This window comes from Escherichia sp. WS1118 (assembly GCF_046487695.1).
Taxonomy (GTDB): Bacteria; Pseudomonadota; Gammaproteobacteria; order Enterobacterales; family Enterobacteriaceae; genus Escherichia; species Escherichia coli.
In genome coordinates, this window is sequence record NZ_JBJQIZ010000001.1 from 341,541 (window position 1) to 399,211 (window position 57,671).

53 protein-coding genes, 1 tRNA gene and 1 pseudogene (2 of these 55 cut by a window edge) are annotated in these 57,671 nt (G+C 48.8%); 26 read left to right on the forward strand and 29 right to left on the reverse strand.

The features are described 5' to 3' along the window. The 8 genes from metK to ruvX form a co-directional block, all read left to right on the forward strand. Positions 1-220: the end of a methionine adenosyltransferase gene (gene metK / locus ACJHYO_RS01650; protein WP_001062128.1), read on the forward strand. 935 nt of this gene lie to the left of the window's left edge; the window shows 220 of its 1,155 coding nt (coding positions 936-1,155); its start codon lies off the left edge, out of view; the stop codon is at positions 218-220. Positions 221-655: 435 nt separating this feature from the next. Beyond that, positions 656-2,050 carry a galactose/proton symporter gene (gene galP / locus ACJHYO_RS01655; RefSeq protein WP_001112301.1) on the forward strand — a complete coding sequence of 465 codons (1,395 nt, stop codon included), beginning with the start codon at positions 656-658 and terminating at the stop codon, positions 2,048-2,050. 76 nt (positions 2,051-2,126) lie between these two features. Beyond that, positions 2,127-2,624 (forward strand): SprT family zinc-dependent metalloprotease, encoded by a 498-nt coding sequence (locus ACJHYO_RS01660; RefSeq protein WP_000858396.1) that lies wholly within the window; start codon positions 2,127-2,129, stop codon positions 2,622-2,624. A gap of 94 nt (positions 2,625-2,718) precedes the next feature. Next, positions 2,719-3,426 (forward strand): deoxyribonuclease I, encoded by a 708-nt coding sequence (gene endA / locus ACJHYO_RS01665; protein WP_001327408.1) that lies wholly within the window; start codon positions 2,719-2,721, stop codon positions 3,424-3,426. 79 nt (positions 3,427-3,505) lie between these two features. Beyond that, on the forward strand, positions 3,506-4,237 hold the full coding sequence (rsmE, locus tag ACJHYO_RS01670; RefSeq protein WP_001222509.1) for a 16S rRNA (uracil(1498)-N(3))-methyltransferase: 732 nt from the start codon (positions 3,506-3,508) through the stop codon (positions 4,235-4,237). 12 nt (positions 4,238-4,249) lie between these two features. After that, positions 4,250-5,200 carry a glutathione synthase gene (gene gshB / locus ACJHYO_RS01675; protein WP_000593259.1) on the forward strand — a complete coding sequence of 317 codons (951 nt, stop codon included), beginning with the start codon at positions 4,250-4,252 and terminating at the stop codon, positions 5,198-5,200. Between the two features lie 108 nt (positions 5,201-5,308). Then, entirely contained in the window at positions 5,309-5,872 is a 564-nt protein-coding gene (locus ACJHYO_RS01680) for a YqgE/AlgH family protein (protein ID WP_001053178.1), read from the forward strand. Beyond that, complete coding sequence (ruvX, locus tag ACJHYO_RS01685; protein ID WP_000017111.1) at positions 5,872-6,288, forward strand: Holliday junction resolvase RuvX; 417 nt, start codon at positions 5,872-5,874, stop codon at positions 6,286-6,288. Before ACJHYO_RS01680 ends, ruvX begins: the two co-directional genes overlap by 1 nt. A 173-nt stretch (positions 6,289-6,461) precedes the next feature. Here the strand turns inward: ruvX and ACJHYO_RS01690 are convergent, their stop codons facing one another. Further along, complete coding sequence (locus ACJHYO_RS01690) at positions 6,462-7,442, reverse strand: PilT/PilU family type 4a pilus ATPase (protein WP_085455522.1); 981 nt, start codon at positions 7,440-7,442, stop codon at positions 6,462-6,464. A gap of 17 nt (positions 7,443-7,459) precedes the next feature. Between ACJHYO_RS01690 and yggS the strand changes: the two genes are divergently transcribed. Genes yggS through hemW form a run of 5 tightly spaced genes read left to right on the forward strand, consistent with a single transcriptional unit; the run spans position 7,460 to position 10,765 of the window. Beyond that, positions 7,460-8,164: a pyridoxal phosphate homeostasis protein gene (gene yggS, locus ACJHYO_RS01695; RefSeq protein ID WP_000997807.1), complete on the forward strand. Its 705-nt coding sequence runs from the start codon at positions 7,460-7,462 to the stop codon at positions 8,162-8,164. 17 nt (positions 8,165-8,181) lie between these two features. Then, positions 8,182-8,748, forward strand: coding sequence for an osmotic shock tolerance protein YggT (yggT, locus tag ACJHYO_RS01700; RefSeq protein WP_001094831.1), 567 nt, complete (start codon positions 8,182-8,184; stop codon positions 8,746-8,748). Then, positions 8,745-9,035 (forward strand): DUF167 family protein YggU, encoded by a 291-nt coding sequence (gene yggU, locus ACJHYO_RS01705; protein ID WP_001277222.1) that lies wholly within the window; start codon positions 8,745-8,747, stop codon positions 9,033-9,035. The genes yggT and yggU overlap by 4 nt, the downstream gene beginning before the upstream one ends. Positions 9,036-9,042: 7 nt before the next feature. Beyond that, a complete protein-coding gene (locus ACJHYO_RS01710; protein WP_001174738.1) occupies positions 9,043-9,636 on the forward strand; it encodes an XTP/dITP diphosphatase in 594 nt (197 codons plus the stop codon). Continuing rightward, entirely contained in the window at positions 9,629-10,765 is a 1,137-nt protein-coding gene (gene hemW, locus ACJHYO_RS01715; RefSeq protein WP_044706006.1) for a radical SAM family heme chaperone HemW, read from the forward strand. The genes ACJHYO_RS01710 and hemW overlap by 8 nt, the downstream gene beginning before the upstream one ends. A gap of 64 nt (positions 10,766-10,829) precedes the next feature. Here hemW and ACJHYO_RS01720 read toward each other — a convergent pair whose 3' ends face one another. The 5 genes from ACJHYO_RS01720 to trmB form a co-directional block, all read right to left on the reverse strand. After that, on the reverse strand, positions 10,830-11,837 hold the full coding sequence (locus ACJHYO_RS01720) for a DUF1202 family protein (RefSeq protein ID WP_000745232.1): 1,008 nt from the start codon (positions 11,835-11,837) through the stop codon (positions 10,830-10,832). A gap of 116 nt (positions 11,838-11,953) precedes the next feature. Further along, on the reverse strand, positions 11,954-13,000 hold the full coding sequence (ansB, locus tag ACJHYO_RS01725) for an L-asparaginase 2 (RefSeq protein ID WP_085455523.1): 1,047 nt from the start codon (positions 12,998-13,000) through the stop codon (positions 11,954-11,956). Positions 13,001-13,175: 175 nt separating this feature from the next. Then, complete coding sequence (locus ACJHYO_RS01730) at positions 13,176-13,895, reverse strand: DUF2884 domain-containing protein (RefSeq protein ID WP_000984796.1); 720 nt, start codon at positions 13,893-13,895, stop codon at positions 13,176-13,178. Positions 13,896-14,078: 183 nt separating this feature from the next. Then, a complete protein-coding gene (locus ACJHYO_RS01735) occupies positions 14,079-14,405 on the reverse strand; it encodes a YggL family protein (RefSeq protein ID WP_001107565.1) in 327 nt (108 codons plus the stop codon). Beyond that, on the reverse strand, positions 14,405-15,124 hold the full coding sequence (trmB, locus tag ACJHYO_RS01740; protein WP_085455524.1) for a tRNA (guanosine(46)-N7)-methyltransferase TrmB: 720 nt from the start codon (positions 15,122-15,124) through the stop codon (positions 14,405-14,407). The genes ACJHYO_RS01735 and trmB overlap by 1 nt, the downstream gene beginning before the upstream one ends. Positions 15,125-15,284: 160 nt before the next feature. Here trmB and mutY point away from each other — a divergent pair, with 160 nt between their 5' ends. The 4 genes from mutY (at position 15,285) to nupG (ending at position 19,242) form a co-directional block, all read left to right on the forward strand. Then, positions 15,285-16,337 (forward strand): A/G-specific adenine glycosylase, encoded by a 1,053-nt coding sequence (mutY, locus tag ACJHYO_RS01745; protein ID WP_085455525.1) that lies wholly within the window; start codon positions 15,285-15,287, stop codon positions 16,335-16,337. A gap of 27 nt (positions 16,338-16,364) precedes the next feature. Next, positions 16,365-16,640, forward strand: a complete 276-nt coding sequence (locus ACJHYO_RS01750) for an oxidative damage protection protein (protein WP_000091700.1) — start codon at positions 16,365-16,367, stop codon at positions 16,638-16,640. Positions 16,641-16,704: 64 nt separating this feature from the next. Beyond that, positions 16,705-17,784: a membrane-bound lytic murein transglycosylase MltC gene (gene mltC / locus ACJHYO_RS01755; protein ID WP_000760323.1), complete on the forward strand. Its 1,080-nt coding sequence runs from the start codon at positions 16,705-16,707 to the stop codon at positions 17,782-17,784. Positions 17,785-17,985: 201 nt separating this feature from the next. Continuing rightward, positions 17,986-19,242 carry a nucleoside permease NupG gene (gene nupG / locus ACJHYO_RS01760; protein ID WP_001298251.1) on the forward strand — a complete coding sequence of 419 codons (1,257 nt, stop codon included), beginning with the start codon at positions 17,986-17,988 and terminating at the stop codon, positions 19,240-19,242. A gap of 48 nt (positions 19,243-19,290) precedes the next feature. On the opposite strand, the gene speC is transcribed toward nupG, so the two are convergent. After that, entirely contained in the window at positions 19,291-21,426 is a 2,136-nt protein-coding gene (gene speC, locus ACJHYO_RS01765; protein ID WP_000839792.1) for an ornithine decarboxylase, read from the reverse strand. Between the two features lie 162 nt (positions 21,427-21,588). After that, positions 21,589-21,672 (reverse strand): hypothetical protein, encoded by an 84-nt coding sequence (locus ACJHYO_RS01770; RefSeq protein ID WP_212734243.1) that lies wholly within the window; start codon positions 21,670-21,672, stop codon positions 21,589-21,591. 152 nt (positions 21,673-21,824) lie between these two features. On the opposite strand from ACJHYO_RS01770, the gene ACJHYO_RS01775 reads away from it, so the two are divergent. From ACJHYO_RS01775 to ACJHYO_RS01815, 9 genes and pseudogenes are all read left to right on the forward strand, one after another. Continuing rightward, the gene (locus tag ACJHYO_RS01775) at positions 21,825-22,532 is read left to right on the forward strand and encodes a DUF554 domain-containing protein (RefSeq protein WP_000234494.1); all 708 of its coding nucleotides are present in this window, start codon (positions 21,825-21,827) and stop codon (positions 22,530-22,532) included. Positions 22,533-22,637: 105 nt separating this feature from the next. Next, positions 22,638-22,713: transfer RNA gene (locus tag ACJHYO_RS01780), tRNA-Phe, on the forward strand. 197 nt (positions 22,714-22,910) lie between these two features. Continuing rightward, positions 22,911-23,093: pseudogene (locus ACJHYO_RS01785) on the forward strand (IS110 family transposase); the annotation flags it as partial. A gap of 810 nt (positions 23,094-23,903) precedes the next feature. After that, entirely contained in the window at positions 23,904-24,887 is a 984-nt protein-coding gene (locus ACJHYO_RS01790; RefSeq protein ID WP_001298261.1) for an SIS domain-containing protein, read from the forward strand. Between the two features lie 71 nt (positions 24,888-24,958). Then, positions 24,959-26,107: a capsule polysaccharide export inner-membrane protein KpsE gene (locus tag ACJHYO_RS01795; protein WP_000905922.1), complete on the forward strand. Its 1,149-nt coding sequence runs from the start codon at positions 24,959-24,961 to the stop codon at positions 26,105-26,107. 23 nt (positions 26,108-26,130) lie between these two features. Further along, positions 26,131-27,807, forward strand: coding sequence for a polysaccharide biosynthesis/export family protein (locus ACJHYO_RS01800; protein ID WP_001331697.1), 1,677 nt, complete (start codon positions 26,131-26,133; stop codon positions 27,805-27,807). A 9-nt stretch (positions 27,808-27,816) separates the two neighbouring features. Then, positions 27,817-28,557 (forward strand): 3-deoxy-manno-octulosonate cytidylyltransferase, encoded by a 741-nt coding sequence (gene kdsB / locus ACJHYO_RS01805; protein ID WP_410232398.1) that lies wholly within the window; start codon positions 27,817-27,819, stop codon positions 28,555-28,557. Beyond that, positions 28,554-30,581 carry a capsular polysaccharide biosynthesis protein gene (locus ACJHYO_RS01810; protein WP_021576457.1) on the forward strand — a complete coding sequence of 676 codons (2,028 nt, stop codon included), beginning with the start codon at positions 28,554-28,556 and terminating at the stop codon, positions 30,579-30,581. Before kdsB ends, ACJHYO_RS01810 begins: the two co-directional genes overlap by 4 nt. 34 nt (positions 30,582-30,615) lie before the next feature. Then, positions 30,616-31,848 carry a capsule biosynthesis protein gene (locus tag ACJHYO_RS01815; protein WP_001606115.1) on the forward strand — a complete coding sequence of 411 codons (1,233 nt, stop codon included), beginning with the start codon at positions 30,616-30,618 and terminating at the stop codon, positions 31,846-31,848. Between the two features lie 253 nt (positions 31,849-32,101). Here ACJHYO_RS01815 and ACJHYO_RS01820 read toward each other — a convergent pair whose 3' ends face one another. The 21 genes from ACJHYO_RS01820 to glcA form a co-directional block, all read right to left on the reverse strand. Then, the gene (locus ACJHYO_RS01820) at positions 32,102-33,061 is read right to left on the reverse strand and encodes a hypothetical protein (RefSeq protein ID WP_001606116.1); all 960 of its coding nucleotides are present in this window, start codon (positions 33,059-33,061) and stop codon (positions 32,102-32,104) included. A 33-nt stretch (positions 33,062-33,094) separates the two neighbouring features. Beyond that, the gene (locus ACJHYO_RS01825; RefSeq protein WP_021576458.1) at positions 33,095-34,234 is read right to left on the reverse strand and encodes a hypothetical protein; all 1,140 of its coding nucleotides are present in this window, start codon (positions 34,232-34,234) and stop codon (positions 33,095-33,097) included. A 573-nt stretch (positions 34,235-34,807) separates the two neighbouring features. Continuing rightward, a complete protein-coding gene (locus tag ACJHYO_RS01830; RefSeq protein ID WP_001606120.1) occupies positions 34,808-36,181 on the reverse strand; it encodes a bifunctional cytidylyltransferase/SDR family oxidoreductase in 1,374 nt (457 codons plus the stop codon). A gap of 17 nt (positions 36,182-36,198) precedes the next feature. Beyond that, positions 36,199-37,551, reverse strand: coding sequence for a CDP-glycerol glycerophosphotransferase family protein (locus ACJHYO_RS01835; protein ID WP_001606122.1), 1,353 nt, complete (start codon positions 37,549-37,551; stop codon positions 36,199-36,201). Positions 37,552-37,783: 232 nt separating this feature from the next. Further along, positions 37,784-38,461, reverse strand: coding sequence for an ABC transporter ATP-binding protein (locus ACJHYO_RS01840; protein ID WP_001606124.1), 678 nt, complete (start codon positions 38,459-38,461; stop codon positions 37,784-37,786). Further along, on the reverse strand, positions 38,458-39,234 hold the full coding sequence (locus tag ACJHYO_RS01845; RefSeq protein ID WP_000124294.1) for an ABC transporter permease: 777 nt from the start codon (positions 39,232-39,234) through the stop codon (positions 38,458-38,460). The genes ACJHYO_RS01840 and ACJHYO_RS01845 overlap by 4 nt, the downstream gene beginning before the upstream one ends. A gap of 1,056 nt (positions 39,235-40,290) precedes the next feature. Next, the gene (yghD, locus tag ACJHYO_RS01850; RefSeq protein ID WP_001555679.1) at positions 40,291-40,827 is read right to left on the reverse strand and encodes a GspM family type II secretion system protein YghD; all 537 of its coding nucleotides are present in this window, start codon (positions 40,825-40,827) and stop codon (positions 40,291-40,293) included. A 1-nt stretch (position 40,828) separates the two neighbouring features. Further along, the gene (gene gspL, locus ACJHYO_RS01855; RefSeq protein WP_085455526.1) at positions 40,829-42,007 is read right to left on the reverse strand and encodes a type II secretion system protein GspL; all 1,179 of its coding nucleotides are present in this window, start codon (positions 42,005-42,007) and stop codon (positions 40,829-40,831) included. After that, on the reverse strand, positions 42,004-42,981 hold the full coding sequence (gene gspK / locus ACJHYO_RS01860; protein WP_000633186.1) for a type II secretion system minor pseudopilin GspK: 978 nt from the start codon (positions 42,979-42,981) through the stop codon (positions 42,004-42,006). The genes gspL and gspK overlap by 4 nt, the downstream gene beginning before the upstream one ends. Continuing rightward, positions 42,978-43,583 carry a type II secretion system minor pseudopilin GspJ gene (gspJ, locus tag ACJHYO_RS01865; RefSeq protein WP_001683284.1) on the reverse strand — a complete coding sequence of 202 codons (606 nt, stop codon included), beginning with the start codon at positions 43,581-43,583 and terminating at the stop codon, positions 42,978-42,980. Before gspJ ends, gspK begins: the two co-directional genes overlap by 4 nt. Beyond that, entirely contained in the window at positions 43,580-43,951 is a 372-nt protein-coding gene (gene gspI, locus ACJHYO_RS01870; protein ID WP_000820138.1) for a type II secretion system minor pseudopilin GspI, read from the reverse strand. Before gspI ends, gspJ begins: the two co-directional genes overlap by 4 nt. Continuing rightward, positions 43,948-44,511 carry a type II secretion system minor pseudopilin GspH gene (gspH, locus tag ACJHYO_RS01875; RefSeq protein ID WP_001115121.1) on the reverse strand — a complete coding sequence of 188 codons (564 nt, stop codon included), beginning with the start codon at positions 44,509-44,511 and terminating at the stop codon, positions 43,948-43,950. The genes gspI and gspH overlap by 4 nt, the downstream gene beginning before the upstream one ends. Positions 44,512-44,514: 3 nt before the next feature. Further along, positions 44,515-44,970, reverse strand: a complete 456-nt coding sequence (gene gspG / locus ACJHYO_RS01880) for a type II secretion system major pseudopilin GspG (protein WP_001087289.1) — start codon at positions 44,968-44,970, stop codon at positions 44,515-44,517. Between the two features lie 16 nt (positions 44,971-44,986). After that, the gene (gene gspF / locus ACJHYO_RS01885) at positions 44,987-46,210 is read right to left on the reverse strand and encodes a type II secretion system inner membrane protein GspF (protein ID WP_001173412.1); all 1,224 of its coding nucleotides are present in this window, start codon (positions 46,208-46,210) and stop codon (positions 44,987-44,989) included. After that, on the reverse strand, positions 46,210-47,703 hold the full coding sequence (gspE, locus tag ACJHYO_RS01890) for a type II secretion system ATPase GspE (RefSeq protein ID WP_085455527.1): 1,494 nt from the start codon (positions 47,701-47,703) through the stop codon (positions 46,210-46,212). The genes gspF and gspE overlap by 1 nt, the downstream gene beginning before the upstream one ends. After that, positions 47,703-49,763 carry a type II secretion system secretin GspD gene (gene gspD / locus ACJHYO_RS01895; RefSeq protein ID WP_085455528.1) on the reverse strand — a complete coding sequence of 687 codons (2,061 nt, stop codon included), beginning with the start codon at positions 49,761-49,763 and terminating at the stop codon, positions 47,703-47,705. Before gspD ends, gspE begins: the two co-directional genes overlap by 1 nt. Positions 49,764-49,792: 29 nt before the next feature. Beyond that, positions 49,793-50,752, reverse strand: coding sequence for a type II secretion system protein GspC (gene gspC, locus ACJHYO_RS01900; RefSeq protein WP_024175985.1), 960 nt, complete (start codon positions 50,750-50,752; stop codon positions 49,793-49,795). A gap of 17 nt (positions 50,753-50,769) precedes the next feature. Beyond that, positions 50,770-51,180 (reverse strand): type II secretion system pilot lipoprotein GspS-beta, encoded by a 411-nt coding sequence (gene gspS2, locus ACJHYO_RS01905; RefSeq protein WP_001298257.1) that lies wholly within the window; start codon positions 51,178-51,180, stop codon positions 50,770-50,772. A 65-nt stretch (positions 51,181-51,245) separates the two neighbouring features. Continuing rightward, a complete protein-coding gene (pppA, locus tag ACJHYO_RS01910) occupies positions 51,246-52,055 on the reverse strand; it encodes a prepilin peptidase PppA (RefSeq protein WP_000895874.1) in 810 nt (269 codons plus the stop codon). A gap of 163 nt (positions 52,056-52,218) precedes the next feature. Then, complete coding sequence (gene sslE / locus ACJHYO_RS01915) at positions 52,219-56,784, reverse strand: lipoprotein metalloprotease SslE (protein WP_085455529.1); 4,566 nt, start codon at positions 56,782-56,784, stop codon at positions 52,219-52,221. A gap of 483 nt (positions 56,785-57,267) precedes the next feature. Continuing rightward, positions 57,268-57,671: the final stretch of a glycolate permease GlcA gene (glcA, locus tag ACJHYO_RS01920; protein ID WP_000259280.1), read on the reverse strand. The gene runs 1,279 nt beyond the window's last position; the window shows 404 of its 1,683 coding nt (coding positions 1,280-1,683); its start codon lies beyond the right edge, outside the window — the gene reads right to left on this strand; the stop codon is at positions 57,268-57,270.

A 57,671-nucleotide genomic window follows, 5' to 3' on the forward strand; every position in this document is an offset into this window, starting at 1 on the left:
GGTAGAAACTTTCGGTACTGAGAAAGTGCCTTCTGAACAACTGACTCTGCTGGTACGTGAATTCTTCGACCTGCGCCCATACGGTCTGATTCAGATGCTGGATCTGCTGCACCCGATCTACAAAGAAACCGCAGCATACGGTCACTTTGGTCGTGAACATTTCCCGTGGGAAAAAACCGACAAAGCGCAGCTGCTGCGTGATGCTGCCGGTCTGAAGTAATCTTTCTTCACCTGCTTTCAAAGGCCAGCCTCGCGCTGGCCTTTTTCTTTTACCTCACCGCAGTGGACAGGCGTTCACGCCGCATCCGGCAAAAAACCGCCCGCACAATAACATCATTCTTCCTCAACACGTTTTACCGCAAATTATCATCACTACTGAAATCGATTACACCAACCACACCAGCCAAATATTTGTAATATTTTCATATTATTATTCAGCTTTCACAGTTGTTACATTTCTTTTCAGTAAAGTCTTAATTGCAGATAACAACCTTTAATCTATGATGATATAACTCAATTATTTTCATGCACTTAAATCATAACTAAGATAAATGTTAGTGTAAGCGATTACACTGATGTGATTTGCTTCACATCTTTTTACGTCGTACTCACCTATCTTAATTCACAATAAAAAATAACCATATTGGAGGGCATCATGCCTGACGCTAAAAAACAGGGGCGGTCAAACAAGGCAATGACGTTTTTCGTCTGCTTCCTTGCCGCTCTGGCGGGATTACTCTTTGGCCTGGATATCGGTGTAATTGCTGGCGCACTGCCGTTTATTGCAGATGAATTCCAGATTACTTCGCACACGCAAGAATGGGTCGTAAGCTCCATGATGTTCGGTGCGGCAGTCGGTGCGGTGGGCAGCGGCTGGCTCTCCTTTAAACTCGGGCGCAAAAAGAGCCTGATGATCGGCGCAATCCTGTTTGTTGCCGGTTCACTGTTCTCTGCGGCTGCGCCAAACGTTGAAGTACTGATTCTTTCCCGCGTTCTGCTGGGGCTGGCGGTGGGTGTGGCCTCTTATACCGCACCACTGTACCTGTCAGAAATTGCGCCGGAAAAAATTCGCGGCAGTATGATCTCGATGTATCAGTTGATGATCACTATCGGGATCCTCGGCGCTTATCTTTCTGATACCGCCTTCAGCTACACCGGTGCATGGCGCTGGATGCTGGGTGTGATTATCATCCCGGCAATTTTGCTGCTGATTGGTGTCTTCTTCCTGCCAGACAGCCCACGTTGGTTTGCCGCCAAACGCCGTTTTGTTGATGCCGAACGCGTGCTGCTACGCCTGCGTGACACCAGCGCGGAAGCGAAACGCGAACTGGATGAAATCCGTGAAAGTTTGCAGGTTAAACAGAGTGGCTGGGCGCTGTTTAAAGAGAATAGCAACTTCCGCCGCGCGGTGTTCCTTGGCGTACTATTGCAGGTAATGCAGCAATTCACCGGGATGAACGTCATCATGTATTACGCGCCGAAAATCTTCGAACTGGCGGGTTATACCAACACCACCGAGCAAATGTGGGGGACAGTGATTGTCGGCCTGACCAACGTACTTGCCACCTTTATCGCAATCGGCCTTGTTGACCGCTGGGGACGTAAACCAACGCTAACGCTGGGCTTCCTGGTGATGGCTGCTGGTATGGGCGTACTCGGTACAATGATGCATATCGGTATCCACTCTCCGTCGGCGCAGTATTTCGCCATCGCCATGCTGCTGATGTTTATTGTCGGTTTTGCCATGAGTGCCGGTCCGCTGATTTGGGTACTGTGCTCCGAAATTCAGCCGCTGAAAGGCCGCGATTTTGGCATCACCTGCTCCACTGCCACCAACTGGATTGCCAACATGATCGTTGGCGCAACGTTCCTGACCATGCTCAACACGCTGGGTAACGCCAACACCTTCTGGGTGTATGCTGCTCTGAACGTACTGTTTATCCTGCTGACATTGTGGCTGGTACCGGAAACCAAACACGTTTCGCTGGAACATATTGAACGTAATCTGATGAAAGGTCGTAAACTGCGCGAAATCGGCGCTCACGATTAATCTCCTCAGGCTTCCTCCCATCATGGAGGAAGCCACCTCTTGCAGTCATCTTTTCTTCGCTCTATCCTCTGCCGCTATGAAAACATCCCGTCTCCCTATCGCCATCCAACAGGCCGTTATGCGTCGCCTGCGGGAAAAACTCGCCCAGGCCAACCTGAAGCTAGGGCGTAACTACCCGGAGCCAAAACTCTCTTACACCCAGCGCGGAACCTCTGCCGGAACAGCCTGGCTGGAAAGCTATGAAATTCGCCTCAATCCCGTTTTGCTGTTGGAAAACAGTGAAGCCTTTATTGAAGAGGTAGTGCCACACGAACTGGCACATTTGCTGGTATGGAAACATTTCGGGCGCGTAGCGCCACATGGCAAAGAGTGGAAGTGGATGATGGAAAGCGTGCTGGGCGTTCCCGCCCGTCGTACGCATCAGTTCGAACTGCAATCCGTGCGCCGCAACACCTTCCCCTACCGCTGCAAGTGCCAGGAGCATCAGCTTACCGTACGCCGTCATAATCGCGTAGTTCGTGGCGAAGCCGTCTATCGCTGTGTTCACTGCGGCGAACAGCTGGTTGCGAAATAACCACCTGAACTATCAGGAACTTTCCTGATCTGGCTGATTGCATACCAAAACAACTTTCGCTACGTTGCTGGCTCGTTTTAACACGGAGTAAGTGATGTACCGTTATTTGTCTATTGCTGCGGTGGTACTGAGCACAGCATTTTCCGGCCCGGCATTGGCCGAAGGTATCAATAGTTTTTCTCAAGCGAAAGCCGCGGCGGTAAAAGTCCACGCTGACGCGCCCGGTACGTTTTATTGCGGATGTAAAATTAACTGGCAGGGCAAAAAAGGCGTTGTTGATCTGCAATCGTGCGGCTATCAGGTGCGAAAAAATGAAAACCGTGCCAGCCGCGTAGAGTGGGAACACGTCGTTCCTGCCTGGCAATTCGGTCACCAGCGCCAGTGCTGGCAGGACGGTGGACGTAAAAATTGCGCCAAAGATCCGGTCTATCGCAAGATGGAAAGCGATATGCATAACCTGCAGCCGTCAGTCGGTGAGGTGAATGGCGATCGCGGCAACTTTATGTACAGCCAGTGGAATGGCGGTGAAGGCCAGTACGGTCAATGCGCCATGAAGGTCGATTTCAAAGAAAAAGTTGCCGAACCACCAGCGCGTGCACGCGGTGCCATTGCGCGCACCTACTTCTATATGCGTGACCAATACAACCTGACACTCTCTCGTCAGCAAACGCAGCTGTTCAACGCATGGGACAAGATGTATCCAGTTACCGACTGGGAGTGCGAGCGTGATGAACGCATCGCGAAGGTGCAGGGCAATCATAACCCGTATGTGCAACGCGCTTGCCAGGCGCGAAAGAGCTAACCTACACTAGCGGGATTCTTTTTGTTAACCCCTACCCCACGCGAACAACCGCGTGGGGAGACGACGCGGATTTTTAACTATGCGTATCCCCCGCATTTATCATCCTGAACCACTGACCAGCCATTCTCACATCGCGCTTTGCGAAGATGCCGCCAACCATATCGGGCGCGTACTGCGTATGGGGCCGGGACAGGCGCTGCAATTGTTTGACGGCAGCAACCAGGTCTTTGACGCCGAAATTACCAGCGCCAGCAAAAAAAGCGTGGAAGTGAAGGTGCTGGAAGGCCAGATCGACGATCGCGAATCTCCGCTGCATATTCACCTCGGTCAGGTGATGTCGCGTGGTGAAAAAATGGAATTTACTATCCAGAAATCGATCGAACTCGGTGTAAGCCTCATTACGCCACTTTTTTCTGAGCGCTGCGGCGTTAAACTGGATAGTGAACGTCTGAACAAGAAGCTCCAGCAGTGGCAGAAGATTGCAATTGCTGCCTGTGAGCAGTGTGGCCGTAACCGGGTGCCGGAAATCCGTCCAGCGATGGATCTGGAAGCCTGGTGTGCAGAGCAGGATGAAGGACTGAAACTGAATCTTCACCCGCGCGCCAGTAACAGCATCAATACGTTGCCGTTACCGGTCGAACGCGTCCGCCTGCTGATTGGCCCGGAAGGCGGTTTATCGGCAGATGAAATTGCCATGACTGCCCGCTATCAATTTACTGATATCCTGTTGGGACCTCGCGTTTTGCGTACTGAGACAACTGCGCTCACCGCCATTACCGCGCTACAAGTGCGTTTTGGCGATTTGGGCTAACGGAGAAGAATAATGATCAAGCTCGGCATCGTGATGGACCCCATCGCAAACATCAACATCAAGAAAGATTCCAGTTTCGCTATGTTACTGGAAGCACAGCGTCGTGGTTACGAACTTCACTATATGGAGATGGCCGATCTCTATTTGATCAATGGTGAGGCTCGCGCTCGTACCCGTACTTTGAGCGTCGAACAGAACTACGATAAATGGTACGAGTTCACGGGTGAGCAGGATCTGCCGCTGGCCGATCTCGATGTGATCCTGATGCGTAAAGACCCGCCGTTTGATACCGAGTTTATCTACGCGACCTATATTCTGGAACGTGCCGAAGATAAAGGGACGCTGATCGTTAACAAGCCGCAGAGCCTGCGCGATTGTAACGAAAAACTGTTCACAGCCTGGTTCTCTGACTTAACACCAGAAACGCTGGTCACACGCAATAAAGCGCAGCTAAAAGCGTTCTGGGAGAAACACAGCGACATCATTCTTAAGCCACTGGACGGTATGGGCGGCGCGTCGATTTTCCGCGTGAAAGAAGGCGATCCAAACCTCGGCGTGATTGCCGAAACCCTGACTGAGCATGGCACTCGCTACTGCATGGCGCAAAATTACCTGCCAGCCATTAAAGATGGCGACAAACGCGTGCTGGTGGTAGATGGCGAGCCGGTACCGTACTGCCTGGCGCGTATTCCGCAGGGGGGCGAAACCCGTGGCAATCTGGCTGCCGGTGGTCGCGGTGAACCTCGTCCGCTGACGGAAAGTGACTGGAAAATCGCCCGTCAGATTGGGCCGACGCTGAAAGAAAAAGGGCTGATTTTTGTTGGTCTGGATATCATCGGCGACCGTCTGACTGAAATTAACGTCACCAGCCCAACCTGTATTCGTGAGATTGAAGCAGAGTTTCCGGTGTCGATCACCGGAATGTTAATGGATGCCATCGAAGCACGTTTACAGCAGCAGTAACCCTGTTTAGCGAGAGGGATCTCGTTGAGACTCTGAGTGACAGCGCCCTTCTTTCCACGCATACTGGGCGCTGTTGCTTTTTTGAACCAGGAAACAGAACCTCTGACAATGAATTTACAGCATCACTTTCTTATTGCCATGCCTGCTCTCCAGGATCCGATTTTCCGTCGTTCCGTGGTCTACATTTGCGAACATAATACCAATGGTGCAATGGGGATCATCGTCAACAAGCCGCTGGAAAATCTCAAAATTGAAGGGATTCTGGAAAAGCTGAAGATCACGCCGGAGCCGCGTGATGAATCAATCCGTCTGGATAAACCGGTTATGCTCGGCGGTCCGCTGGCTGAAGATCGCGGGTTTATTTTGCATACTCCGCCCTCTAATTTTGCTTCCAGCATTCGCATTTCAGACAACACGGTGATGACCACTTCCCGCGATGTGCTGGAAACGCTCGGCACCGATAAACAACCGTCTGACGTATTGGTGGCTCTGGGCTATGCCTCCTGGGAGAAAGGTCAACTGGAACAAGAAATTCTCGATAACGCGTGGCTAACGGCCCCGGCAGATCTGAATATTCTGTTCAAAACGCCGATTGCCGACCGCTGGCGCGAGGCGGCAAAACTGATTGGTGTGGATATTCTCACCATGCCTGGTGTGGCAGGACACGCCTGATGAGTGGAACCTTACTCGCCTTCGACTTCGGTACCAAAAGCATTGGTGTAGCGGTCGGCCAACGCATTACCGGCACCGCTCGCCCATTGCCTGCAATTAAAGCACAGGACGGTACGCCGGACTGGAATCTCATCGAACGTTTACTGAAAGAGTGGCAGCCGGACGAAATCATCGTTGGTTTGCCGCTGAATATGGATGGCACCGAGCAACCATTGACTGCCAGAGCCCGTAAATTTGCCAACCGTATTCATGGCCGTTTCGGTGTTGAAGTAAAGCTCCATGACGAGCGTCTTAGCACCGTAGAGGCACGTTCCGGTCTGTTTGAACAGGGCGGCTATCGGGCGCTCAACAAAGGCAAAGTTGACTCTGCCTCTGCGGTTATTATTCTCGAAAGCTATTTCGAGCAGGGATATTAAGGCGATTTACTAGCGCACAGATTTCTGACAATGTGCTCGTTGTTTCATGTTGGATGCGGCGTAAACGCCTTATCCAACCTACAGTGAGTGCGAATTCAAAGTTACGCTTCCCTTGTAGGCCCGATAAGCTTGCGCATCGGGCATATTTACAATTCGTATCAGACACAGTAACGTCACAAGCGCCCTTCTTTCACCCGCTGCTGATAACTCTGCTGAAACGTTATCATCCCCACCTGCTGCCCGGTTTGAATAACATGCGGTAACTGGTGGGTTTTCCCTTCACGAATCAAATTCCCCACCGCGGGTGTGTTAATCAGCAATTCAAACAACGCCACGCGTCCTTCCTGTTTATCCACTTCCAGCTTTTGTGACAACACCGCCCGTAAACTACCTGCCAGTTGATTACGCACGGGATCTTTTTCCTGCGCCGGAAACGAATCCACCAGTCGCTCAACTGCCTGCGCCGCACCACGCGTATGTAAAGTTGCCAGCACCAGGTGTCCGGTTTCTGCTGCCGTCAGCGCCAGACGGATTGTCTCGCTGTCACGTAGCTCTCCGAGCAAAATCACATCGGGATCTTCCCGCAATGCGGCACGCAATCCCGATGCGAACGTCATACAGTGCAAACCAATCTCCCGCTGCTGGATCAAACATCGCTGGCTGGCATAGAGATATTCAACAGGATCTTCCAGCGTCAGAATATGCGCATCGGCATGTTGATTAAGATAGCCAACCATCGCCGCCAGCGTGGTAGATTTACCACTCCCCGTCGCCCCCGTCACCAGAATCAGGCCATTCTCGCTCTTGAGTAATTCCGGCAATATCAGTGGCGCACCAAGCTGTTCGAGCTGTGGACAGTGCGAAGGTAACAACCGTAATGCCAGAGAAATACCTTGCCGTTGCGCGAACGCACTGCCACGCAACCGCTGGTTTTCCGCCAGCGACACAGCAAAATCCAGCTGACCATTCTCCAGCAATATTGTCCGCTGATCGTCATCCAGCCACTCCCGCAGTAGCTCTTCGACGTCCGGCGCATCAAACGGCGCAGCTTCCATTCTCCCGCGAATACGCCATCGTGCGGGCCAGGCGCTGCACAGGTGTAGATCCGAGACGTTATGCTTTACACTAAGGGCCACAATTTCTTCCATATTCATACTAAGATCCTCGGAAAATGAACGATATTGCGCATAACCTGGCACAGGTCCGGGACAAAATCTCAGCGGCTGCAACGCGTTGCGGCCGTTCTCCAGAAGAAATTACGCTGCTTGCAGTCAGTAAAACAAAACCTGCGAGCGCCATCGTAGAAGCCATTGATGCCGGGCAGCGTCAATTTGGTGAAAACTACGTTCAGGAAGGGGTAGATAAAATTCGCCACTTTCAGGAACTGGGCGTAACAGGATTAGAATGGCATTTTATTGGCCCGTTGCAGTCTAATAAAAGCCGCCTGGTGGCAGAGCATTTCGACTGGTGTCATACCATCGACCGTTTGCGCATCGCTACCCGTCTGAACGACCAGCGCCCGGCAGAACTTCCCCCTCTTAACGTACTGATTCAAATTAACATTAGTGATGAAAACAGTAAGTCCGGGATTCAACTGGCTGAACTGGACGAGCTGGCAGCTGCGGTCGCTGAACTACCGCGTTTACGTCTGCGCGGGCTGATGGCAATCCCTGCGCCTGAGTCAGAATATGTAAGGCAGTTTGAAGTTGCACGCCAAATGGCTGTAGCATTTGCCGGACTGAAAACGCGCTACCCGCATATCGACACGCTCTCTCTGGGAATGTCGGACGATATGGAAGCCGCCATTGCGGCAGGTAGCACAATGGTTCGTATCGGCACTGCAATTTTTGGTGCGCGTGATTACTCTAAAAAATAAGGAATTAAAGGAACGCCATGAATACGTTGACTTTCCTGCTTTCAACGGTCATTGAGCTGTATACCATGGTGCTGTTATTACGCATCTGGATGCAGTGGGCTCATTGTGATTTTTACAACCCCTTCTCACAGTTTGTAGTGAAGGTAACGCAGCCGATTATCGGGCCACTGCGCCGCGTTATTCCGGCAATGGGACCCATTGATAGCGCCTCGCTGCTGGTTGCCTATATTCTCAGTTTCATTAAAGCCATCGTGCTGTTTAAAGTGGTGACCTTCCTGCCAATCATTTGGATTGCCGGTTTATTGATTCTGCTGAAAACCATCGGCCTGCTGATTTTCTGGGTCCTGCTGGTGATGGCGATTATGAGCTGGGTAAGCCAGGGTCGTAGCCCGATTGAATACGTGCTGATTCAGCTGGCCGATCCGCTGCTGCGCCCGATTCGCCGCTTGCTACCGGCAATGGGTGGGATTGATTTCTCGCCGATGATCCTCGTTCTGCTGCTGTATGTCATCAATATGGGTGTCGCAGAAGTCTTGCAGGCGACCGGAAATATGCTGCTGCCGGGGCTGTGGATGGCGTTATGAGTGCCGTAACAGTTAATGATGACGGTCTGGTTTTACGGCTCTATATTCAGCCAAAAGCCAGCCGTGATTCTATTGTCGGTTTACATGGCGACGAGGTAAAAGTCGCCATTACCGCGCCGCCGGTTGACGGCCAGGCCAACAGCCATCTGGTGAAGTTTCTCGGTAAGCAATTCCGGGTTGCCAAAAGCCAGGTGGTGATTGAAAAAGGCGAACTTGGCCGCCACAAACAAATTAAAATCATTAATCCGCAACAAATCCCGCCAGAAATCGCGGCGTTAATTAATTAGGTATCCTATGCAAAAAGTTGTCCTCGCAACCGGCAATGCCGGTAAAGTGCGTGAGCTGGCGTCGCTGCTTAGCGACTTCGGTCTTGATATCGTTGCCCAAACAGACCTCGGCGTAGATTCCGCTGAAGAAACCGGCCTGACCTTTATCGAAAACGCGATTCTGAAAGCGCGCCATGCGGCAAAAGTGACCGGTTTACCGGCAATTGCCGACGACTCCGGTCTGGCGGTAGATGCGCTGGGTGGCGCGCCGGGTATTTACTCCGCGCGTTATTCCGGTGAAGACGCGACCGATCAAAAGAATCTGCAAAAACTGCTGGAAACAATGAAAGACGTACCGGACGACCAACGTCAGGCGCGTTTCCACTGCGTGCTGGTATATCTGCGTCACGCGGAAGATCCCACTCCGCTGGTATGCCACGGTAGCTGGCCAGGCGTGATTACTCGTGAACCAGCGGGCACTGGTGGCTTTGGTTATGATCCAATCTTCTTCGTACCTTCCGAAGGGAAAACCGCTGCCGAACTGACCCGCGAAGAAAAGAGCGCCATTTCCCACCGTGGTCAGGCGTTGAAACTGCTGCTGGACGCTTTACGTAATGGTTAAATTACCGCCGCTGAGTCTCTACATTCACATCCCGTGGTGCGTGCAGAAATGCCCGTACTGCGATTTCAACTCTCACGCGTTGAAAGGAGAAGTGCCGCACGACGATTATGTTCAGCATCTGCTTAACGATCTGGACAACGATGTGGCTTACGCTCAGGGCCGTGAAGTAAAGACAATCTTTATTGGCGGTGGTACGCCGAGCCTGCTTTCCGGCCCGGCGATGCAAACGCTGCTGAACGGCGTACGTGCGCGTTTGCCGCTGGCAGCGGATGCAGAAATTACGATGGAAGCGAACCCTGGTACGGTTGAAGCCGATCGCTTTGTTGATTATCAGCGTGCTGGTGTGAACCGCATCTCCATTGGCGTACAGAGTTTTAGCGAAGAAAAGCTGAAACGACTTGGGCGCATTCATGGCCCGCAAGAAGCGAAACGAGCGGCAAATCTGGCGAGCGGTTTAGGGTTACGTAGCTTTAACCTCGATTTGATGCATGGGCTACCGGATCAATCACTGGAAGAGGCGCTAGGCGATCTGCGCCAGGCTATTGAACTGAATCCGCCGCATCTTTCCTGGTATCAACTGACCATCGAACCCAATACGCTGTTTGGCTCGCGCCCTCCTGTACTGCCGGACGATGACGCGCTGTGGGACATTTTCGAACAGGGGCATCAGTTATTAACCGCAGCGGGCTATCTGCAGTATGAAACATCCGCTTACGCCAAACCCGGTTATCAGTGCCAGCACAATCTCAACTACTGGCGCTTTGGTGACTACATCGGTATTGGCTGCGGCGCGCATGGCAAAGTGACCTTCCCGGATGGGCGCATTCTGCGTACCACCAAAACGCGTCATCCACGTGGTTTTATGCAGGGGCGGTATCTGGAAAGCCAGCGTGATGTCGAAGCCGCAGATAAACCATTTGAGTTCTTTATGAATCGCTTCCGTTTGCTGGAACCTGCGCCGCGCGTGGAGTTTAGCCAGTATACTGGCCTTTCAGAAGAGGTTATTCGCCCTCAGTTAGACGAGGCTATCGCTCAGGGTTATCTCACAGAATGTGCGGATTACTGGCAGATAACGGAACATGGGAAGTTGTTTTTAAATTCGCTGCTGGAGCTTTTTCTGGCTGAGTAAATTTGTATTGCCGGATGCGGCGTGTACGCAACATCCGGCTACAACTCTTGCGTCATCGCAAAAATTACTTAATCACCCCATTGCGCCGCAATTGTTCGGTATCTTTTTTCCAGCGTTCATTAGCCTGGTTGATATCGTCAATTTTCATCAAAATCGTGACTTTTTTACTGTTTATTTCTGAAACTTTCATCGTTAACGGATATTGCCCTTTTTCGAGCGTTATCCAGTCATCCTGCAATTTACGGCTAAGTTTTTGTGATTGCAGAAAAGTCTGTCGCCGTTGTTCGTTGATATCAAAATCTCGTTTCTGCTGAATTGGCACTTCATAACACTCTTCACTCTGTTTATGACATGCCGCAATCGCCGGTTGATAAACCTCTTTGTCATATTTAACCGCGAACGCCTCGCTATCGTTCTGTTTATTAAAATCATCACGCTGTTGGTGAATTTTTTTAAAGGCGTCTTCGCGGGTCATTTGCTTACCGTTTGCATCTTTTCCCCAATATGCATCCGCTGCTTTCTGCGCCGCCACCATTTGCTTATCAAGCGCTTTTACATCCTTTTTCAGTGCAGGAATCGAGTTATTCTGGTTATTCAATGCAGACTCAAGCTGACTAAAGCGATAATTGAAATCTTCGCTATTCACGATCAGATATTTATTATTGGTTTTGATATCGTCAACCACCCGCCCACGATCGCTGGCTGCCGCCTGAAAAGAGTAAAAGTTCACCGACCAGCCAGACGCGGGCGTTCCTTTACTGGTTAACATCGCCGAGAATTTCACCGGTTTATCTTTCGTCCAGGTCTGTTCGAGCAGCTCGTAATCTGCCAACTGACCGACCCAGGTATAGAGATCGTCACTGGAAGAGACATCGCCTTCCGCTGACCAGGTGGCCTGATTACCCTTAGCATCAAGATTTTTTAAGGTGATGACATCAAGCTTGAGAATGCCGTGATACTGCTTTTTGAATTGATCTTTTAAGATATTTTCAGTTGGCGGTTCACCATCTGCCCGGACATTACCAGTCATCAACATAAGCAGCGCCGTACCAACAATCCATTGCTTTTTCACCCGAAAACCCTCGCGCGGAATAATTTATTCTGGTGATTATCATTAGGGTAATAAAAATTGGCAATGGACGTGAGTCTGAAGTGAATAAGCCCCGGCACGATACCGGGGCGAAGTGATTAGTACTGATTGAAGATCTGCTGGATCTGCTGCGGATCTTTAGTTTGCGTCAGAGCCAGTTGCAGCAGAACGCGCGCTTTTTGCGGGTTCAACGTGCCAGAGGCGACGAAGCCGTATTTCGCATCATCCACTTCGGCATCCTGAGTGGTAGCGCCCGTCGGTACGCGGGAAGAACGCACTACTGCAGTGCCGTTTTTCGCAGCGGTTGCAAGGGTGTCAAATACGGTTTTATACAGGTTGCCGTTACCCACGCCAGCGCTGACGATGCCATCATAGCCCGCATCTACCAGTGCTTTAGCCGGAAGATCGGATGCGTTAGCGTAGTTATAAACAATGCCGACTTTCGGCAGTTCATTCAGCTTAGAGACATCGAACGGCGTGTCGCTGGTGTGCTTACGTGCCGGGGGACGTTGGTAGTCAATCTTACCGTTGTGAATGTAACCCAGAGGACCGTAGTTAACAGACTTGAAGGTCGCTACGTCGGTGGTGTTGGTTTTGGTGACATCACGGCCATCAAGCACGGTGTCGTTCATCACTACCAGTACGCCACGATTAGCGGAGGCTTTATCAGCTGCGGTCACTACCGCGTTATACAGGTTGAATGGACCGTCTGCGCTCATAGACGTGGACGGGCGCATTGCACCGACCATCACCACCGGTTTGTCGCATTTCACCGTCAGGTCGAGGAAGTAAGCGGTTTCTTCCATCGTGTCGGTACCGTGGGTAATGACGAAGCCGTCAGTTTTATCGCAGTCGGTGTTAATTTTTTTCGCCAGTGTCAGCCAGACATCATCGTTCATGTCCTGGGAGCCAATATTCACTACCTGCTCGCCTTTAACGTTCGCAATGTCCTTCAGTTGCGGCACCGCATTAACCAGATTTTCTACGCCAACTTTACCCGCTGTGTAGTTAGATTTGGTTGCGGAGTCACCACCACCGGCAATGGTCCCGCCGGTTGCTAAAATGGTGATATTGGGTAATGCCAATGCTGCACCACTAAACCCCATAACCAGTGCGGCAAGTGCCGTCTTTTTGAAAAACTCCATTTCATTCCTCCAGTTACGTGAACGCTACGCATTATCCCTTAGCTTTGTATGGGAAACTTGACGTTAAACAATTTACAACATGAATATATTTTGGAGATCTACAAAGTTAGAGGCAGGTAACAAAACGAAGAATTAAACGGCATAAAAAAGTATTATGCCGTCTTAAAATAGAGGATTATTTTAAATTCCCGACCAGGGCTTTGCGGCTATCTTCCAGAGTCACAACGCGGCTACAAACATCTTTGCCAAACTGCTGGAAATCTTTTTCCTGCTTTTTCCACTCGGTTTGGATTGAGGATTGCAGACCGCCCAGGCTTCCCAGCACGTTCTGTAATGGGTTACCGCCGCTTTTCAGCACCGCTTTCGCGCCCATTTCATTAATGCTGTCCTGTAAAATTCCGCCCATTGCCTGATTCACTAATTGCTGGCCTTCGGCACGAACCTGATCAATGGCTTTATAGTGAAACGTCAGGCCATCGCTGCGCGTTTCGATAATGCGGTTCATCTGCTCTTTCAGCTGCGCATCAAGTTTGGTCAGACGGCTGCGCATTTTGCTGCTTTCGCCCATCTCCTGAACGATAATTTTATCCAGCGCAATACGGGCTTTCTCGACGCGGCTTTTCGCGCCTTCATCAATCCACGGCAGGGTGCTACGTAGTTCAGCCTGATAATCCTTCGCCTGCTCGCGCTGGGCGGCATTCAGGGAATATTGCTTACCGTTATACATCACGTTGCCGTCTGGCGTGATCACCAGATTGCCGTTTTCGCCCTTCACCTGCACGGTTTGCGGGCTGACAATCACATCGTCACGCGGCGTGACGCTGCACTGGTAGTCGGCGTGAGCGGTCATTGCCGTCACTGAAAGTGCTGCCGCCAGCAGCATTTTGCGCATCATAGTCTTCTCTCAAGAACAAATCAGGCCAGCATTTGCTGGCCCCAGATTGATAACAAAGTGCGCGTTTTCCATGCCGGATGCGGCGTAAACGCCTTATCCAGCCTACTCGATCGTGCATCTTTATAGGCCTGATAAGCGTAGCACATCAGGCAGTTTTGCATTTGTCATCGCCCGTATGCTTTCTTAGTCCCACCAAACGTCGAAAAGTTCGCTGGTGCGTACCTCTTCCAGTTTGCGTTCTTCCAGCCACTTACGCACAATCGCCTGATGTTCTTCGGTGCATTTGCCGATTTCCTGCATGCAGATCAGACCTTCCCAGGCCAGATAACCACTGCCGTCAAAGGCCAGTTTGTTCGGTTCGATAACCTCGTTAATAAAGTCATCAACGGTTTTATCAATCTGTTCTTCCGATGTACCTTCCGGGAATCGCCATGCCACCGAAAATCCTAATTCCTGGAATTCGTCGATGTGCATTTTTTTACGCAGACGACGGCTACGGTTCTTTGCCATTATTTCACCCTCTCGAACATTAAGTCCCATACTCCGTGACCAAGACGATGACCACGTTGTTCAAATTTCGTCACCGGACGTGATGCCGGACGCGGTACGTAATCATTGCTCTCTGACAGGTTTTTATAACCGTCAATAGAAGACATCACTTCAAGCATATGTTCCGCATAAGGTTCCCAGTCGGTCGCCATATGGAATATGCCCCCCAGCTGCAGTTTGCTTTTTACCAGCTCGACAAACGGCACCTGAACGATACGGCGTTTATTATGGCGCGCTTTGTGCCACGGGTCAGGGAAAAAGAGCTGCACCATGCGCAATGAATTGTCAGGAATCATTTTATGCAGCACTTCAACCGCATCGTGACACATCACGCGCAGGTTGCTTAAGCCCTCTTCATGCGCAGAAGACAGGCACGCACCAACACCCGGTGAATGCACTTCAATGCCGAGGAAGTCCTGCTCGGGGCGATCTTTAGCCATTGCCACCAGCGACGCGCCCATGCCAAAACCAATCTCAAGCGTCACCGGCGCTTCACGACCAAAAAGCGCAGGGAAATCCAGCATATCTTCGCTGAACTCAACGCCCATCACCGGCCAGTAGTTTTCCAGCGCATGTTCCTGGCCTTTGGTCAGTCGCCCCTGGCGGCGCACAAAACTACGGATACGGCGCAGCGGGCGGCCGTTTTCATCAAATTCCGGTGAGATGACGTCGTTTTTCATAAAGATTTAGTCGCTTGTGAAAGTGTTCTGAAAACGGGCATTATCCAAAGTTAGTTGCCGGATGCAAGCATGATAAGGCCGTGGCTGCGGAAAGTTCCGGTTTACACCCTGCCGTCGCTGTGCTGCAATCTTGCCCCCAACAACAGTGAATTCGGTGACCATGCAAGCGTCGCAATTTTCAGCCCAGGTTCTGGACTGGTACGATAAATACGGGCGGAAAACGCTGCCCTGGCAAATTGACAAGACGCCCTACAAAGTATGGCTCTCAGAAGTGATGTTGCAACAAACTCAGGTTGCGACCGTTATCCCCTATTTTGAACGCTTTATGGCACGCTTCCCAACGGTGACCGATCTCGCCAATGCGCCGCTCGACGAAGTTCTCCATTTGTGGACCGGGCTTGGCTATTACGCCCGCGCGCGCAACCTACATAAAGCTGCACAACAAGTGGCGGCCTTACACGGCGGTAAATTCCCGGAAACCTTTGAGGAAGTTGCAGCACTGCCGGGCGTCGGGCGTTCCACCGCAGGCGCGATTCTCTCGCTTTCTCTGGGCAAGCACTTTCCGATTCTCGACGGTAACGTCAAACGCGTGCTGGCGCGCTGCTATGCTGTAAGCGGCTGGCCCGGGAAAAAAGAGGTCGAGAATAAACTGTGGAGTTTAGGCGAGCAGGTGACGCCCGCGGTTGGCGTGGAACGGTTTAACCAAGCGATGATGGATTTGGGCGCGATGATTTGTACGCGCTCTAAGCCAAAATGCTCGCTCTGTCCGCTACAAAACGGATGTATTGCCGCCGCCAACAATAGCTGGTCGCTTTATCCGGGCAAAAAACCGAAACAGACGCTGCCAGAGCGCACCGGCTACTTTTTGCTGTTACAGCACGAAGATGAAGTATTGCTGGCGCAGCGTCCGCCGAGCGGATTGTGGGGCGGTTTATACTGCTTCCCGCAGTTTGCCGATGAAGAAAGTTTGCGGCAGTGGCTGGCGCAACGGCAGATTGCTGCCGATAACCTGACGCAGCTGACCGCGTTTCGGCATACCTTCAGCCATTTCCACTTAGATATTGTGCCTATGTGGCTTCCCGTGTCGTCATTCACCGGCTGCATGGATGAAGACAATGCGCTCTGGTATAACTTAGCGCAACCGCCGTCAGTTGGCCTGGCGGCTCCCGTGGAGCATTTGTTACAGCAGTTACGCACTGGCGCGCCGGTTTAGCGCGTGAGTCGATAAAGAGGATGATTTATGAGCAGAACGATTTTTTGTACTTTCCTGCAACGTGAAGCAGAAGGTCAGGATTTTCAGCTGTACCCCGGCGAACTGGGAAAACGCATCTATAACGAGATCTCCAAAGAAGCCTGGGCGCAGTGGCAGCACAAACAAACCATGCTGATTAATGAAAAGAAACTCAACATGATGAATGCCGAGCACCGCAAGCTGCTGGAGCAGGAGATGGTCAACTTCCTGTTCGAGGGTAAAGAGGTGCATATCGAGGGCTATACGCCGGAAGATAAAAAATAAAAACAGTGCCGGAGCACGCCTCCGGCAACTTGCATAAAAACAAACACAACACGCACCCGGAATGATGAAAAAATATCTCGCGCTGGCTTTGATTGCGCCGTTGCTCATCTCCTGTTCGACGACCAAAAAAGGCGATACCTATAACGAAGCCTGGGTCAAAGATACCAACGGTTTTGATATTCTGATGGGGCAATTTGCCCACAATATTGAGAACATCTGGGGCTTCAAAGAGGTGGTGATCGCCGGTCCTAAGGACTACGTGAAATACACCGATCAATATCAGACCCGCAGCCACATCAACTTCGATGACGGTACGATTACTATCGAAACCATCGCCGGGACAGAACCTGCCGCGCATTTGCGCCGGGCAATAATCAAAACGTTGCTGATGGGGGACGATCCGAGTTCGGTCGATCTCTATTCCGACGTTGATGATATTACGATTTCGAAAGAACCTTTCCTTTACGGTCAGGTGGTGGACAACACCGGGCAGCCGATTCGCTGGGAAGGTCGCGCGAGCAACTTCGCGGATTATCTGCTGAAAAACCGCCTGAAGAGCCGCAGCAACGGGCTGCGTATCATCTACAGCGTCACCATTAACATGGTGCCGAACCACCTTGATAAACGTGCGCACAAATATCTCGGTATGGTCCGCCAGGCATCACGGAAATATGGCGTTGATGAGTCGCTGATTCTGGCAATTATGCAGACTGAATCTTCCTTTAACCCGTATGCGGTCAGCCGTTCCGATGCGCTGGGATTAATGCAGGTGGTACAACATACTGCCGGGAAAGATGTGTTCCGCTCGCAGGGGAAATCCGGCACGCCGAGCCGCAGTTTCTTGTTTGATCCTGCCAGCAATATTGATACCGGCACCGCATATCTGGCGATGCTGAACAACGTTTATCTCGGCGGAATTGATAACCCAACATCGCGGCGTTATGCCGTCATCACCGCCTATAACGGCGGCGCAGGCAGCGTGCTGCGAGTCTTTTCGAATGATAAGATTCAGGCTGCCAATATTATTAACACCATGACGCCGGGCGATGTTTATCAGACGCTGACGACCCGCCATCCCTCTGCGGAATCTCGCCGTTATCTTTATAAAGTGAATACCGCGCAAAAATCTTACCGCCGCCGATAATTCCACTAACCGCCCCTGACGATGCTCAGGGGTAAAAATGTTATCTACATCACAATTTCGTTTTGCAAATTGGGAATGTTTGCAATTATTTGCCACAGGTAACAAAAAACCAGTCCGCGAAGTTGATAGAATCGCATCATCTCGCACGGTCAAATGTGCTTTTTCAAACACTCATCCGCATCACGATGTGAGGAAATTAACATGAATCTTAAGCTGCAGCTGAAAATCCTCTCTTTTCTGCAGTTCTGTCTGTGGGGAAGTTGGCTGACGACCCTCGGCTCCTATATGTTTGTTACCCTGAAGTTTGACGGTGCTTCTATCGGCGCAGTTTATAGCTCACTGGGTATCGCCGCGGTCTTTATGCCTGCGCTGCTGGGGATTGTGGCCGACAAATGGTTAAGTGCGAAATGGGTCTATGCCATTTGCCACACCATTGGCGCTATCACGCTGTTCATGGCGGCAGAGGTCACTACGCCGGAGGCGATGTTCCTTGTGATATTGATTAACTCGTTTGCTTATATGCCAACGCTTGGGTTAATCAACACCATCTCTTACTATCGCCTGCAAAATGCCGGGATGGATATCGTTACTGACTTCCCGCCAATCCGTATCTGGGGCACCATCGGCTTTATCATGGCAATGTGGGTGGTGAGCCTGTCCGGCTTCGAATTAAGCCACATGCAGCTGTATATTGGCGCAGCGCTTTCCGCCATTCTGGTTCTGTTTACCCTGACTCTGCCGCATATTCCGGTTGCTAAACAGCAAGCGAATCAGAGCTGGACAACCCTGCTGGGCCTCGATGCATTCGCGCTGTTTAAAAACAAGCGTATGGCAATCTTCTTCATCTTCTCAATGCTGCTGGGCGCGGAACTGCAGATTACCAACATGTTCGGTAATACCTTCCTGCACAGCTTCGACAAAGATCCGATGTTTGCCAGCAGCTTCATCGTGCAGCATGCGTCAATCATCATGTCGATTTCGCAGATCTCTGAAACCCTGTTCATTCTGACCATCCCGTTCTTCTTAAGCCGCTACGGTATTAAGAACGTAATGATGATCAGTATTGTGGCGTGGATCCTGCGTTTTGCTCTGTTTGCTTACGGCGACCCGACTCCGTTCGGTACTGTACTGCTGGTACTGTCGATGATCGTTTACGGTTGCGCATTCGACTTCTTCAACATCTCTGGTTCGGTGTTTGTCGAAAAAGAAGTTAGCCCGGCAATTCGCGCCAGCGCGCAGGGGATGTTCCTGATGATGACCAACGGCTTCGGCTGTATCCTCGGCGGCATCGTGAGCGGTAAAGTGGTTGAGATGTACACCCAAAACGGCATTACCGACTGGCAGACCGTATGGCTGATTTTCGCAGGTTACTCCGTGGTTCTGGCCTTCGCGTTCATGGCGATGTTCAAATATAAACACGTTCGTGTCCCGACAGGTACACAGACGGTTAGCCACTAATTACGCAAAGAAAAACGGGTCGCCAGAAGGTGACCCGTTTTTTTATTCTTACTTCAACACATAACCGTACAACCGTTTCATGCCATCCGCATCGGTTTCGCTATAGACACCTTGCAACTCCGGCGAAAATCCCGGCAACAAATTCACGCCTTCTTCCAGCGCAAGGAAATAACGTTGAACCGCCCCCCCCCAGACTTCCCCGGGTACCACGCAAAGCACGCCAGGTGGATAAGGCAACGCCCCTTCTGCCGCAATTCGCCCTTCGGCATCACGAATCCGCACCAACTCCACTTCACCGCGAATATAAGCGCTATGCGCATCCTGGGGATTCATCACCACTGACGGGAAACTCTGCTGGCGGAACATCGCTTTTTGTAGGTCTTTGACGTCGAAACTGACATACAAATCGTGCATCTCCTGACACAACTGGCGCAGGGTGTAGTCGCGATAGCGCACCGGATATTTGTTATAAACGCTCGGCAACACCTCAGCCAGCGGCGAATCATCCTCAATATGCTGTTCAAACTGCGCCAGCATCGCCACCAGTTGTGCCAGCTTCTCGTGGCTTTCCGCCGGAGTTAATAAGAACAGAATGGAGTTGAGATCGCACTTCTCCGGCACAATGCCGTTCTCACGCAGATAGTGCGCCAGAATCGTCGCTGGAACGCCAAAATCGCTATATTCGCCGGTTTCGGCATCGATACCCGGCGTGGTGAGTAACAGCTTGCACGGATCAACAAAATACTGATCCGCGGCATATCCTTCAAAGCCGTGCCACTTCGCCCCCGGCTCAAAACTGAAAAAACGGCGGTCGCTGGCTAACACTGACGTCGGATAATCCTGCCACAATTTGCCATCAACAACAGGCGGGATAAACGGGCGGAACAGCTTACAGCGCGCAAGAATAGCCTTGCGCGACTCAATACCCAACTCAACGCACTCAGCCCACAGCCGACGCCCACTCTCCCCTTCATGAATTTTGGCGTTAACGTCCAGGGCGGCGAACAGCGGATAGAACGGGCTGGTAGAAGCATGGAGCATAAAGGCATTATTCAACCGCTTATGCGGGCAAAAACGCGCCTGTCCACGGATATGGTTATCTTTTTTATGGATCTGCGACGTCTGTGAGAATCCCGCCTGCTGTTTGTGCACCGACTGGGTCACAAAGATCCCCGGATCGTTTTCGTTAAGTTCTAACAGCAGCGGCGAGCTATCCGCCATCATCGGGATAAACTGTTCGTAACCGACCCACGCGGAATCAAACAGAATGTAATCACACAGATGCCCAACGGTATCGATCACCTGACGGGCGTTATAGACAGTGCCGTCATAGGTTCCCAGCTGAATAATCGCCAGGCGAAACGGGCGCGGCAGGTCGGCTTTTTCTGGCGCAACGTCGCGAATTTGCTGGCGCAGATACTCTTCATTAAAACAGTGCGCATCAATACCGCCAATGAAACCAAACGGGTTACGTGAAGCTTCCAGATAGACCGGCGTCGCCCCCGCCTGAATCAACGCGCCGTGATGATTCGACTTATGGTTGTTACGGTCGAAGAGCACCAGATCGCCACGCGTTAACAGCGCATTCGTCACCACTTTATTCGCTGCCGATGTGCCGTTCAGCACAAAATAGGTTTTATCGGCATGAAAGACTTTGGCTGCAAATTTCTGCGCATCTTTCGCCGATCCTTCATGAATAAGCAGATCGCCCAATTTTACGTCAGCGTTACACATATCGGCGCGAAAGATGTTCTCGCCAAAGAAATCGTAAAAATGGCGTCCGGCAGGATGCTTTTTAAAGAACGCACCATGTTGATGTCCAGGGCAAGCAAAGGTGCTATTACCCATCTCAACGTACTGCGTCAGCGTGTCATAAAACGGTGGCAGCAAATTCTCTTCATACTGACAGGCTGCGGATTCCAGCTCCAGCCACTGCTGCTCGTTGCCGTTGATTACCGCCGTAACGCCCGCAGGTAATTCAACAGCATGTTCGGAATACAAAAACACCGGTAGATGAAAACCGGTGCGCTTAAGCAACGCAAGAATGCCACTGCGACTATCCGCAGCGGTAATGACGACTGCCGCGACGTCCGTAAAATCAGTATCTCCCAACGCCACCACGCGGCGATGAGTAGAAAGTCGGGATACCAGTTCACTACTGGCGGCAATATTCATTGATTTCATAAGCGCAAAACCCGTTTCGGGGAAGTAAGAATACCGGACAAGGTGGAAAACCCTGCCCCATGAGATATGGGTCAAACTGGTCACCAGCTCCGACCGCCAGACATCAGTAAAAGCAGAAACGCTCTGATTTTACTGTTGTCCTGCAGTGAGCGTGCGTTAACTTCACCGCATGAGCAGTAGCATAAAAAGAGAAGAGTTTCGCGCGAAACGGCGATAAGCGAGAGAATGTAAGGAGGTGGCGTGCATCGGGCAAACTCCGTACAGAGAGGAGAAAATTCGCGCAATCATGGCACCTTTCGCTAAAGCGTGCAAGCCAGGACTTTGCGAACAAACAAGCCATCGACGGCGCCAAAAGTTCATAATAAGAAAATCAAACAATACAGCTAACAGGAACTCTTGTGGTCATCGGCCCTTTTATCAACGCAAGTGCAGTCTTACTGGGTGGCGTTTTCGGCGCACTCCTTAGCCAACGCTTACCGGAACGTATCCGCGTCTCCATGACATCAATTTTTGGTCTGGCATCGCTGGGGATTGGTATTTTACTGGTGGTGAAATGCGCCAACCTTCCGGCGATGGTTTTAGCAACCTTACTCGGAGCATTAATCGGCGAAATTTGTCTGCTGGAAAAAGGCGTCAATACAGTGGTCGCCAAAGCGCATAGTCTGTTTCACCACTCGCGTAAGAAGCCAGCGCATGAATCTTTTATTCAGAATTTTGTCGCGATTATTGTCCTGTTTTGCGCCAGCGGCACCGGAATCTTCGGGGCGATGAACGAAGGGATGACCGGCGATCCAAGTATTTTAATCGCCAAGTCATTTCTTGATTTCTTTACGGCGATGATCTTCGCCTGCTCGCTGGGTATTGCGGTGTCGGTGATTAGCATTCCATTACTGATCATCCAGTTAACACTGGCGTGGGCTGCCGCGCTGATATTACCGCTGACCACACCGTCGATGATGGCAGACTTCAGCGCCGTAGGCGGTTTACTGCTGCTGGCAACCGGATTACGCATCTGTGGCATTAAAATGTTCCCGGTGGTCAACATGCTTCCAGCACTCCTTCTGGCAATGCCGCTTTCCGCCGCCTGGACCGCCTGGTTTGCCTGACAATGCGTGCAATAGCGGCAAAGTGATGATAGATTGTGCAGTCTGCACTAAATTGAAGAAATTTGATTGACGAGACGAGGCGAATCAGGTTTAATGCGCCCCGTTGCCCGGATAGCTCAGTCGGTAGAGCAGGGGATTGAAAATCCCCGTGTCCTTGGTTCGATTCCGAGTCCGGGCACCACTATTCTAAAGAACCCGCCCACAAGGCGGGTTTTTGCTTTTGGATCTTTATATAAAATAAACTTGGGAGCATAACGCCATCAGGTCTTAAACACTCCCGAATCATCAATAAACATCCCCCGCTAACAAAACACAGTTCAGTTCACATAACATCCCTGTTATCCCACACATATCTGCTGGCCGAACGACGCCAGTGCGCGTACGGAGGCAAGAGCAGCCCTGCACATGGCAGCGCTTGTGGTAACCTGGTTTAATCCGGTGATAAAGGCATTTTACATGCATCTGTCAGCAGCCGGAAAAACCAAAAAAGTGGCGCTGGTTGACTGTATGCGTAAATTGCTGACCATCCTGAACGCAATGCTCAGAAAGAACGAAGAGTGAAATGAATCGTAGCATCATGTTGCTCCATAATTTTTACGTTCAAGACAGTTGATTATCGGCGCATATGACTCAAAAAGAGCCTGATGATTGCCTCTTTTCCATAGGCTCTTTCTCTGAAGTGAAGGAAGGCCCGGAAGAAAGCACTCGCTGGCATACGTGACTCCAGCTCAACCAGAAATAATCACCACTGTTATTTTTCTATTTAATAATAATCTCCTGAAAAATAGATATAGCAAAAATACAATCCGGCCAGATTTAATTCCGCATTCATTACCAGAAATAATCAACACCATAACTATCATATCATTCAATAGTCACCGCTAAAATTTTATTATTTTCCTCTTCTTTACATAGAAATTGTCAACATGTTTATTATGCCACTCTTAAATAGTTAATCACAAAACAACATCACCATTATTTACGTGTTTTATTTATTAATAACATGGTCATACGTTCTTTTTTTACGAGGAAATAATCAATTGATAAATTGTTTTTGGTCTTAATAGTCAAGTGAGAAACATTTTAATAAATGATAAAAATCCTAAATTCCTTGTTCATAATGTAGGGGTGTGTTAAATAGGTGGGCAAAATTTGGTTCCCCTTCTCGCCTGTAATATTGCAGCATCTTCGCACCTCCATGAGACATTGCGACTTAATAAGAAGGTGATAAGTCCTGCATATAAGCATGGACTGACCATGGTTTTATATTCATTAAAAATTTTGTTACAACCCATTGATTTAGCATAAATAAATTATAGTGGGTTCGGGTTTGTTGTGACTGTGGCATTATTTCCGTGCAAAGGAGCTGATATGTCTGAAAGACATTTACCTGATGACCAGAGCAGTACTATCGATCCATATCTAATTACCTCTGTTCGCCAGACTCTGGCAGAACAAGGCGCAGCATTACAAAACTTGTCTAAACAACTGGATTCCGGGCAGTACCAGCGTGTCCTTAATTTGATAATGAACTGTAAAGGGCACGTTATTCTTTCGGGAATGGGTAAATCAGGGCATGTCGGTCGTAAAATGTCAGCGACGCTGGCCTCTACGGGTACGCCTAGTTTCTTTATTCATCCTGCAGAAGCTTTCCATGGCGATCTGGGCATGATTACGCCTTACGATCTTCTGATCCTTATTTCTGCCAGCGGTGAAACGGATGAAATCCTCAAGCTAGTTCCTTCACTGAAAAATTTCGGCAACCGAATTATCGCCATTACCAATAATGGAAATTCCACGCTGGCGAAAAATGCTGATGCCGTGCTGGAACTCCACATGGCGAATGAAACCTGCCCGAATAATCTTGCACCAACAACGTCTACCACGCTGACGATGGCGATCGGCGATGCGCTGGCGATTGCCATGATCCACCAACGCAAATTTATGCCGAATGATTTTGCGCGCTATCACCCGGGCGGTTCATTAGGTCGTCGCCTGCTGACCCGCGTTGCTGATGTCATGCAGCATGATGTTCCTGCGGTACAGCTGGATGCGTCATTTAAAACCGTGATTCAACGTATCACCAGCGGATGCCAGGGAATGGTGATGGTAGAAGACGCAGAAGGTGGGCTAGCGGGCATTATCACCGACGGTGACCTGCGTCGCTTTATGGAAAAAGAGGATTCTCTGACATCCGCCACGGCTGCGCAGATGATGACACGTGAACCGCTGACGCTACCGGAAGACACCATGATCATTGAAGCGGAAGAAAAAATGCAAAAACACCGTGTCTCAACGTTATTGGTGACCAACAAGGCAAATAAAGTCACTGGCCTTGTGCGCATTTTCGACTAATTAAGCAACGGGGTTCGAGAGGTTAGTCTCTCATTGAGTTTGCGCCCCACTGAAACTTTGATAATCGTTACATGTTGATAAAAGTGAAGTCTGCCGTATCCTGGATGCGTGCTCGTCTGTCTGCCATCTCACTGGCAGATATCCAAAAACACCTGGCGAAAATCATCATTCTGGCACCGATGGCGGTGCTGCTGATCTATCTGGCTATCTTCAGCCAGCCTCGCTATATGAGCGAGTCGAAAGTCGCCATTAAACGCTCGGATGATTTAAACAGCGGCAGCCTGAATTTTGGTCTGCTTCTGGGTGCCTCTAACCCCAGTTCCGCAGAAGATGCTTTGTATCTGAAAGAATACATCAACTCGCCGGATATGCTGGCGGCGCTGGATAAGCAACTAAATTTTCGTGAAGCATTTAGCCACAGCGGGCTCGATTTTCTTAATCATCTTAGCAAGGATGAAACCGCAGAAGGATTCCTGAAGTACTACAAGGACCGTATCAACGTCTCGTATGACGATAAAACCGGATTACTGAATATTCAGACGCAGGGCTTTAGCCCGGAGTTTGCGCTTAAGTTTAACCAGACCGTGCTGAAAGAGTCAGAGCGCTTTATCAATGAGATGTCACATCGCATCGCGCGTGACCAGCTTGCCTTTGCAGAAACGGAGATGGAAAAGGCACGCCAGCGTCTGGACGCCAGCAAAGCGGAATTGCTCTCTTATCAGGACAACAACAACGTTCTGGATCCACAGGCACAGGCACAGGCGGCGAGCACGTTAGTCAATACGCTGATGGGCCAGAAGATCCAGATGGAAGCGGATCTGCGTAACTTGCTGACGTATCTGCGTGAGGACGCCCCGCAAGTAGTGAGTGCGCGTAATGCGATTCAGTCATTGCAGGCACAAATCGATGAAGAACAAAGCAAAATCACTGCGCCACAGGGTGACAAGCTAAACCGTATGGCAGTGGATTTTGAAGAAATCAAATCAAAAGTAGAGTTCAACACCGAGCTGTACAAACTGACCCTGACCTCCATTGAAAAGACCCGTGTAGAAGCGGCTCGTAAGCTCAAGGTGCTGTCAGTGATCAGTTCGCCACAGTTGCCGCAGGAATCGTCTTTTCCAAATATCCCTTATTTGATCGCCTGCTGGTTACTGGTGTGCTGCCTGCTGTTCGGCACCCTGAAACTGTTGCTGGCTGTTATTGAAGATCACCGAGACTAACGCTGTCGCTGAATGAGTTTGTGATGAAATTATTTAAATCAATTTTACTGATTGCCGCCTGTCACGCGGCGCAGGCCAGCGCGGCCATTGATATTAACGCTGACCCAAACCTTACAGGAGCCGCGCCGCTTACCGGTATTCTGAACGGGCAACAGTCGGATACGCAAAACATGAGCGGCTTCGACAATACCCCGCCGCCCTCACCGCCGGTGGTAATGAGCCGTATGTTTGGTGCTCAACTTTTCAACGGCACCAGCGCGGATAGCGGTGCGACGGTAGGATTCAACCCTGACTATATTCTGAATCCGGGTGATAGCATTCAGGTTCGCTTGTGGGGTGCGTTCACCTTTGATGGTGCGTTACAGGTTGATCCCAAAGGTAATATTTTCCTGCCGAACGTTGGTCCGGTGAAAGTTGCTGGCGTCAGTAATAGTCAGCTAAATGCCCTGGTCACATCCAAAGTGAAGGAAGTATACCAGTCCAACGTCAACGTCTACGCCTCCTTATTACAGGCGCAGCCAGTAAAAGTGTACGTGACCGGATTTGTGCGTAATCCTGGTCTGTATGGCGGTGTGACGTCTGATTCGTTACTCAATTATCTGATCAAGGCTGGCGGCGTTGATCCAGAGCGCGGAAGTTACGTTGATATTGTGGTCAAGCGCGGTAACCGCGTGCGCTCCAACGTCAACCTGTACGACTTCCTGCTGAACGGCAAACTGGGGCTTTCGCAGTTCGCCGATGGTGACACCATCATCGTCGGGCCGCGTCAGCATACTTTCAGCGTTCAGGGCGATGTCTTTAACAGCTACGACTTTGAGTTCCGCGAAAGCAGCATTCCCGTAACGGAAGCGTTGAGCTGGGCGCGCCCTAAGCCTGGCGCGACTCACATTACGATTATGCGTAAACAGGGGCTGCAAAAACGCAGCGAATACTATCCGATCAGTTCTGCGCCAGGCCGTATGTTGCAAAATGGCGATACCTTAATCGTGAGCACTGACCGCTATGCCGGCACCATTCAGGTGCGGGTTGAAGGCGCACACTCCGGTGAACATGCCATGGTACTGCCTTATGGTTCCACTATGCGTGCGGTTCTGGAAAAAGTCCGCCCGAACAGCATGTCGCAGATGAACGCAGTTCAGCTTTATCGCCCATCAGTGGCTCAGCGTCAGAAAGAGATGCTGAATCTCTCGCTGCAAAAGCTGGAGGAAGCATCACTTTCTGCCCAGTCATCCACCAAAGAAGAAGCCAGCCTGCGAATGCAGGAAGCACAACTGATCAGCCGCTTTGTGGCGAAAGCACGCACCGTTGTTCCGAAAGGTGAAGTGATCCTCAACGAATCCAATATTGATTCTGTTCTGCTTGAAGATGGCGACGTCATCAATATTCCGGAGAAAACATCGCTGGTTATGGTTCATGGCGAAGTGCTGTTCCCGAACGCGGTGAGCTGGCAGAAGGGTATGACCACCGAGGATTACATCGAGAAATGTGGTGGCCTGACGCAGAAATCGGGTAACGCCAGAATTATCGTCATTCGTCAGAACGGTGCAGCCGTCAACGCAGAAGATGTGGATTCACTCAAACCGGGCGATGAGATTATGGTTCTGCCGAAATATGAATCGAAAAACATTGAAGTTACTCGCGGTATTTCCACCATCCTTTACCAGTTGGCGGTGGGTGCAAAAGTGATTCTGTCTTTGTAAGGAGTTGAAATGAGCAAAGCAGTTATTGTCATTCCGGCTCGCTATGGCTCCTCGCGCCTGCCGGGTAAGCCACTGCTCGATATTGTTGGTAAACCGATGATCCAGCATGTTTACGAGCGTGCGTTACAGGTGGCGGGCGTTGCGGAAGTTTGGGTGGCAACAGACGACCCGCGTGTTGAAAAGGCCGTGCAGGCGTTTGGCGGGAAAGCCATCATGACGCGCAACGATCATGAATCCGGCACCGATCGGCTGGTCGAGGTGATGCATAAAGTCGAGGCAGATATCTACATTAACCTGCAGGGCGATGAACCAATGATTCGCCCGCGGGATGTAGAAACGCTGTTACAAGGAATGCGTGATGATCCCGCGTTGCCAGTGGCAACGCTATGCCACGCGATTTCTGCCGAAGAAGCGACCGAGCCAAGCACGGTAAAAGTGGTGGTAAATACCCGCCAGGATGCGCTTTATTTCAGCCGTTCGCCGATTCCCTATCCGCGTAATGCTGAAAAAGCGCGCTACCTGAAACACGTTGGTATTTACGCTTATCGTCGCGATGTGCTGCAAAACTACTGTCAGTTACCGGAGTCCATGCCAGAGCAGGCAGAATCACTGGAGCAGCTGCGGTTGATGAGCGCAGGGATCAACATCCGCACATTTGAGGTTGCCGCAACCGGTCCGGGCGTCGACACCCCAGCATGCCTGGAAAAAGTGCGCGCCCTGATGGCACAGGAACTGGCTGAAAACGCATGATTGGCATTTACTCGCCTGGCATCTGGCGTATTCCGCATCTGGAGAAATTTCTGGCGCAACCGTGCCAGAAACTTTCTCTGCTGCGCCCTGTTCCGCAAGAAGTTGATGCTATCGCCGTGTGGGGACATCGTCCCAGCGCGGCGAAACCAGTCGCCATCGCCAAAGCAGCGGGAAAACCCGTCATTCGTCTGGAAGATGGATTTGTGCGTTCGCTGGATCTTGGCGTCAATGGCGAGCCGCCGCTTTCTCTGGTGGTGGATGATTGTGGCATTTACTACGATGCCAGCAAGCCTTCGGCGCTGGAGAAACTGGTACAGGATAAAGCCGGAAATGCGGCATTGGCTGATCAGGCCAGAGAAGCGATGCACACCATCGTGACCGGGGATTTGTCGAAATATAACCTGGCACCTGCGTTTGTAGCTGATGAGTCAGAACGTTCAGACATCGTTCTGGTTGTCGATCAGACATTTAATGATATGTCAGTGACGTATGGCAATGCTGGCCCGCATGAGTTTGCTGCCATGCTGGAAGCCGCGATGGCGGAAAATCCTCAAGCCGAAATTTGGGTGAAGGTGCATCCGGATGTCCTGGAAGGAAAGAAAACAGGTTATTTCGCCGATCTGCGCGCCACGCAACGAGTACGTTTGATTGCCGAGAATGTCAGCCCGCAGTCGCTATTGCGACACGTTTCCCAGGTTTACGTCGTGACCTCCCAGTACGGCTTTGAAGCCTTGCTGGCAGGAAAACCAGTAACATGTTTCGGCCAGCCCTGGTATGCAGGTTGGGGCTTAACCGACGATCGTCATCCACAGTCCGCTTTGTTATCTGCCCGACGCGGTTCTGCCACGCTGGAGGAACTTTTTGCCGCTGCATACCTGCGTTACTGTCGCTATATCGATCCGCAAACGGGAGAAGTAAGCGATCTATTTACCGTGCTGCAATGGCTGCAATTACAACGTCGACATCTGCAACAGCGTGATGGTTATTTATGGGCGCCAGGCTTAACGCTGTGGAAGTCAGCGATCCTGAAACCTTTCTTGCAAACGGCAACAAACCGGCTGAGTTTTTCACGTCGCTGTACTGCGGCGAGCGCCTGCGTGGTATGGGGTGTAAAGGGAGAACAGCAATGGCGAGCCGAAGCGCAGCGAAAATCACTGCCGTTATGGCGAATGGAAGATGGTTTTCTGCGTTCATCCGGACTTGGCTCTGACCTGCTGCCGCCGCTATCGCTGGTGCTGGATAAACGCGGTATTTACTATGACGCCACACGCCCCAGCGATCTGGAAGTGCTGCTGAATCATAGCCAGCTAACGCTGGCGCAGAAGATGCGAGCTGAAAAATTACGCCAGCGACTGGTTGAAAGCAAACTGAGTAAGTACAACCTGGGAGCCGATTTCTCTCTACCAGCCGAAGCCAAAGATAAAAAAGTTATCCTGGTGCCAGGTCAGGTAGAGGACGATGCCTCTATTAAAACAGGCACTGTGTCGATTAAGAGCAACCTTGAGTTATTACGCACAGTACGCGAGCGCAATCCGCACGCCTACATTATTTATAAACCGCACCCGGATGTATTAGTGGGGAATCGCAAGGGCGATATTCCGGCAGAACAGATTGCTGAACTTGCTGATTATCAGGCACTGGACGCAGATATTATTCAATGCATCCAACGCGCAGATGAAGTGCATACCATGACGTCGCTGTCGGGGTTTGAAGCATTATTACATGGCAAGCACGTACATTGTTACGGCCTGCCCTTCTATGCCGGTTGGGGTTTAACCGTCGATGAACATCGCTGCCCGCGTCGCGAGCGAAAATTAACGTTAGCGGATCTGCTATATCAGGCGCTGATTGTTTATCCAACCTATATCCACCCAACACGGCTACAACCTATTACGGTAGAAGAAGCTGCGGAATATTTAATCAAGACGCCGCGCAAGCCGATGTTTATTACCCGAAAAAAAGCGGGACGGGTAATACGCTATTACCGCAAATTAATTATGTTCTGCAAGGTCAGATTTGGCTAAACAATTTTATAGTTGACTATTACGCAAATTATTTATGCAAGGTAATGCACTAACCGTTTTATTATCCGGTAAAAAATATCTGCTATTGCAGGGGCCGATGGGACCTTTTTTCAATGACGTCGCCGAATGGTTAGAGTCATTAGGACGTAACGCTGTGAATGTTGTATTCAACGGTGGGGATCGTTTTTACTGCCGCCATCGACAATACCTGGCTTACTACCAAACGCCGAAAGAGTTCCCCGGATGGTTACGGGATCTCCACCGGCAATATGACTTTGATACCATCCTCTGCTTTGGTGACTGCCGCCCATTGCACAAAGAAGCAAAACGTTGGGCAAAGTCGAAAGGGATCCGCTTTCTGGCATTTGAGGAAGGATATTTACGCCCGCAATTTATTACCGTTGAAGAAGGCGGAGTAAACGCATATTCATCGCTACCGCGCGATCCGGATTTTTATCGTAAGTTACCAGATATGCCTACGCCGCACGTTGAGAACTTAAAACCTTCAACGATGAAACGTATAGGTCATGCGATGTGGTATTACCTGATGGGCTGGCATTACCGCCATGAGTTCCCTCGCTACCGCCACCATAAATCGTTTTCCCCCTGGTATGAGGCTCGTTGCTGGGTTCGTGCATACTGGCGCAAGCAACTTTACAAGGTAACACAGCGTAAGGTATTGCCGAGGTTAATGAACGAGTTGGACCAGCGTTATTATCTTGCCGTTTTGCAGGTATATAACGATAGTCAGATTCGTAACCACAGCAATTATAACGATGTGCGTGACTATATTAATGAAGTCATGTACTCATTTTCACGTAAAGCGCCGAAAGAAAGTTATTTGGTGATCAAACATCATCCGATGGATCGTGGTCACAGGCTCTATCGACCATTAATTAAGCGATTGAGTAAGGAATATGGCTTAGGCGAGCGAGTCATTTATGTGCACGATCTCCCGATGCCGGAATTATTACGCCATGCAAAAGCGGTAGTGACGATTAACAGTACGACGGGGATCTCTGCACTGATTCATAACAAACCACTCAAAGTGATGGGCAATGCCCTGTACGACATCAAAGGCTTGACGTATCAAGGGCATTTGCACCAGTTCTGGCAGGCCGATTTTAAACCGGATATGAAACTGTTTAAGAAGTTTCGTGGGTATTTATTGGTTAAGACGCAGGTTAATGGGGTTTATTATGGGGAGATGATTTTTAACAAGATAAAACTGGATAAATATTTTCAGAGCTTGTCGTGTCAAGTATGAAATATAATAATAAACAACACAAAACAATTATTAAAATGATGCCATTTTAATGTTACAAATATAAACAACACCCATCCACAAGCCAAGTTAAAAATCCAAGATGTAATTTTGTTATTATCTATAAATGATACAAGTATAATCTATACGCTAATCAATTATTTTTGTAGAAAATTTATTTTATTAGTATTCACATGAAAATATGACGAAGTTATTAGCATTACACATTTATAATCATCAAATATTGTTACTATCATCACTCCTCAATAAGTTTATCTAAAGGAATATAATATAATTGAGCAAATCTTTTTTTATGATCCCCAAGAGCAAACATGATAACCAATGATTTTGATTTGCGATCAATAGCTAAACCTTCAGGTTCCCAATGTTTTTCTTTGCCACTATTAAGAGAATCTTTTTTCCCTACTGTTACATTATTAAACTTTCTTACAAGCTCTCCTTTTAACGTGTAAATATAGATTCTTTTGTTTTCTCTATTCCCTCCCCCACTCAACAAATATATATATTTATTATCAGCGGTAATGGCTTGCAATACATAATTATCATTGGTTAAACCTGCATCGATAAACCATTCTATATTTTGTTCTGATGAAATATCACTCTCGATTCGAAAGTTAACTTCTTCACTATTATAGACTCTTAATAAGTCTCTACCATTCAACTTACTTCTTACTATTAAATATTTAGCATCTAAGGTTAAAACAGGCATTGTACTAACACGAGTATTATATGGTCTATCGAATACTTTTGTAAATTTCATATCATACGGAAACGTTTGCTGCTGATATTTAAAGTGCGTGATAAACCATCCCTTGTAACTAAATGCATCACCAGCCGAAGAAACTAAATATCCATTGCTATAATCAAAAGTTAAACCTTGATGACCTATAAAATCCGTAGGGTTCTGAAAAGAACAAGCCGTAATTTTATTAGATTCGTCAACAAGCAAAAAATAATTTACAACTCCTTTTTCTGGTTTCCCTGTTACATGTAGTGTGTATAGACCATCAGTTTTATCATCAATCACAAAACCTTGAGTAACGTTATTCTTACCTTTCCCCAACCGATGTAGCTTTATTTTTTTAAATATATAATTATCATCTATAATAACATCTTTATCAGAAGTGATGCTTGCCTTAACATTAAAACACAACAATAACAACAACAAGAGATATAAATTCTTAATCGCATTCATAAAAATAATCATCATCCTGACAACAAGAATATTTTAATATATTGACTCTAGGAGTTTTGTCTTTATTTTCTTATCTTCACACACATAATTACATAGCCATTGTATTCTCTCAGAATATGTTTTATGTTTTAACGTAGGCAGGGAATAAGATATCATGTAATCAATTATATCATTAGGGCATGATGGAATACTTGAATTACACACCACCTTATCAAATAAAATATTCTTATAAAACGGCAGCATTCTTTTGGGGATATGTATTCTTTCCGCCTTGTTTTCTTTTAGCACTACGCTACATGGAATTCTTCGAGAGTGAAACTGTACCTCCATAGCAGAAATATCAGTAATTGCAAATGAAACGCCGATATTTTCTACCTTTTTTTTTCTGCCTTTCCAAAAAACAAAATAATAATATTGTCGTACAAATCCATCCTCTACCAAGAAAACAGTTAAATTTGATCTCAAAAAAAAATCAATGCATTCATTCAAATAATATCGATACTTTGCATCTCTATGTCCTAAATTAGGATGAGGTTGTATAAAAATTTTTTTAATGTTATTTTTTTTACAGAATTTATCTATGTTTTTTGCGATAGACATACTAATCGAGCAATAATTTTCTTCCGGAACTCCACCCTCCCATGTAGGGGCATAGACAAGACTATGCGAATTTGATTCGTATTTAAAAATATTGCTACCGATAAAAGTATCGCCTAATTTTAGCACTTTCCCATTGTTGATATCGTACTGAGTGAATATACCTGATTTCAAATATCTATCAACTCCAACATCACCTGATGTAATTACATAGTCGTAGATTCTAATAATTGGTTTAACAGAGGCTAGCTTATGACTCTCGCCGTGAGTTACAAAAACATGGATAAGATCTCTATTGGCTACGACACGACAATTGGACTGTGCATTAAACAAATAAAATACAATCTTTCCCTTGATAAAGGATAGATCTGAATTTTTTTTAATAAACTTAAACGTTATATTATGTTTATTAAATACCTCGACAGCTAAATGTTCTATTTCCTTATAATATTTACAAAAAACACTAATACAATCCTTGTTATTAAATACTTGTGATTGAAAGTAACGAATAAGTTGCTCAAATGCACCTTTTATCTTTGTATCTATATATATATAATATAGGCTATTATTGGACATAATGTATGCCCCTTGTATTTATTGTCATATTAACATCTATTTATTTATGATATCTCACAGGGTTTAATATTTTATAAATGTTATTAAAAAGACCAGCAGGTTTATCTTTAACAATTATAAAAACACAAACCAATAACTATTGGTGCAATTTATCTGGAGCAATGCTATTTAAAATCTCATTCTTAATAAAAAATGTAGTAAAATCTTGTAAAAAATAAATTTATAATGCTTTATGGAAAACCTAAATGAAATATACATTCATCCATTTTTTGTTAAGAATATTAAATTACAGATCGTTTATTACAATAACTAAAACTCAAAAACAGTCATGTTATAAGTAAAACATTGATAATTACATGTTATATTAGGCCATGATAAATAAACATAATTTAAATAAGGTAGTAGCATAATGAAATTTATAGTACTAATCATTTTTGTTTATTTATTAACTTTAATGATTAATCATTTATGATTACTATCTGTAAAATGATTATTAGCCACTACCTGTGATATAGCGTTTGTTAATTGCCCACCGGTTAATTAACACCCGTATAATTCTCTATCAATTACAAATCATCTTCCATCTTTACGGATATCAACAATAAGCCCTGTTCTGTTTGAGCCTAACACTTTAAGGCTTGTAAGGGCAACATCTTTGGGGTCAAGAAGCAAGTCGCTTGGTTCAACGCCAAAATTCGATGTTCTCATCGGTGTTGCAGTTCTTTCTGGATTAATACAATTAACTTTTATGTTGTCTGAGGTCCATTCTTCTGCAATTGCTTGGGTAAAGTTTACAATTGCAGCCTTCGAAGATGAATAAAGAGCATAATAAGAACGTCCACGAGTATACGAACTTGATGTAAAATTCAATAGCATCCCTGAAGATTTTTTTAAATATTTTTTTGCAGCGATAGCTATATTAACAGCGCCAACATAATTAATGCCTATTAGAGAATTCACTTCATTAAATGTAAGTGCATCAATTGGTTTCTTTATCAAAACACCAGCTGTATTTATTATATAATCTATTGATCCCAACTTTTCATTAACATTATTAAGGAAGTGTTCTATATTCTTGATATTAGCAATATCAACATTATTGAAAGAACGACTTGCAACTTCAACATTTGCGCCTAATAAAATTGCCTCCTTTTGTATTTCCAATCCAATACCACTGTTCCCACCAAAGATGACAATATTTTTCCCTTTAATAAAACTTAAATCATCACCTGTAGAAAAAGATATTTTATTCGCTTCCTGAAGTAATTTTTCTGCGATAAAAAGATCAATAGGTTGTGTTACTTTCATATTTGCTTCAGTCCCCATGACTGTAGCAACCCGGACACCAGGTACCATTGATCGAACAACACCACAATCACACGTAAAACTAAACCGCTTTTCAGCAATTGCACGTTGATATGCCAATTTTATTGTTCCTAACTTAAATGCTTGTGGTGTTTGGCCCCGCCGCATTAGTGCGCGATTTGGTATATTAGAAATACATCCGTCATCATAGACCTCGACTAAGGTATCTGCCGATGGAATAACAACATCTACAGCCTCAAAAATTTTCAGAGATTCGATACAATTACTAATTATTGTCTCATCGATTAATGGTCTTACAGCATCATGGAAAAGGATATTGCAATTATCGTCTTCGCCTTCCAAGCCTTGTAACGCTGAATATGTTGAATCAAATCGCTCCTTCCCTCCATTAAAAATTTTTGTAACTTTATTCCATTGGTTTTTCTTCACATAATCCCATGTCAGTTCAGTGTAATTTGGTTGTGAAACTATAATAATTTCATCAATTAACTCTGTTCTTTCGAAAGCATCGATAGTATATTCTATAACTGCTCTTCCTGCTAACTTTGTAAACTGCTTTGGTAAGGTTCCTCCAAATCTCGCACCTGAACCACCAGAAAGAATAACAGCAATATTTTTCATATTAAACCACCTTATTTTTATTGAATGACAAATTCACGTTTATTTTCTTTTTCTGAAACAGTTGAACTTATTCTCTTAAGCTCACTTAAAAATGCATCGTTTACTGTTTCATTTACACTCAAAAGATAATCTAATGCTTTATATCTGGCTTCAGCTAGATGATCATTCCCATTAATAATTATGTTTTCTATTAGTTGCATCAACTGCTCTATATTTGAAAAGGTGTATGCATAATCAGAATAATGCATATCACTTCCAGAAGTAATCACATTACGATCTTCAGGAATATAAATGAAAATTGGAGATAATGAAGATATACATTCACTTACTACAGCTGAAATATCACAAATAAACAAATCACTGTTAACAACCAAGTTGGGTATCGGTTCTGACTTGTTAGCAATTGAAAGCATGCAAGAACGATCTATGAAACTATTTTGTAATGCATCTTGGATCGTTTCTAATGTTTTATCTCGTGAGCCTGTAAGTGGATGGTATTTAGCTACTATTTTACAATTAAGTTTTTGTTGTAATTCAGAGAGAAATATAGGTGACAATCTAGCTGATGAATAATTATTCTCCTCAAAAGCACCTTCCCATGTTGGAAAGTAAGTTAGTGTTTTAATAATATGTTCTGTCACATTATTATTACTAACAGATTGTTTTACAATTTGCTTTAAGGAAGGACGCCCTACTTTAACAAACTTTATATGTTCTACATTGAATCCTGCATTTTTAAATCTATCAATATGTGCCTGCCCTGCTACCCAAATTTCATCATACACCCTAAAAAACTTATGCGCACTTGCTGCTTTATCACTATCGCCATGTCCTAAAAATATATGTTGGTAAATATTATATCTTAGAGTATGAATCAAATTACCAGTATTAGAAAGATAGTAAATTGCTTTAAGATATGGTAACTGATTCAGAACCTGTTCCACTGCGATGGCTGACTTTGCATACACAATATCCACATTGGGATATTTTGTAATAGCCCAATTATAAAGATTAATGTCTCTAATTAATAATGCAAACCTTTCATTTGAGGCTATAAATTCACCGATCCATTGTTCAATATGAAATGAACAATTTATACCTTCTCCCGTATGTATCAAGTGGTTTATTTTTGTAAACAGCCTAATGTTTGTTGTAATCATTTTAGGTTCATTTTTAGCTAAGTTATTAGTAATGTTTTTTTTCTTATCTTTTTCAGCCAACTTAGGTGTTTTTGAAACAATATTGACTTTTTCTGATTTATCAGGTTGTTTTTTATTATTTGAGTCTTTTATTGTATCCCCACGTCTTTTCTTAATCATATCTCTGAAGAACATATCAGGCTTTGTTACTAACTTGCTTAACTTTGACAAGCTCCAACTCCTTTTCAAAAACAATTAATGCTTTAAAATATGAATGCATAAAATATTTTTATCTTAAGATGTGACATCTAATAAAAATACCATTACATTTTACATTTTTTAGCTCAACAAAGGCATACTCATCTTATTTTACTATACACAATTAAAGTGTATTTTTATAATATAAGATAAATGCTTTAGATCGATTTTGTAATAACTCTTTTTTACATCATCAATATATGACTTATGGTAATGGATTTAATATACCATCACACCTATACTCCTCTATCCCGCCCTGAACATCTTCATGAAAACTAACCGCGTTATCATTTTTAAATACAATGGCCACATCGCAAAACTCTTTCAGTGAATTCAAACTATGTGAAACCATCAAAAAACTAGACTCTTTATGCCTTTCTTTAAACAATTGAGCGCACTTCTCTTTAAACCTGGCATCACCGACCGCCGTTACTTCATCGACGATATAATAATCAAACTTAAATGCCATGCTTAAACCAAAGCCTAAACGCGATCGCATACCAGATGAGTAAGTTTTAATCGGCATATCGAAGTACTTACCGAGTTCGGCAAATTCTTCGACAAACTCAATTTTCTCTTTCAGCTCTTCTTGCTTCGCGTATAACCGCGCAACAAATTTTACGTTTTCGCGTCCGGTTAAACTTCCCTGAAATCCACCTGCGAGGCCGACTGGCCATGATATTGTTTTATTAGTGATGATCTTTCCACTGTCGGGGCGGTCAATGCCGCCAATCATTCTCAGTAACGTTGATTTACCCGCTCCGTTGCGACCAATAAAGGCAACACTTTTTCCTGAAGGGATTTCAATATTTAAATCCTTAAAGACATAATGTCGACCCGCTGGCGTGCGATATGACTTCGTCAAATTTTCAATCTTAATCATGATGTCAGCATTGCCTCTTCACGCGTTCGGTATAACGCCAGACCGATGAACAGGGTGACCAGAGTGAACATTGCAAGGTAGTTCAGACTCACGCCTTCGCTGATATAGCCAGGCATAACTGCCTCGCGGCTTAACTCTACGACATGCACTAATGGATTCCAGAGTAGATATGACCAGTATTGCTTCGGAATCGAGTGTAGAGGGAACATGATGCAGGAGATGAAATACAGCGGCTTAAGCAGTATCGGCAGGACCTTTTGCATTTCAGGAAAAGTCTTACCAACGACCATGAATATTAAGCCAACGCCACATGAAAGAATGATTAACAAACTCCAGGTAAGCACAAGTTGTAAAAAGTTTGTTATTTCGAAATATTCGCCTGCCATCCAGACAATAAGCATAAGCAATATATAAACAGCAACATAAATCAGTGTCTCAAGCAATGCACGCGCAATGATCGTATCGATGGGTTTTACTGGTCGATAATTAAACAGCCCCTGATTCGCTTCAATAGCACCTACAGAACGATTGCTGATACTGCTAAAGATAAAAAAGGGAATCAGGCCATTAAGTAAAAACACCGGGAATGAGATGTCTGGCATCGTGCGGTGCATAATGTAACCAAAAATGCCCAACAGTATCAGCAAATGCGCAGAGGGTTCGAGAATCGCCCACAAATATCCCAGACGGAACTTACCAAAGCGTGTTCGTATTTCTCGTAGAAATAATGCCTCTACGGTGACTTTCTGGACTTCAAATCCACTTCTTGCCATTTGATGATGTGATCCTAATCTCTTCAGGTACGCTACCGCCCTTGGCTTAACAGCTACCAATACACTGGAGGTAATGCTTATTTGTAACTGGATAAAATTTACTCAGACGGTTTGACCTTTTTAATAGCCGCAAAAAATTTCAGCAGAAATTATTTCCGCAGGGATAAATAGATCTATTTCCGTCTCGTTTCTTCTAATCCATTCTTCAGGCATGAATGTATTCGGTCTTCTGGTAATTTCAGAAAACTGGCCGTTTTAGAATGTAGAGTTAATTTCTCAGGAAATTATTTTTTGTTCTTACTGTTAACTACTTGATTATAATACCCCCTATGGATTTTATGCGTAACAATACCTGCAATCTGTTTCAAACCAGAACGCATGCGATTGATTACCAATAAATTGTTTAGCGAGAAACTATTTCCCTATTTAAAATTCACTCATGTACTTCTTATTTATATCTACAGCACCCTCTTTACAGTCACATTTGTGATTTACATCACATTTAAACGGTGTTATTTAAGCCCCATTAATAATTCCGTGAGTAATTATTTTCGTCAATTAAAATATACATCTTGATTATTTTGTGCATTTATTTTAACCAGCGTTACAGCCAGCATTATCCCTCAGTAGATATACCTGAGCAGACATTTCTTAAAATCGACGAATAGTTTCCCTGGAAATTATTATGCTTATTTGAAATTCCCTTTCTGATTATCTCCAGTAATTTTACTAATTTCCAGGCTACACAAAATACAGATCACATAAGAATTATCCTATATGTTTTGACCTATCAATTGTTACTCAATGATTTATTACAACTATTAATAATCATAATGTGTCAAAACACTTAAGCATCTTTACAGTCTTAGAAAGGTGTCGATTAACGAAGGCTACATGGTGAAAAACAGGTTCCTTCAGTGTTACCGAATATTCCGTGGTGGTCTGGAGGGAGATAATTCTTGCTACATCGAAACTCAGCCCGGTGAGCGGGTTTGACAGTTCCGCACTCACCATTGGGCTAAGGGTTATCAGGTGGGGTTAAGGAAATGGCAATACCTACCCCCGTCCAAACTCCAGCCGCTGCACATTCACCATCCCAGGCTTCTCAGCAGCACTGACATCAATTTGTGTCACCCGCAGCGCATATTTTTCATCCAGCGCGTTTAACCAGTTCAGCAGATCATTAAATACCACAGGATCTATCCAGACCTGGATATTCTCCCCGCGCTCGGCTATTCGCTTAATGACCACTGAATGCGCCGAAGCACTGTCGCTGATGACCCGCGATACCTGTGCTGGCGTTGTCGTGCCGGATTTTCGCGCCGCAATAATATCCGGCGCGGCGCTCTTCAGTCGCGCGTTCATCGCCACCAGCTGCTGCAACATCGTCTCCTGTTGCTCAATCCGTTCGCTCAACGGCTGCCAGATGAGAACGTAATATCCGGCGCTAAACAGGAACACTACCGCTGCCAGTAACATGCCTTTTTCACGCGGAGAACGCCCCGCCAGGTGTTGTGTCAGCCAGTGTTCGCCACGGCTTAACTGGCGTTCACGCCATTGCTGAAAATAGAGAATAAATTTATCGCGTAACATGTTATTTCCTCCGCAACGTTACGCCGCCGGAAACCGCATCACCCTCTTTCTGTAACGCGTCCTGTTGCACAACATAATCTGCCGCCAGTGCGCTACGCAGTTTGTCGAAGCTGGCAAAGTTCGCAGCCCGCAGTTGGAGGTGAAGCGTCTGGCGTTTTTGATCAAAGGTGAAACCACGCATCTCAATGTCGGAAAGTGATGCGGATTTCAGGGTACTGGCGATCGCAGACAACTCGGCAAGCAGATCGGTATCATCAGCCTGTGGGCGATATTTTTTCAGCGCCATCGTCACCTGCGAGCGTAAATTCACAATCCGCTTCTGCTCCGGGAATAGCGTTAAGAACTGTTTATCCGCCTGGGTGCGGCTTTGCGCCACCTGTTCGCTGACGCTCCATAACGTCACGCCCCGTTCCACTACCAGCGCAACCAGAATCAGCAATATCGGCAGAATCATCACCCGCCAGCGCGCCCACTGTTTTCGGTAGCTGACACGAGGCTGCCACGGCCCTGTTAGCAGGTTCCCTTCCGATTCGCCATAAGTGGTAATGGCGGGCAGAGCCGTAACGGTCAGGCGTTCGGCGTCCGCACCAGCCCATGCAGACAGTTCTTCCGGTGCAATGCCGACCACGGTTAGTGAAATCGGTAAATTCTGCTCATTGAGCTGTGCGCGGAACATGACCGGAGCCAGCGCCCGCCCGGCGCTCCATCCCCGGCATTCATCGATGCGGCAGATAACCCGTTGCGCATCGCCAGCCATAAACCCACAAGGAATGGACATCCAGTCTGGCGCGACGGTAGCGCGGGTGATGCCGTTTGCCTGCAACCACTGCGCAATGTTGCGCATATGCTGCTGGTGAATCACAGCTACGGTTGCCAGTTGCTGGTCGATTTTCAACGGGGCGAAATGCAGTTCATCGATATCCTGGTTCAGCTCTTCTTCCAGCAAGGCGGGCAGAATCGTCGGTATCTGCTTGCGGGGCACATCAGGCAGTTCAACCTGCCAGACGCTGATCCATTCGCCGGGAATGTAGAGTCGAATCGCATCAGTTTGCAGCCATTGCTGGAGACGTTCGTCAGCAACGTCAGGCCAGATACCGTGCTCCACGTCGGGTGTATGGCGCTGCCAACGGATGGGATCAGCGGCGCAAAGCGGGAAAAAAATCTCAAGCATGGAACTCACTCACTTTCTCCTGTCTGATGCCAGAGAACAGAAAAGTGTTGTGGGCCCATGCGGACAATTAACGAATTCATCGTCAGTTCAATCTCATTCACGGTGATATCTGAACGCAGCCAGAAGTAATTGCTGTCCACGCTCAGGATGGTTTTTAGCTGTTTTTTAGTACGCTCATCGACGTCTGCAAGTAGCGGCTGAGCAAGAAACTGATCGACATCTTCCCAGCCCTTCGCCGGACGTTGTTGTAATAATGCCCGCGCCTGAACAGGGCTTAACCACGGGTCAAACAGCGCCTCAAGAATCACACTTTGCGTGACATCTAATGTATTGATGTTGATTTGCTGGCGGGCCATCGGCAGCGCACAGACCAACGGTTTCAGTTTTTGATAAAGCCCGGCGTCCATTCCCTGCACCACGCGCATCTCGCTGATATCAGCCAGCGGTTGATTAGCGGCGTAGAACGGCACCGAGCGGGCGAGATACTCGCTGTCTTCACGACCCAGACGCGTCTGCACGCTGCGGTCTTCGTCAATAAACTCCCACAGGCTTTCGGCTATCAGTTCGGCCCGATAAGCAGGCACATCGAGGCGCGAGATCAGGGCAATCAGTTGTTGTACCGCGAGCGGACGCGACGCCGTCGTCGGCTGAGCGAGGGCATTCAGGTTAAAGCAGGCCTGTGCGTCACGCAGAGTGACGGCAATTTGCCCCTGCGGCAGTGGGAAAAAACGCGGGCCAGAAGCCCACGGCTGTGCCAGATGCACACGCTTTTCATTTTTCAGGCTCAGACTGAGCGCGCTCAGCGCCAGGCTTTCTGCACTGGCGCTGTACCACAGCGCCTGCTGGTACTCCTGCTGGCTGCGCGTTCGCCCAAGTTGTTGCTGCATCCGACTGGAAAGCGTGATGGTTACCAGCATTATGACCGCCAGCAATACCAGCACCACGACCAGTGCCATTCCGCGTTTTGGTGGTGAGGTGATCATGATAATTGCGGCCCGCGTAACAACCAGATGCGTTCAATTTCGCCCCATTGTGGCGAATGCAGGGTTATGCGTACTGCCACAGGAATCGCCTGCACTGATGACCAACTCGCCTGCCAGCGCGTGCCGTCGTAGAACTGCAAACGGAGCGAATCCGCCGGGATTAATTTTTGCGTTGTTGGCTTCACGCTGCCTGCCGCATCGGTCAGTGGCCAGGCTAACCGTTCGAGATAACCACCATGAATGCGGTAACCGACGGTGAGCAGATTACTGCGCGGCAGACGCATCAACGGATTAACCACGCCGCCACGTACAAAACGCATCCCTTCACTCTCAGACGCCAGCACGCCAGCGCCCGCCAGTAACGCTGGTTCACGCTGGCCCTGATCGCCTCTTACCGGACGCGGCATCATTTGTGTCAGATCGTGGTTCAAAAAACTCATCGTTTGCTGCATGAGGTTTAGTTTTTGATCGTGTCCGGCGACGGCGCTATTCACGCGTGTAACGCCGTTTGTCACCTGCTGCGCCATCAGTGCCAGTGAGGCAAAAATGGCTATTGCCACCAGCATTTCCAGTAACGTGAAACCAGCGCGAGCCCTTCTCACTGTTGGCCTCCCACGGCGCTAAACCAGGCGCGTCGTGACTGAATCACTGGCGAAAAGTCGTCATGAAGACTGACTTCAATATCCACCGCCTGGAGCAGCACGTTACCGGTATTCAGAGGGATCGTTCGCCAGTACCAGCGGCTTCCTGCCATATCACTCTCGCCCTGGTGCCTGACCGCTCGTTGTTCACGGGTCATCAGGTAAAGCAGCGCGGTCTGGTTTTCAGCTACCCAACCAGCCACCGTTTTTTCCTCAAGAACGTGCTGATTACTCAGCGCACCGCTGGCAATCTGTAACACCGCCATGGCGACCAACGCAAAAATCGCCAGCGCGAGCATTACTTCCAGCAAGGTAAATCCACGCTTCATGGCATCCCCTCATCACATTGATTGAGGGATAACGCGCCATCGTGCACCAGCTTTACCGCCCAACACGCGTTTTGTGCCGACGAGTAAAAACGCAGTGTAAACGGCGTGACAGGTTCAAAAGGCGAAAAACGGATCTGCGGTGTCTTCTTTTTCGCCTCTTTTTGCAGCTCCAGTTCAATATCGTGCAGCGTCAGGCGACGACGCTGCAGCTCCAGCGCATACTCCTTCTGCCAGATATCACTGCCGGGTTGTAACAGCATCTGCACCTGTTTCGGCACCGTAACCTGTGCCGATAACCGGGTCGCAGAAACGGGCAACCATTGCCCGTGACGACGCTGCATAAACTGGTAACCTGGCGGGTCGATTAGCACACCGAGTGTTTGCCCTTCGATCACTGCCCTGTCCTTAAACTGCGCAAAGCGAGTCAGAAAATCCTGCGCCGCTTTTTTCGCAGGCGGCTCTGAAGCGGTCGCAAACGTCTGTACCACGCCCGCACTGGCAAGGCCGATAAGGAAAATCACCAGCATGATTTCCAGAAGTGTGAATCCGCGTTCAGGCACTGATTACTGAAACTCCTGCAAATTCCAGTTACCGATATCTGCGCCAGCGCCCTCCCCGTTTTCCTGACCATCTGCTCCCAGGGTATAAACATCAAACAGCCCTTTTTCACCCGGGCTGAGATACTGATAATCATTGCCCCACGGATCCTTTGGCAGTCGTTTGATGTATCCACCGGTACGGTAGTTGCGGGCGTCCGCCATATTGGCTGGCTGCTGGATCAGCGCCTCCAGTCCCTGTTCGGTGGTCGGATAACGCCCGTTATCCAGTCGGTACATATCCAGCGCATTCTCCAGCGCCACGATATCGCTGATGGCTTTTTGCCGATCGGCTTTCTCTTTGTTGCCCAACAGGTTAGGCACCACCAGACTTGCCAGGACGCCAAGAATAACAATCACCACCATCACTTCCAGCAGGGTAAAACCTGCCCGTGGTTTTTGTGTGCGGGATAACGAATTCATGTGATAACTCCGTAAATTACATTCCAACCATATTGTTCAGTTGCAGCATCGGCTCGAGGATGGCGATGACGATAAACAGCACCACGCCCGCCATCATCACCACCAGCGCCGGCTCAAACAGCCCTAACGCCAGCCCCACCTGGGTATCAAATTCCCGTTCCTGGTTGACCGCGGCCTGTTCAAGCATGGTTTCCAGCTCGCCGCTCTGTTCGCCGGAGGCGATCATGTACAGCATCATCGGCGGGAACAGGCGAAGATCCGCCAGCGCGGCGCGCAGGCTGCTTCCTTCGCGGACGCGATCTGCCGCCAGCAGCAGTTGTTGCTCGACATAACGATTTGCCGACACGGCGGCGGCGGTCTGAATGCCTTCCAGCAGCGGAACACTGCTGGCGGTGAGGATGCTTAACGTGCGGGAAAAACGCGCCGTATTCAGTCCGCGCGCAACACGCCCCGTCACGGGCAAACGCAGCAAGGTTTTATCCCAGCGCAGGCGCATGGCAGGATTTTTGAGTAGCCGTTGCCCCAGCACCAGAAGCCCCAGCAAACCCGCCAGCCAGTACACGCCGCTGGCCTGTAACGCGTCGCTCATAGCGATGAGCATTCGGGTGGAGGCGGGCAGCGCGTGTCCGAGATGATCAAACTGTTCGATAATTTTCGGCACTACTGCCGTCAGCAAAATAGTGACCACGCCCGTTGCCACCACCAGCAGTACCAGCGGGTAGAGCATGGCCTGCAATAGACGTGATTTCAGGCGCTGTCGCTGTTCGGTGTAATCCGCCAGGCGATTGAGCACCACGTCGAGATGTCCGGATTTTTCTCCGGCAGCGACCATCGAACAAAACAGGGAGTCAAAGACGCGGGGATGTTCGCGCAGGCTGTCCGACAGGGTATAACCTTCCTGAATCCGGCTGCGCAGCGCCATTCCGAGGCTTTTTACATGCAGTTTTTCGCTTTGCTCACTGACCGCCTGTAAGCAGGTTTCCAGCGGCATTGCTGCCTGCACCAGCGTTGCCAGTTGACGAGTGAACAGCGCCAGATCTGCCGCCGCCACGCGACGATGTGCGTGCCGCCGACGCTGCAACATTCCCCCTGCCGATGCATTCATCCGGGCTTCAATGTGCACGGGAATGAGGTCTTTACCGCGTAACAATTGACGGGCATGACGCGCGGAATCCGCCTCAATCATGCCTTTGGTTTTGCGACCATTACGCTCCAGCGCCTGATAGTAAAACAGTGCCATTACGCCTCCATGGTTACCCGCAGAACTTCATCGAGAGAGGTTTCTCCGGCGAGCACTTTCTCAATGCCGTTACTGCGAATACCTGCGGAGTGTTGCCGGACATAACGTTCCAGCTCCAGTTCCCCGGCCTGACGGTGGATCAAATCACGCAATGTGGCGTCCACCACAATCAGTTCATGGATAGCGGTACGTCCGCGAAAACCTTTGTGATTACAGGCAGGGCAGCCCTGCGGATGGTACAGCGTGACGGCATGCGTATCGGAGATCCCCATAAGACGTTTTTCTTCGTCGGTGGCAGGCGCGGCCTGACGGCAGTCGGAGCACAGCGTGCGGACCAGTCGCTGCGCCATCACGCCCGTCAGACTGGAAGAGAGCAGGAAAGGCTCCACGCCCATATCCTGCAAACGCGTGATCGCCCCCACCGCTGTGTTGGTATGCAGGGTGGAAAGTACCAGGTGTCCGGTCAGTGAAGCCTGAACAGCGATTTCTGCGGTTTCGGTATCGCGGATTTCACCGACCATCACCACATCCGGGTCCTGACGCAAAATTGCGCGCAGGCCACGGGCGAATGACATGCCGACGCGGGTGTTAACCTGCGTCTGACCGATCCCTTCAATCATGTATTCGATAGGGTCTTCAACCGTGAGAATGTTACGCGAGTGGTTGTTCAGCTCCTGCAATCCAGCGTACAGCGTGGTGCTTTTGCCGGAACCGGTCGGCCCCGTCACCAGAAAAATGCCGTGCGGTTTGTGTAACAGCTGGCGCAACTGCGCAGTCAGTTCGAGACTTAAACCCAGACGCTCCAGCGTCAGGCGAGCCTGGTTTTTGTCCAGCAGTCGCAGCACCACCCGTTCCCCCCAGGCGGAAGGCATGGTTGATACACGGACGTCAATCGCCCGACCGCCCAGCAGCAGCGCAATACGGCCATCCTGCGGTACGCGCTTTTCGGCGATATCCAGTCGCGCCATCACCTTGATACGCGATACCAGTAGCGAGGCCAGTTTACGACCGGGGCGCAACATTTCATGTAATGTGCCGTCAACACGAAAACGGATCACCAGACTCTTTTCAAACGTCTCAATGTGGATATCCGAAGCGCCTTCTTTGATTGCCTCTGCCAGCATGGCGTTGATCAGTTTGATGATCGGCGCATCGTCGTCACTTTCCAGCAGATCTTCCGTTTCCGGCAGTTCTTCAGCGAGGGTAAAAAAGTCCTCGGCGGAACCGAGATCTTCCATCAGCTGGCGAGCTTCGGAAGAGTCCCGCTGCCAGACCGCATTCAGCCGCTGTTCAAATTCGGCCTCGTCGATTTGCCGCAGCGTAAAGGGCGCGTTCAGCCCCCGTTGTAGCTCCTGCAAAACAGAGAGCGACAACGGATGAACATGGAGGATCTCCAGCGACGCTTCGCACCATGCCACCAGGCTAAACCGACGGCTGAAACTGTAGGGCAGACGCACGGTGTTAGCGGTGGTTTCCTGTGCTACAGGCACCATTAACGCGTTCTCCCGGCATTGAGGAACGCGCGTACTTCCGGCGGTAAGGCCTGATTTTGCGCTGGCAATATCGGCTGCGCGGTGTGCGGCATCAGGCTTAAGCCTTGCTCATCGCGGTAGATTTGCTCAGCGCGCATGTAGTTATATTTGCGCTGCGACACGCCGTCTGCCGCCATACCGTCACGCAAAATGGTCGGGCGGATAAACACCATCAGGTTACGTTTTTCTTTTTTATCCGCCGTCGATTTAAACAGGTTACCAATCAACGGGATATCACCCAGCAGCGGCACTTTCGCCACGCTTTCTCCCGCCTGGTCGTCCATCAGACCGCCAAGCACGATCAGCTCACCATCGTTAGCCAGCACGGTGGTTTTCAGTTTGCGCTCGCCAAACACGACATCGAGGCTGGTCTGCCCTTCCACTTTCGAGACTTCCTGCTCAATCACCATCTGTACCGCGTTACCTTCGTTAATCTGCGGCGTGACTTTCAGCATGATGCCGACTTTTTTCCTCTCTACCGTATTGAAAGGATTGCTGTTATTGGAGCCAACGGTAGAGCCGGTTAATACCGGAACGTCCTGGCCCACCATGAAGAAGGCTTCCTGGTTGTCCAGCGTGGTGATACTCGGCGTGGAGAGCACGTTCGAGCTGGAGTCGTTTTTGACCGCCTGTACCAGCGCCATCCAGTCGCCTTTCACCACGCCAACCGCCGTACCGCTAAAGCCAGAAAGAAGCTGAGCGAGCGTGGAGAGATCGCCGTTAGTATCCGGATTTATGGTGGTAGCACCGTTTTCGCTGATCACCGTGGAACCTTTCTGCGGCTTGGCTGCAGAAATCGCTGCCCCCAGCGTACCAATAGGGATTTGCGTACCGTTGGCAAACTGCATTAATCCGGCATCTTTTGACCCCCACTGCACGCCGAAGTTGATATTGCTGCCTTCGGCAACTTCCACGATTAACGCCTCGACATGCACCTGAGCACGGCGAATATCCAGTTGTTCAATCACGCTTTGCAGCGACTGCATAATGTCCTGCGGCGCAGTAACAATCAGGGCATTACTGTGTTTGCTGGCGGCGATGGAGACAACCTCACGCCCGCTACCAACCGTGCCTTCCGCCTCTTCTTTAGCCGCCGTGAGCGTACCGCTGACCTGCTTCAGCACATCGACCAGATCTTCGGCTTTGCTGTATTTGAGATAGAACACCTGGCTGTTGCCGCTGCGCTCCATTTCTGAATCCAGCCGACGGATCAGACGGCGCATTTTGTCTCGCGTGGCGGGGTCACCACTGACAATCACGCTGTTGGTGCGTTCATCGGCGACAATTTGAGATTTCAGCGTTGCTGGCTGGTTCTCGCCGCTGTTTTTGGTCAGGCTTTCCAGCACGCGGGCAATTTCCGAGGCTGAGGCGTTATCCAGCGGGATCACCTCTTCGGTGCGATTACCCGCGTGATCCACGCGCTGGATCACTTCCGTCAGGCGCTCCACAACGGAGGCGCGTCCGGTAAGCATAATCACGTTGGAGGGATCGTAATTAACAACGTTGCCTGAGCCTGCGCTGTCAATCATCTGGCGCAGAATCGGTGCCAGCTCGCGTACCGACACATTGCGTACCGGCACGACTTTGGTGACCATTTCATCGCCCGCGTAGTTGTCGCTGCCTTCACCGACCAGCGGCAGCGGCTCGACTTTCGCGGCGCTTGATTTCACCACCTTCAGCACGTCGTTTTCCATCGGTACGACCGCATACCCCTGTGCTTCCAGCAGGTTAAGGAATAACTGGTAATACTGGCGTTCATTGAGCGGAGTCATAGTGCGAATACTCACTTTCCCCTGAACGCCCGGCCCCATAATGATGGTTTTATTAAGGTTAGCGCCGACGGTTTCGATGAACGATTTCAGGTCGGTATCTTTAAAATTAGCGGTGAAAGTGGCTTCTTCCGCCCAGACCGGTGAACTGCATAATGCCGCTGCCAGCACCAGCGGCAGTAAACGCTTTTTTGTTTTGAGGCCAGTTGTCTTCTTACGCCAGATAGACAACGTCATATCACGCCAAAACACGATGAATGATTCTCCTGGATTAAATGCGGTTAGCGCAGTGCGATGGAAATGTCGTAGCGCGCACCCTTGCGTAAAACCGTAAGTTGAATGGAATCCATTGAAGGTAACTGCCGCATCAGAGCAATCATTGCTCGTGGATCAGTGAAATCCTGCTGATTTAGCGCAATGGCGATATCGCCTTCCTTAAAACCGCTGGCATCGAACAGAGAACGATCTGCCCCCGGTTTCACTGCATAACCGACAATTCCCTCCTTACGCACAGGCGTAAGCTGGATATAGTTAAAAATTTTCTGCGGATCTTTCGCCAGTGCCTGACGCACGGCAGCCGGGATCTCCACTGGCGCACTGACGACAGGTTCAGCAACAGCTTGCTTTGCTTCGTCACTGGCGGCTTTTTTGCTGGTCACCGCCACAGGGGGGCGTTCCTCCTCTGCCAGACTCAGACGTTCCATTTTCCCCTGATAGCGCAGCATCACATGGTCGCGGTTGATTTCCTCAATCACTGCGTTGTGAGAGCCAAGCCGTTCACCCTGCAAATAGACCTGCTGTTTGCCGCCTTCTTCAATCACCGCGCCGGGTCTGGCACCAAAGGCGATCCCACGCAGCACCACATTAAGACGCGTTTCTGCCACAGGCGCAGATTCAGGTTGTTTTACCGGTGCGGCGACGGGTTGATATTTGCCAAACCAGTTTTGTTGGCTGACTAATTGCACGTCATTTTTATCGAACGGTTTTGCATCCGCACGGAGCGGTTTATTCGCCGATGAGGAAACCGCCGTATATTCCGCAGAAAAGGAGAAATAGCGCCAGAGTGAATACGCCATTTTTGCAGAAATAATAAGCAGCATCAGCCAGAACATCCCGCGCACCATTTTTCGCAGATGCTCTTTGTCTGTATTAAGAGATTGTCTCTGGCTAAGAGTGTGACGAATTTTTGTCAGCAACTGAATGAGATAAATTCGTACGTCACGAAAAACAACCCGCGCCAATTTATATCTACCCGACGTTATGCTTTGACTATTCCACAGGTGGTACGATCCAGTTTCCGCTGATACTGGTTACCTGTACGTGTATCATTAATCGTTATGCTGTAATTAATTCCCTCGGTGATCATTAATTTCACCGTTGGGTCAGCGCACATTTGTCGTTGATAGCTGGTTAAAAAGGCGTCAGGTGTCTGCGTGGTCTGAGTACCCGATTCGCTGATAATGGTCATTTTTACCGTCGTGCCACTACTTTGCGCCAGCACTAAGGTATATCCCGCAGATTTAATCGGCAGGTTTTGGCTGATATTTTGCGCCTGTTTTTTCGCCAGTAAACTGGCGTTTTCATTATGGCTGGCGCAACCACTTAATAATCCTGTAACGCTCAACAATAGCGATATTAATACCCTCCCTGGCATCTGTTTTATCGACATGGTAAATAATCTCTAAGGTTATTAATAAGAGTTAAAATGTCACTTTGATAATGACGTGGTTATCATTAAAACAATGCCTGTAGATAAAGTGTTGCTATACCGCCCAGACTTAAACACGGTCCAAAAGGCAGTGTGGTTGATCCTCTTTTTGTAATAACGGCATATATCAGGCCGCAGCATGATGCGATTAAAGCCACATTGGGTAACGACAACGGCCCCACCCAGCCACCTAACGCAGCGAAGAGTAATACATCGCCCATGCCTAATGCTTCTTTACGCAGAACTATTCCGGCTATCCAGCGCAGGGAGTAAAACGTAATAAACCCCACCAGAACGCCGGTGACTGCGTCTTGTAGCGTTAACGGACTCTGCTGCGCCCATGCCGCAATCAGTCCTGTCCACAATACGCCCTGAGTAAAAACATCGGGCAGCCATTGGTTGTCGAGGTCGATGATGCTCGCGGCAATCAGCCACGCGGATAATATCATCACCGCCAGTCCCCATCCACTTTCTGGCCACACCAGACTCGCCAGCAAAAAAGCAAGTGCTGTCAATAACTCAACCAGCGGATAACGCTTGCTGATTTTCGCCTGACAGTCGCGGCAGCGCCCTTTGAGCATCAACCAGGAGAGCAGCGGAATATTGTCACGAACGCGGATAGTCTGCTGGCAATGCGGACAGTGCGAACGCGGTAGCGCAAGGCTTATTTTTGACTGCGTACTCGGCGTTTCACCATGAAACTCCGCCATTTGTTGGCGCAGCATGATGGGGTAACGCCAAATCACCACATTCAAAAAACTGCCGATGATCAATCCTCCGACGGTTGCCAGTATGGGCATCGCCGCGGGGTATTGCTGAAAAACATCAAAAAGCATGGTTAAAGGTTATTTGTTGTAATTTGCCGGATGCGGGCCTGCAGGTGTATGCCATATGGCTTTCCTCCAGGCCCGATAAGATGGCGCATCGGGCAAATGTGTTAACCCGATGCGCCTTATTTCATGCCGGATGCGGCGTGAACGCCTTATCCGGCCTACAGGCTTACTCGGCAGACATCTTATGCTCGGTAACCTTGTTCATGGTTTCCGGCCCCTGTTCCGGTTTCGGCAGCTTGAGCGACGCGAGCGTGTTGTAAGCCGACTGGCTCACACCGCCCTCGAAGCTCATCTCTGCCGCTCCCGGTAGCTGGTAAGCATTCGCACCCGGATTCCATTTCTTAAAGAACTCCGAAAGATCCGTCTGGGCGACCCAGGAGGCACACAGCATCAGCGTGTCGGCAGCGTTACCGTTGGATTCAGCACAGTAATTCTTGCCACCAAAGGTGCTGTTACCAACATCATCGCCGCGTGCTTTACGATGCATCAACTGGAACAGGTTCCAGCCTTTCATCCCTTCACGCTCGCTGTAGAACGCTGGCAGCTTGCCATCTGGATACCACTTCGTGATATCAAAGTTTTTCTCTGCCCACTCTTTCAGCTGTGCGTACATCAGCAGACGGTCCCCCGCACCGCCGCGCGCCCAGGCCTGACCGTTGCTCTCCTCCAGATATTCCGGCGCGACGGTAATGTCGTCAGCGACACGGTTCATCTTACCGAGATAGCGATCCTGCATGTACAGCGCCAGCACGTTGTTCGCCACTTCAGTTGCACCCGGTACGTTCAGCGGTGTTTCTGCAGCGTTATGACCGACTTCGTGCCAAATCAGCCAGTCGTTCAGCGGCGTCGTCGGCAGCGTGGTGCTGTTCGTCGAGAAGCTGCTGTTCATTACCGGATAACCCGAGTGCGCATCACCGATGGAGATCTGCACATCGTTGGCGAAACGGTGTTTATGCCCCGTCAATGCTTCATAGGTAAACATCCGGTGGTTACCGCTCGTTTCATTGCGACCGTAGAAGTCATTCATCGAGCTGGCAAAGGTATCCAGATCTTTAGCGAATTGCTCCACTCCGCCCGTGTAATTGCTGGCCTCAAGGTTCTTCTTCGGCGTGGTATAGACGAACGACGCAGACTCCAGCTCACCCAGCGGCGCTGGTGAGTCCAGATCGTTTTTCCACTGACCATCTTTATAGAACGGCGCTTTTACTACACCGGTAAAGGTGAAGTTAGCAGAAACATCATCCTTACTGTCGCCCTTGATATAAATCAGACCACCATAAGGCACCTTGAAGGTCACTTCACCGTTAGCCTCCAGAGTATACGTTTTAGTCACTCTTGGCGGACGGTTCAGCGCAACTTCATGCTTCTCACGTCCGGTCAGGTCGTCAGCCAGCGCCACGGTAACAGTCACTGGGACTGACGCCGAAGACTTAATGGTGACGTCCTGCTGGGCCGGTGCCCACAGGCCGGTTGACTGCATGTTACCCGCAAACCATTTGGTCGGATTCGAGTACAGGCTGATGTTTTCCGTAACGCTCTCACCCTTTGCCGATACGGATCCTGGGTACTTCTCCACATCAACCTTAATGTTCAGATCCCACCAGGAACGGCCCAGCATCAGACGCGTCAGCGGTTTTTCCATATAGTTGAGCGGATAGCTTGGGTTCATCATGCCCGCTTTGCTGCTACCGTCACCGTAGATCATGTTGTTATCGACCAGCGATTTTTTCAGATCTGCGGAGCACTTGGTGCCGCCTGCATAGGCATCATTGGCGTAGCAGTTCAGGAACTCGGTGAACGTTTTAAAGCCCAGCTCATCTTCCTTGCCCTCTTCGTAACGATATTTCGTATCGTTCCACAGCCAGACCGACATGTTCTGGTACAGACGTTCCAGATCAACACTGTTCAGACGCTCACCTTTACTGCCTTTGGTACGGAAATAAAGCTCATGCTGATACAGGCGCTGAATGTTGGTGCCTAAATCCGCCGCCTGCACCATCGCTTTCGCAGTGTCGGCATTAAGGCTTAGTTGCGTATACTGTGGAACATACATGCCACCAGTAACCGGAACCCCCGTGCCAGGACGATATTCCAGACAGTTGACCTCGTAGTGGTAGTCAGGATCCTTACACTCTTTCAGCCCCGGGAACGCTGCAAAGATCTTATCTTTTGCGGCTTTCAGAGACTCATCAGTTGGATGTTTAGCAACATCAATAAACGCGTATTGAGTTACTTGTTCACCATCAACCTCTTCTTGCCAGCTGGCAACTTCCAGTTTCGGTTTCTTATCTGGTTTGTTATCAATCTGATATTTCCAGATAACTTCTTTCGTTTTTTCATCAATGGTGTACGGCAGTTCACCTTCTACCAGCGGATAACGTTCATAAACCCAAATGCCAGTCGCTCGACGCTGACGAACGCGATCCGGATACCCTTGCGGATCGTTGTTCACCACCGATTTGTTCAGAGCCATTGACAGACCCGCGGCATCCAGCAGACGCACAAAACTGGACGCGCTCTCTTCCTTAAGATTGCTCATCACGTTTTCCATGATCAGCACCGAGCCACCTTTGTTCAGATAGGCGATCAGATCGGTCACATCCTGCTGGGTCAGCTTCGGTTTGCTGGTATCTGCACGCAGAGGCACAGCATAGGGATCGCCAGACCACTGAGTCACATATTCAAAGCCGTTGAGGATCAGCAACGGAATCTCTTCCGGATTCAGATCGCCATAGCTGGTCAACTGTTTAACCGTGATACCAGTGAAATCCTCATGGAAAGCAAATGGTGCACTATTTCCCAATACCTGGCCCGCTTTTTTGAAATAAACGTTCTCCAGGTTGGTGCCGACAGTCATGATGCTCTTGGTATTTGGCTGCCAGATGTCATTTGACAAGTAGCGCAGTACGTTCTGCATAAAGTGCTTCATGTCATCAGAATCACCGCTGAGCGTACACTCACCTTTACTATTAACACCACCGCCCCAACTGTAACCATTAGGGCAACGCAAAATGCTGTTGTAGTGCGGGTTACCGATAACCATCAGTTTGCCGTCGCCGACTTGCCCCAGCGAAATAAACGGCAGGTTGAAGGTCGCGGTATCGCGCGTAACGTTCTCTGGCTGCACAATGGAAGGCGCTTCCGTAATGTACGCCAGCTCATTTTTATCCCAGGCGCGTTTTTCACCGAAGGCCAGCCAGTAGTTTTTATCATTACGCGCCATCAGAATCGGGAATGCCGCGTTGGAGATATTCACCACCGCCTGACCGCGCGCGTTACCGGTGCTGCCATAGAAGTTGGTAGAGTCATGGAAGACGTGGAACTTGCTGACAGACTGATAGTTCGTATCCACGCCCCACAGCTTGTTGATAACGCCCTGAATCTGGCCGTCATTAACATTGCGCGTTGTCAGCGAGAACCAGCGAGCCTCGTTGCAACCGTTGGTTTTCGCACAAATCGCGGTATCGATCTCTTTGGCCTGACCCGTCTTAAACTGCTCGATAAATTCGTTAGGCAGCACAACGTTTTGATCGCCTTCATCCAGCGTCGCACCGTTGGATAACGAAAGATTGATTATCTCGTTGATCACGTTGGGATATTCGGCAAAGACCTTGCGTACATCGTCCGGAACAACACGAGTATTATTTTGACCAGTCGTCGAATAACGATGAATGAGCTGATCGATATTTGCCCCGCGAACTTCATCACCCAATTCAGTCAGCGCAATGGTCGACTTATTGCCACGTACTGAGCCCAGTTCAAAGGTATCGATACCAAAGGAGATGGTTTCGCCCCAGCTAAAGGAGAATTTACCGTTTTCGTCAGTTACGCCACGGCCTGAATTGGTGTAGTAGTCAACGCCAGCAACACCGTTCCCCAGGCTATCCACCAGTTGGCCTTCGGAAAGAATGATTTCAGTGGGTTGATACTGATAAAACTGTTCCGCGTTAGCCGACACGAAGGACGCGTTCAGATCCGGTTTTGTTCCCTCTGTCGTGACTGGCACTACCGTTGAGGTATGGGTGGACGGCGCTTTATCAGTCGCAGCATTGTTTTCCACCTCTTCATTGACCAGCTTGCTGAAATTGTCTGTTGCCAGATCAATTTGCTTATACAGTTTTTCAAATCGCGCGCGATCAACCACTGACGAGAAAGTAAGACAAAGCTGTTCTGCATCTGCGGGGCAACTGTCGCTGGACGTCACCAGAGAGATGGCGTTGGTTTTCTTATTTTCAGAATTCGCCAGCTCCTGCGCGTCCTCCAGGCTAAACGACACTTTGTCAACCGCACGCAGGCTACGCGCAGCTTCTGACTGGGTGTTGAATGTTGCAATGGTCGTACTGCCCACCACACAACTCACGGTATTGCCTGGCGTAAAGGTAAAGCCATCGCTGGATTCACCATTACAGGTAGCACCAGTTACCCGCTGGCTTCCGCCCAGGGTCAGATAACCCGTTTTCGTAGGAACAGGTTCTGGCTCCGGTTCTGGTGTCGGCTCAGGATCAGGATCAGGTGTTGGATCCGGCGTAGGTTCTGGGTCCGGAGTCGGCTCAGGTGTCGGCTCCGGGGTTGGTGTTGGATCGGGTTTCACTTCCGGCAAAGTCCCTGATCCAGAATCTACAGACGGCGTATCGGAGGACGATCCTGAACCACCACCATCACAACCGGCTAACAGGGTTGCGCTTAAAATAGCCGCTAAAAGCGATTTCTTATATTTAAATTTCTTATTCATTAATAACGCAAGTGACAAAACAAAGTTAAAAGATTCGTAACCGAGGAAATAGTTTTATGCTTTATCTTCTTTAATAACTTCCTCCATTCTTAAGAAAACGGCATCATTGATAGAAAAACAGGTAAAATTTATAAGAATAACCCCTATTCGATGTCTGGATGGTTATTTTTACGAAATTTCAATAAACAAAAAATTAACAACCATTCACAACGTAACTATATAAATTTGTTGGTAGTTTTAACGATTAAGATTGCAAAAGCAACAGATAGAACGGAGTTTGCTCATCAAGCGAACATAATTAATACAGACTTGTTTTGCGTGATAAAAAATAGATGTTCTCACGCTCTTAATTATTTAGCATGTTATCTGAACGCAAAACATTATTGCCGCATGGATAATAAAGCGGGAAATAATTTTCCATTAATAAGACAGAATAATGTAAACGAAGCCGGATGATATTAACGATCATCCGGCATTATTGACTTACGAAACTAACATCCCGGTAAACACATACGCCTGCAACAGCGTGATAATGCCGATAACGCTGGCAAAAATCAGACTGTGCTTCACGGTGTAGCGGAACAGTTCAGATTCTCGCCCCACCATGCCCGTCGCGGCGCAGGCCACGGCGATAGATTGCGGGGAGATCATCTTGCCAGTTACGCCGCCGCTGGTGTTTGCTGCCACCAGCAGGGTGTCAGAGACGTTGATTTGCTGCGCCGTGGTCGATTGCAGTGAACCAAACAGGGCGTTTGAAGAAGTGTCAGAGCCGGTAAGGAATACGCCCAGCCAGCCGAGGAACGGTGAGAAGAACGGGAACATCACGCCTGTACCAGCCAGTACCAGCGCCAACGTGGTGGACATGCCGGAATAGTTGGTCACGAAGG

Bases quoted from the DNA above. Each gene is read 5' to 3' on its own strand.
- gspG (WP_001087289.1), bottom strand. From the start codon at position 44,970: ATGAATTCGTTATCCCGCACACAAAAACCACGGGCAGGTTTTACCCTG.
- ACJHYO_RS01820 (WP_001606116.1), bottom strand. From the start codon at position 33,061: ATGAATGCGATTAAGAATTTATATCTCTTGTTGTTGTTATTGTTGTGT.
- ACJHYO_RS01710 (WP_001174738.1), top strand. From the start codon at position 9,043: ATGCAAAAAGTTGTCCTCGCAACCGGCAATGCCGGTAAAGTGCGTGAG.
- yggS (WP_000997807.1), top strand. From the start codon at position 7,460: ATGAACGATATTGCGCATAACCTGGCACAGGTCCGGGACAAAATCTCA.
- mltC (WP_000760323.1), top strand. From the start codon at position 16,705: ATGAAAAAATATCTCGCGCTGGCTTTGATTGCGCCGTTGCTCATCTCC.
- ACJHYO_RS01690 (WP_085455522.1), bottom strand. From the start codon at position 7,442: ATGAATATGGAAGAAATTGTGGCCCTTAGTGTAAAGCATAACGTCTCG.
- ACJHYO_RS01680 (WP_001053178.1), top strand. From the start codon at position 5,309: ATGAATTTACAGCATCACTTTCTTATTGCCATGCCTGCTCTCCAGGAT.
- hemW (WP_044706006.1), top strand. From the start codon at position 9,629: ATGGTTAAATTACCGCCGCTGAGTCTCTACATTCACATCCCGTGGTGC.
- nupG (WP_001298251.1), top strand. From the start codon at position 17,986: ATGAATCTTAAGCTGCAGCTGAAAATCCTCTCTTTTCTGCAGTTCTGT.
- ACJHYO_RS01825 (WP_021576458.1), bottom strand. From the start codon at position 34,234: ATGTCCAATAATAGCCTATATTATATATATATAGATACAAAGATAAAA.
- ACJHYO_RS01790 (WP_001298261.1), top strand. From the start codon at position 23,904: ATGTCTGAAAGACATTTACCTGATGACCAGAGCAGTACTATCGATCCA.
- ACJHYO_RS01750 (WP_000091700.1), top strand. From the start codon at position 16,365: ATGAGCAGAACGATTTTTTGTACTTTCCTGCAACGTGAAGCAGAAGGT.
- pppA (WP_000895874.1), bottom strand. From the start codon at position 52,055: ATGCTTTTTGATGTTTTTCAGCAATACCCCGCGGCGATGCCCATACTG.
- kdsB (WP_410232398.1), top strand. From the start codon at position 27,817: ATGAGCAAAGCAGTTATTGTCATTCCGGCTCGCTATGGCTCCTCGCGC.
- speC (WP_000839792.1), bottom strand. From the start codon at position 21,426: ATGAAATCAATGAATATTGCCGCCAGTAGTGAACTGGTATCCCGACTT.
- gspK (WP_000633186.1), bottom strand. From the start codon at position 42,981: ATGATCACCTCACCACCAAAACGCGGAATGGCACTGGTCGTGGTGCTG.
- ACJHYO_RS01810 (WP_021576457.1), top strand. From the start codon at position 28,554: ATGATTGGCATTTACTCGCCTGGCATCTGGCGTATTCCGCATCTGGAG.
- rsmE (WP_001222509.1), top strand. From the start codon at position 3,506: ATGCGTATCCCCCGCATTTATCATCCTGAACCACTGACCAGCCATTCT.
- ACJHYO_RS01845 (WP_000124294.1), bottom strand. From the start codon at position 39,234: ATGGCAAGAAGTGGATTTGAAGTCCAGAAAGTCACCGTAGAGGCATTA.
- ansB (WP_085455523.1), bottom strand. From the start codon at position 13,000: ATGGAGTTTTTCAAAAAGACGGCACTTGCCGCACTGGTTATGGGGTTT.
- ACJHYO_RS01800 (WP_001331697.1), top strand. From the start codon at position 26,131: ATGAAATTATTTAAATCAATTTTACTGATTGCCGCCTGTCACGCGGCG.
- gspE (WP_085455527.1), bottom strand. From the start codon at position 47,703: ATGGTGCCTGTAGCACAGGAAACCACCGCTAACACCGTGCGTCTGCCC.
- yggT (WP_001094831.1), top strand. From the start codon at position 8,182: ATGAATACGTTGACTTTCCTGCTTTCAACGGTCATTGAGCTGTATACC.
- ACJHYO_RS01770 (WP_212734243.1), bottom strand. From the start codon at position 21,672: ATGCACGCCACCTCCTTACATTCTCTCGCTTATCGCCGTTTCGCGCGA.
- yghD (WP_001555679.1), bottom strand. From the start codon at position 40,827: ATGTTACGCGATAAATTTATTCTCTATTTTCAGCAATGGCGTGAACGC.
- sslE (WP_085455529.1), bottom strand. From the start codon at position 56,784: ATGAATAAGAAATTTAAATATAAGAAATCGCTTTTAGCGGCTATTTTA.
- ACJHYO_RS01840 (WP_001606124.1), bottom strand. From the start codon at position 38,461: ATGATTAAGATTGAAAATTTGACGAAGTCATATCGCACGCCAGCGGGT.
- gspI (WP_000820138.1), bottom strand. From the start codon at position 43,951: ATGAAGCGTGGATTTACCTTGCTGGAAGTAATGCTCGCGCTGGCGATT.
- ruvX (WP_000017111.1), top strand. From the start codon at position 5,872: ATGAGTGGAACCTTACTCGCCTTCGACTTCGGTACCAAAAGCATTGGT.
- mutY (WP_085455525.1), top strand. From the start codon at position 15,285: ATGCAAGCGTCGCAATTTTCAGCCCAGGTTCTGGACTGGTACGATAAA.
- ACJHYO_RS01730 (WP_000984796.1), bottom strand. From the start codon at position 13,895: ATGATGCGCAAAATGCTGCTGGCGGCAGCACTTTCAGTGACGGCAATG.
- ACJHYO_RS01815 (WP_001606115.1), top strand. From the start codon at position 30,616: ATGCAAGGTAATGCACTAACCGTTTTATTATCCGGTAAAAAATATCTG.
- yggU (WP_001277222.1), top strand. From the start codon at position 8,745: ATGAGTGCCGTAACAGTTAATGATGACGGTCTGGTTTTACGGCTCTAT.
- ACJHYO_RS01830 (WP_001606120.1), bottom strand. From the start codon at position 36,181: ATGAAAAATATTGCTGTTATTCTTTCTGGTGGTTCAGGTGCGAGATTT.
- ACJHYO_RS01735 (WP_001107565.1), bottom strand. From the start codon at position 14,405: ATGGCAAAGAACCGTAGCCGTCGTCTGCGTAAAAAAATGCACATCGAC.
- endA (WP_001327408.1), top strand. From the start codon at position 2,719: ATGTACCGTTATTTGTCTATTGCTGCGGTGGTACTGAGCACAGCATTT.
- gspS2 (WP_001298257.1), bottom strand. From the start codon at position 51,180: ATGTCGATAAAACAGATGCCAGGGAGGGTATTAATATCGCTATTGTTG.
- trmB (WP_085455524.1), bottom strand. From the start codon at position 15,124: ATGAAAAACGACGTCATCTCACCGGAATTTGATGAAAACGGCCGCCCG.
- gshB (WP_000593259.1), top strand. From the start codon at position 4,250: ATGATCAAGCTCGGCATCGTGATGGACCCCATCGCAAACATCAACATC.
- galP (WP_001112301.1), top strand. From the start codon at position 656: ATGCCTGACGCTAAAAAACAGGGGCGGTCAAACAAGGCAATGACGTTT.
- ACJHYO_RS01795 (WP_000905922.1), top strand. From the start codon at position 24,959: ATGTTGATAAAAGTGAAGTCTGCCGTATCCTGGATGCGTGCTCGTCTG.
- gspF (WP_001173412.1), bottom strand. From the start codon at position 46,210: ATGGCACTGTTTTACTATCAGGCGCTGGAGCGTAATGGTCGCAAAACC.
- ACJHYO_RS01660 (WP_000858396.1), top strand. From the start codon at position 2,127: ATGAAAACATCCCGTCTCCCTATCGCCATCCAACAGGCCGTTATGCGT.